Here is a 44,457-nt window from a genome sequence, read left to right on the forward strand (position 1 = left end):
CGGGCCGCCTTCAACCTGCGCTTCTCCAAACCGGCAAAGTTTCGTCGGCCGCCAATGTGCGCTTTCATGCCTACAGCATATCATAGCTGCACCAAGAAATCAAACCTATTACGCGAGATTCAATAATGACCGACCACTTCAAACAGGACGACGGAATCGAGCGGATACTCAGCGAACAGGAAGACCGCGACAGCACCCCGGTTACCTATGACATTGCAACCTACCCCGCCGACTACACCCTCCAGGGCATCGTCGACTTGTACCGAAATAACAGCATCTTGATCCCCCCCTACCAGCGCAAGTTCGTCTGGTCCATCAAACAGTCAAGTCGTCTAATCGAATCGTTCCTGCTAGGCTTACCGGTCCCAGCCATCTTCCTATACATGGAGCCCGAGAGCAACAACCGTCTTCTCGTTGTCGACGGCCAACAGAGGCTCCTCAGCATTGTCTACTTCTTCGAAGGCTACTTTGGCCCCCCAGTCGCGCGCAGGCGCAGCATCTTCAGACTCACCGGGTTGAACCCATCTAGCCCTTACTCCGAGAAGACATACTCCGACCTTAGCCAAACTGATGAAGCAACCTACAACAGGTTTAACGCGTCCGTGCTTAGAGCGTTCGTCATCCGCCAGTTGCGCCCGCGCGACAACACCAGCATGTTCCACCTCTTCGAAAGGCTCAACACCGGCGGAACGCAGCTCGTAGGCCAGGAAATCCGCAACTGCATCTATCACGGCCCATTTAACGACATGCTCGTTAAGCTCAACGAGCTGGCCGAATGGCGCCTGATATTCGGCAAAACCCTCCCCGACAAGAGACAGCGCGATATAGAGCTCATATTGCGCTTCCTCGCCCTCCACCATGACGCACACCGCTACGACAGACCAATGAAGGACTTCCTCTCCAATTACATGCGCACCCATCAGTCCGACCAAGACGCATCCCGTGCCTACACCAAACTCTTCGCTAACACAACCACAGCAGTACTGGACAGCCTGGGAGAACGTCCCTTCCACATACGGGCCGGCTTGAACGCGGCCGTCTTCGACTCTGTGTACGCTGCTTTCGCTCGCCATGCGACTGCCATTCCACCCGACATCAAGGGGAGGTACCACCGCCTCGTAAGCGATAAGGAATATCAGGCGGCTGTCAGCAGCGCCACTACCGACCGCGAGGTCGTCACCAAGCGCCTGGCACTCGCCGACAAGACTCTCTTCGGAAGGTAGCGTGTGATCTTCACGGCAATTCAGGATTCCCTCGAAACCTGCCGAGTCCACCTCGACACCGTCCCCATCTCTGACCTCACTAGACCAGAGCTCGAGAGCAGACTTGTAGCTAGTCTCGTTCTTCTCATTGTGTCCGAGTACGAGGTGCTGATCGAAAACCTATTCAACCAGCGCGTCGCCGCCTGTGGCGATGCTCACGTCTGCAATTACTTTCGGAAGTCAATCGGCCGCAAGTTCCGTAGTCCCGATCTCAGCAAGATCACCGAAGTCCTCAGAATGTTCGGCTCTGACTACGAGGGCTACTTCTCCTCGATTGTCTTCAACACCCCAGAGCAGGCAGCCTGGGACAACATCATCAAAGAGCGCCACGCCGTGGTCCACAAGAGTGGTAACCGTCAGCTGACCCTCCGTGAGCTCCTCGCTACCTATCCACAAACCTGCAGGGTCATCCACGCCCTCAAGCAGACTCTGCGCCTACCCTGAACACGGCAATTCCGGGGAATTCCGGGGAATTCCGGGGACAGTCGACTTAATTACCCCGGAATCGGCCCCCAATGGTAAGTCGCAGTAATTAAGTCGACTGTCCCGGAAATGGGGCCGCTTTGCCCGCCGTTCCCCCGTCTTTGGCCTTTCTGCTATAATACCCGCGTGCGCGGGGCTGTGAAGAGCCTGTCCCCAGCCGGTCGAGGGGGAAATAGGGACCGGCACCGATTTCCCTTCGACGGCGCTCAGGGCAGGCCGGAGAAATCTGGAGCCAGTCCCCATTTCCCGAGGTGATTCCGTGACTTCCGATGAGCTGAGAAAGAAGTTCCTCGACTTCTTCGCCGCGCGCGATCATCGCGTGATCGCGCCCGCGCCGCTGATCCCCGGCGACCGGACCACGCTTTTCACCATCGCCGGCATGCAGCAGTTCGTGCCCGCCTTCCGCGGCGAGGCGCGTATCCCCGCCCAGCGCGCCGTGACCTGCCAGCGCTGCCTGCGCATTGACGACCTGGAACAGGTCGGCCGCTCCTCTCGCCACGAGACTCTGTTCGAGATGCTGGGCAACTTCTCGTTCGGCGATTACTTCAAGCGCGAGGCGATCGTCTGGGCCTGGGAACTGATAACCAGGGACTTCGGCATCCCCGCTGACCGGCTGTGGATCACCGTCTATCCCACCGATGACGAGGCGCGCGGCCACTGGCGCAAAGACATCGGCCTCCCCGACGAGCGCATCGTTCCCGTGGAGGACAACTGGTGGCCGACCGGCGGCGGCCTGGGTCCCTGCGGGCCGGATTCGGAGATCATCTACGACATGGGCGAGCAGCATGGCTGCGGCCAGCCCGGCTGCGGCCCGGCGTGTGACTGCGACCGCTGGAACGAGTTCTGGAACCTGGTCTTCCAGCAGTACAACCGCGACGCCGACGGCAACCTCACGGACCTGCCGACGCAGAACATTGACACCGGCCTGGGCCTGGAGCGCCTGGCCCTGATCATGCAGGGCAAGAGGACCATCTTCGACACCGACTTGTTTGCTCCGATCATCGCCTACATCTTCGAGATGGCCAACAGTGGGGGCGATCTCTCGCGTGCGGGGACACCCACCGGAGAGGGTGTCCCCAGCAGCGCAGCCGAGGCCGCGCGCATCATCGCCGACCACGCGCGCGCGGTCACCTTCATGGTCGCCGACGGGGTGACGCCCAGCAATGAAGGGCGCGGATATGTCCTGCGGCGGCTGATCCGTCGGTCGGCGCGCCTGGGGCGGCGGTTGAGCCTGCCGATGCCGTTCTTGAGCCGCATCGTGCCGGTGGTGGCACGCCACATGGGCGCGGCCTATCCCGAGCTGGCGGATAAGCAGGATGTGATCGTCAAATTCGTTGACTCCGAGGAGCAGCGCTTCGACGAGACGCTGGAGCAAGGAAGCCAACTGCTGGAGCGCGCGATCGCACGCGTCAAGGCTGCCGGCGATAGGAGCATCCCGGGCGAGGCCGCGTTCGAGCTCTACGACACCTACGGCTTCCCCTACGAGCTGACCGAGGAGGTCGCCGCCGAGCAGGGGCTGACGGTGGATGATGAGGGGTTCCGCGCAGCGATGGAGCGCCAGCGCGAGCGCGCTCGCGCCGCCGCCGGCGGCGCCTTCGCCTACCGCGGCGCCGGGGGCTATGCCGAGCTCGCGGGCAAGACCACCTTCCGCGGCTACGAGGAGCTGGAGACGACGGCGCTGGTTCTGCATATCCTCAAGGAGGGCAAGGAGGCCGAGAACGCGCGCGCCGGGGAGCACCTCGAGGTCATTCTCGACCACAGCCCGTTCTACGCCGAGTCCGGCGGCCAGGTCGGCGATGCCGGCAGCCTGGGGGCCGAGGGCGTCCGCGCGCGGGTGGAGGATGCGCATCATCCCGCCGAGGGAGTGCTGGCCCTGCGGGTGGTGGTCGAGGAGGGCGAGCTGGTGCGCGGCGAGCAGGTGCATGCCGTGGTTGACGCGGCGCGCCGGCACGCCATCACCCGCGCTCACAGCGCCACCCACCTGCTGCATCACGCCCTGCGGACGGTGCTCGGGCCCCACGCGCTGCAATCCGGATCGCTGGTGGAGCCGGACCGGCTGCGCTTCGATCTCGCGCATTTCGGCCCCCTGACGCCGGAGGAAATGAGCGGCATCGAGGACCTGGTCAACCGCCAGGTGCTGGAGACGCATCCGGTGGCGGCCTGCGTGGTACCGATAGCCGAGGCGCGGGAGTCGGGGGCGATGGCGCTGTTCGGGGAGAAGTATGGCGACGAGGTGCGCGTGGTCAGCATCGGCGATTTCAGCCGCGAGCTGTGCGGGGGCACGCACGTCACCAACACCGGCGCCATCGGCCTGTTCAAGCTCACTGCCCAGTCCAGCATCGGCGCGGGACTGCGCCGGGTGGAGGCGGTGACCGGGCTGGCGGCGCTGGACTATTTGCGCGGTCAGGAGGCGCTGCTGGCGCGGGGAGCCGAGCTTCTGCGCTGCGCGCGCGAGGACCTGCCCGCCCGCATCGAGGGTTTGCAGCGCGACCTGCGCGAGGCGCAGCGGCGCCTGGAGTCCTTGCAGGCGCGCGGGGCCGCCGCCGTCGCCGAGGAGTTGGTGGGGCGGGCCGAAACCGTGGCGAATGCACAGGTGGTGGCGGAGCGGGTCGCCAACCTGTCGCCGGAGGCGCTGCGCAGCCTGGCCGACGCGGTGCTGGAGCGACTGGGGCGCGGGGTGGTGGTCCTCGGCGCCGAGGCGAACGGCAAGGTGCTGTTCGTGGGCGAGGTGTCCAAGGAGCTCACCCAGGCCGGGGTGCACGCCGGCAAGCTCGTGGGCGAGGTGGCGAAGACGGCGGGCGGCGGCGGCGGCGGGCGCCCCGACTTCGCCCAGGCCGGAGGTCGCGACCCGGGGAAGCTCGACGAGGCCCTGGGGAAGGTCCTAGCCCTGGTACGCCAACAGCTTGCAGGTGGGAAGTAGGGGTAAGGCATGTCTTGCCCCCATTTGACTTCAGCGGGGACTGCACCCTCCGTTAACGCGCGATTGGCCGCGTCCCTGCACAGCCGAGGGCGGCTGTGCCCCATTTCGCTTCGCACAGCTGGCGCACCCCGATCTGCCCGACTCGCTTTCGCCCTGCTTATCACCCTGGCCCTCATGGCTTGCCCCTCCGGGGCAATGCGGGGGCGTGGCAGGGCGGTGGTGGTCGTCCTGCACGGCGTGAGCTGGGAGGAGCTGGCCGCAGCCGACGTGGCACCCCTGCAGGTGCTGCTGCGCCGGGCCGCAGTCGGGGTCATGAACAGCCGCCCCCTGGAGGCGCCGGATTCCTTCGCCGCCTACGTCAGCATCGGCGCCGGACGCGCGGCGGTCGTGAGGGGACAGTTCCCCGTCGCCCACGGCACCGCCCACGCTCCGGGCGGGAAGGAACTGTCCCCTTCAGCCTTGCAGCGTGGGATGGCCGACCTGCATGAGGCGAACCGGCGCGCCCACAGCCAGGCCGAGCCCGGCCTGCTAGGCGGGGTGTTGCGCGACCACCGTCTGCGCACGGGACTGCTTCTGGTTTCCGATGGGCGATACTTCCCCGGGCCGGCGGCGGCCATTGCCGCTGATCGAGGCGGCGAGGTGGACTGGATCGGCAGCGCCTCGCCTGGCGGTGGTGACCGCGGCCTCCTAGCCCAAGCCTGGCACGACGCGGATTTGCTGGTCATTGACCTGGCCGCCCTGCACCCGGGCGCGCCCGACGAAGTCATCCGGGGGCGACAGCGCCACGCCTCGCCGGCCACCCCCGACCCCGAGGCGCTGCGGATTCTGTCTGACCTGGAGCCGACCTTCACAGGCATCGCCCACCTGGTGGACCCCGAGCGCGACCTGCTGATGATCGTCAGCCCGACGTGCCCACCCTACGGCTCCCCCAAGCAGATGTCCTTCGCCCCCGTCGCCATCATCGGTCCGGGCTTCGCGCCGGGCCTGCTGACCAGTCAAGGCACGCGCCGCCCCGGGATGGTGGCGAGCGTGGACCTGGCGCCGACGATGCTGCGGTTCTTCGGCATCAGCCCCGCCGCCGAGGCCGCGCGCCTGGGGGTCGCCCCCATGAGCGGCCATGCGATCAGCGTTCGTCCCGGCGGACGTGCCCTCGACCAAGTGCTTGGCATCAGTCGCCGCGGGGCGCGCCTGCTCGACCTGCGCTGGCGGTTCGGGGGGCTCTACGTGGTGGCCGAGTTCATCATCCTGGCGCTCGTCGGCGGGTGGTTGGTGCTGGCGCCGGAGGCGGCGCGGCGGGCGCGGTGGCGGCTGCGCCTGGTGCTGCTGCTGGGGATGAGCCTGCCGCTGGCCCTGCTGTTCTTACCGGCGCTGGAGGCGGGCGGGGTGGTGCAGCCGTACGTCATGGTCGCCGCGCTGGCGGCGGCGTTCACCTGGCTGGCATGGTATGGGAGTCCGCCCCTGGTGGGGCTCGGCGCCCTGCTGACGGCGACCGCAGCCGTGATCGCCCTCGACGCCATGACCGGCGCGCGGTTGGCGGGCAATTCGGTCATCAGCTACAACCCCATGTTCGGCGGGCGCTTCTACGGCGTCGGCAATGACCTGATGGGTGTCGCCACCGCCTGCGCCGCAGTTGGATCGGCGGCGCTGGTGCAGGCGGCGGGAGGACACCGCGGACGGTGGGCGCTCGGGCCGTGGCTGATGGTGGTGATGCTGGCGGTCGGCGCGCCTATGTGGGGCGCGAACTGGGGGGGCGGGATCACCGCCGCGTTCGCGTTCACCGCCGCCTATGCCGCCATCCGGGCGGGTCATCCCCGGCTCCGTCACTGGCTGGCGGGGGCGGTGGCGGCGGCGGCGATGGGGGCGCTGCTCGCGGGCCTCGACCTCGCGCGTGACGCGCGCACGTGGACCCACATCGGCGACTCCGCGCGGGTCGCGAGCAGCGGGGGAGTCGGGGCGGCGCTGGAGATGGCGGCGCGCACGATCGCGGCCAACCTCGGCATTATCGCCCAGGCGCCCTACAGCGCCGCCACGCTGCTGGCGATGGCGGGAACGCTGTGGCTGGTGATGAAACCACCCGCCGGGCTGCGTACCGCGCTCGAAGCGAACCGCGTCCTCTGGGGTGGCCTCGCCGGGGCGGCCGCCGGCGCCGTGGCCGCGGTGGCACTCAACGATTCGGGAATCGTCGCCGCCGCCACCGCCACCGGCATCACCGCCGCGGCCGTCGTCTATATCGCTTTGGAAGGGAATCGCGCACCGCAATGACCGGCCGCGTGCTGGCGCTGGATGTAGGCGACCGCCGCATCGGCGTCGCCGTCAGCGACCCTCTGGGCATCACCGCCCAGCCGCTGACCACCATCGAGCGCACGAGCAACCGGGCGGCAGTGGGGCGCATCCTCGAGCTCGCGCGGTCGTACGCGGCGAGCGAGGTGGTGGTCGGCATTCCCTATAACGCGCGCGGGGGGTTGACGGCGCAGGGGGAGAAGATCGCGCGCTTCGCCGACCTGTTGGCGCGAACGGCAGGAATGACGGTGGTGCGCTGGGACGAGCGGCACACGACGACGACGGCGGAACGGGTGCTGCTGGAGGCGGACGTGAGCCGGGTGCGGCGCAAAGGGGTACGCGACAAGCTGGCGGCGGCGGTGCTGCTGCAAGACTACCTGGAGGGGCGCAAGCGAGCCGATGACAAAGCGGACTAGGGGCGTCGTCATCGCCGTGCTTGCGATCATCGCCTCCCTTGGAGCCTGGCTGTACGCATGTCTATGGGTGCCGGTCGGTGCGCCGGCTGCGGTCGGTGCGCCGGCTGCAGTCGGTCGCGGGCGGACGGTCGTGCGCTTCACCGTTGGCAGCGGGGAGCCGGCGCGCGAGGCGGGACGGCGGCTGCGGGCGGCGGGGATGATCCGCAGCGCGTTTGCGTTTCGCGTGGCCGCAGCCTGGGGTGACGGCTGGCGGCAGGTGCGCGCCGGGGACTATGCGCTGCGGCGCAGCATGAGCGCGCTGGAGATCCTGCGCACGTTCGAGCGCGGGCGCGTGATCGAGGAGTGGATCACCGTGCCCGAGGGCTTTGCGCTGTGGCAGGTGGCGGGCCTGCTGGAGGCCAAAGGATTGGGGTGGGGGGAGGACTTCCTGGGCGCGGCGCGGTCGCCCGGCGAATTCGCCACCGACTCGCCGCTGCCGACCGACAGCCTGGAGGGCTACCTGTTTCCGGACACCTACAAAGTGGGGCGTGATGCGAAGGCGCCGCGCACACTGGTGCGGATGATGCTGGCGCGCTTCGACGAGGTAGTGTGGCGGGGGCTATTGGGCGGGCAGGCGCCGGGCTCGTCGCTGCACGACGTGATCACCCTCGCCTCGCTGGTCGAGGGCGAGGCCAGGCTCGACGCGGAACGCGCCCTCATCGCGGGCGTGCTCAGCAACCGCCTCAAGCGCGGGATGATGCTGCAATGCGACGCCACGGTGCAGTACGCTCTCGGCCCCGGCAACCACAAGGAGCGCTTGACCTACGCCGATCTGACGATCGCCTCCCCCTATAACACCTACCTCCACCCCGGCCTGCCGCCGGGGCCGATCAACAGCCCCGGTCGCACCAGCATCGAGGCGGTGCTGCACCCGGCCGACGTGCCTTATCTGTTCTACGTCGCGCGCCCGGACGGCTCCCATGTCTTCAGCCGCACGGCCGCCGAGCACGAGCGCGCGGTGGCGCGCGTGCGCGCCCAGCGGCGGGCGCAGGAGACGCCATGACCGCGTCGCGGCAGGGGCGTGAGGGGACAGTTCCCCGTCGCCCAGGGCAGCGCCCGGGCCCGGGGCGGGAAGGAACTGTCCCCCCCAGCCCGTGGTGGGGGCTGCTGGTGCTGGCGGCGCTGGCGGCGGGCCTGGCGGGGATAGTCGCGGGGGCGATCTACCTGTGGATCTCCAGCGCGCCGCCGGAGGTGCGCGTCCCCGACGTGACCGGTATCGAGGTTCGGGCGGCGGAGGAGATGCTGGCGCGGCGCGGGCTCATCGGCCAGATCACCGGGCACCGCTACCACGAGCAGGCACGCGAGGGCACGATCATCGCGGCCATGCCCCTTGCAGGACGGACGGTGCGCGAGGGTCGGGCCATCGAGCTGGTAGTGAGTGATGGCCCTCCGTGGACGCTCGTGCCCGACGTGCGGGAGATGGAGCTGACCCGCGCGCGCGAGACGTTGTCGGGGGCCGACCTGCGGCTGGCGCGCATAACGCGGCGCTATGACGACTCCGTGCCCGCGGGGTGGGTGCTGGGACAGGAGCCGGCGCCCGGCGGCCGCGTGGCGCGCCGCGAGCGGGTGCAGTTGATCGTGAGCGCCGGCCCCAAGCAGCCGGCGCAGAGCACCGAGCCGCTCGACCGCGTCAGGCAGGCGGTGGTGCAGGTCATCCTGCCCCCGGGGGAAAGCGAGTCGCTGGTGCGCATCGAGGTCCAGGACCGGCGAGGCACGCGGACGGCCTACAGCGCCCGCCACCAGCCGGGTTCGACCGTCGAACAGGTGGTGTCCGGATACGGCCAATCCATCGCGCGCGTCTATGTTGACGACAAACTCATCGAGGAGAAGAGATTCTGACCATTCGAAGGGCGCCCGCGGCGGCGCAGGCAATCCGGCTCTACCGTCCTCGGCGGCCTTTGCCGCGAGGTTGGGGTTTGGATGACCTCGCGGGTTTGGAGGCTTTCGCCGGCCGCTTGGCTGCCTTCGCGGATGCCGCGGGCTTGGAAGCCTTGGCAGGCTTGGCGGCAGGCTTGACGGCAGAGCGCTTTGAGGTTTCGGGCTTGACCGCCTTGTCTCCCGTGACCGGAGGCGCAGCGCCGGGGCCGCCGCGTGAAGGCACGGAATGCCGTGCCTTCACGTCCGCGGCCGGCTCCGCCTCGTCGCTGCCGTGGGTGGCGCCGTCGGTCTCCAGCTCCTCGCGCTTGACCACCCGCGTCATGCCGGCCACGCGGTCGCCGCTGTCGAGCCGGATCAGCCGCACCCCTTGCGCGGAGCGCCCGGTGCGACGAATCGTCGCCACCGGCTCGCGGATCATCTGCCCCTCGGAGGTGATGAGCAGCAGCTCGTCATCCGGCTCCACCACCTTCATGTCCAGCAGCGGGCCGTTCTTGGCGGTGACGTTGAGGGTCTTGACCCCCAGCCCGCCGCGCCCGATAGTGCGGTACTCCTCCAGAGCGGTGCGCTTGCCGTAGCCGAGCTCGGACGCCACCAGCAGGTCGAAACCGGGGCGACAGATTTCCATGCCCACCACTTCGTCCTTGGGCCGCAGGCGAACCCCCCGCACCCCCGCCGCGACGCGCCCCATCGGCCGCACCTGCTTCTCGCTGAAGCGGATGGACATGCCCTGCTTGGTGGCCATGATCATATCCCGCTGGCCGTCGGTGACCTTGACCCACTCCAGGGAGTCGCCGGCGCGCAGGTTGATGGCGATGATGCCGCCCTTGAGGCGGGTGTCGTATTCCTGGAGGCTGGTCTTCTTGACCACGCCCAGGCGGGTGCCCATGAAGAGGTAGCGGTCGGCGGCGAAGTCCTTGACCGCGCGGGTGGCGGTGATGCGGTCGCCGGGCTCGATCTGGATGAGGTTGATGATAGCGGTGCCGCGGGCCTGGCGGCTGGCGGCGGGGATGGCGTGGGCGCGCAGGCGGTAGACGCGGCCGCGGTCGCTGAAGAACAGCACGTAGTGATGGGTGGAGGCGATGAACACGTGCTCGACCGTGTCCTCCTCCTTGGCGGTAAGGCCGATGACGCCCTTGCCGCCGCGGCCTTGGGTGCGGTAGGTGTCCACCGGCAGGCGCTTGATGTAGCCGTCGCGGGTGACGGTGATGACGACGTCCTCGTCGGCGATGAGGTCCTCGATGGAGATGTCCTCGGCCTCGTCGGGATGGATGCGGGTGCGGCGCTCATCGCCGAGCTTGCGCTTGAGCTCGAGCAGCTCGTCCTTGACCACCTGCATGATCTTGCGCGGGCTCTCCAGCAGGTCGCGCAGGTAGTTGATGCGCTTGAGGAGGTCGCGGTACTCCTCCTGGATCTTGTCGCGCTCGAGGCCGGTCAGGCGCTGGAGGGTAAGCTGGAGGATGGCCTGCGCCTGGATCTCGGTGAGCTTGAAGCGCTCCATCAGCCGTTGGCGGGCGGTGGGCGGATCGGGCGATTGCTTGATCAGCGCGACCACCTCGTCAATGAACTTGAGGGCGATGAGGTAGCCCTCGAGGATATGCGCCCTTTCCTCGGCGCGCTCGAGCTGGTACTGCGAGCGGCGGATGACGACCTCGCGGCGGTGGCCGAGGAACTGCTTGAGCAGGTCCACCAGGCCCAGGGTGCGCGGCACCTGCCCCACCAGGGCGACGGTGTTGACGGCGAAGACGCTGCGCATGCGGGTGTGCTTGTAGAGGTGATTGAGCACGACGTTGGGGTTGGCATCCTGGCGCAGTTCGACCACCACCCGCATCCCCTTGCGATCGCTCTCGTCGCGCAGCGCCGCCACCCCCTCCAGGCGCTTGGCGCGCACCTGGTCCGCGATTTGCTCCACCAGCTGCGCCTTGTTGACGCCGTAGGGCAGCTCGGTGACGATGATGGCGTTGCGATTGCGCTCCATCGGCTCGATGGTGGCGCGCGCCTGCATGACGATGGAGCCGCGCCCGGTCTCGTAGGCGTCGCGGATGCCGCGCAGGCCGAAGATGAGCCCGGCGGTCGGAAAGTCCGGCCCGGGCAGGATGCGCATCACCTCGTCCAGAGTGGCCGCGTCGTTGTCAATGAGAACGACGCAGGCGTCCACCACCTCGCCCAGGTTGTGGGAGGGCATGTTGGTCGCCATGCCCACGGCGATGCCGGTGGTGCCGTTGCACAGCAGGTTGGGGAAGCGGCCGGGCAGGACCAGCGGCTCCTGGCGGGTCTGGTCGAAGTTGGGCATGAAGTCAACGGTGCGCTGGTCAATGTCCTCCAGCATCGCCGCGCCGTGGCGCGACAGGCGGCACTCGGTGTAGCGCATGGCCCCCGGCGGGTCGCCGTCGACCGAACCGAAGTTGCCGTGGCCCTCGACCAGGGGATAGCGCAGGTTCCAGTCCTGGGCCATGCGCGCGAGGGTCGGGTAGATGGCAAGGTCGCCATGGGGGTGGTAGTTCTTCATGGTGTCGCCGACGACGCCGGCGCACTTCATGAAGCGTCCCGCGGGGCCGAGGTTCATCTCGTGCATGTCGAAGAGGATGCGCCGCTGCGCGGGTTTGAGGCCGTCGCGCACGTCGGGCAGCGCGCGGGCGGTGATGACGCTCACCGCCCAGGTCATGAACGAGTCGCGCATCTCATCTTCGACGGGGATCAGTTCCGGCTTCAGCGCCGCGTCAGACATGATGGGTGCTCCGCATCACGGGCATGAATTGAACCGCCGACGGACGGCGACACTGTCATTCCGAGGGAGTGGAACGACCGAGGCTTGTCCGCCTGCGGAGGGCTTATCCGCCGAAGGCGGGAATCCCCTACCTCCCTGCCACCCCGATAGGGGATTCCTCACTTCGCTGCGCTTCGTTCGGAATGACAGGAAGGCCGCACAAACCCGCCGCAACCGGCGTTTTCTTCACCTGGCGTGCGCTCGGTGAAGAATGACAGCTCCCCTACACCAGGTCAATGTCCGTCACTTCCTTGGCGTGGGCGACGATGTACTCCTTGCGCGGCTCGACCTTGTCGCCCATGAGGATGGTGAAGAGCTCATCGGCGCGCTCGGCGTCCGCGATCGTGACCTGGCGCACGGTGCGCTTGCCGGGGTCCATGGCGGTCTCGGCGAGCTGGTCCGCCGACATCTCCGCCAGCCCCTTGTAGCGCTGCACCGCCGCTCCGTCCTGCTTGCCCAGGCGCTGGAGGATGGCCTGCAGTTGCCCCTCGCTATGCGCGTAGAGCATCTCCTTGCCGTTGGGCACTCCGTAGAGCGGCGGCAGCGCGATGTAGAGGTGGCCGCGCTCCACCAGCGGGCGCATGTAGCGGAAGAAGAAGGTCAGCAGCAGGGTGCGGATGTGGGCGCCGTCCACGTCGGCGTCGGCCATGATGATGATGTGGTGATAGCGCAGCCGGGAGATATCGAGCTTGCTGGTGACCTCGCCGTTGGCGTCGCCGTTCTCCTCGTTGCCATTGCCCTCGCGCGGGGCGATGCCGGTGCCGAGCGCGCTGATGAGGGTCGCGATCTCCTCGTTGCCCAGCATCTTGTCCAGGCGCGCGCGCTCGACGTTGAGCACCACCCCCCGCAGCGGCAGCACCGCCTGGTAGTGGCTGTCGCGCCCCTGCTTGGCGGCCCCGCCCGCCGACTTGCCCTCGACCAGGAACAGTTCGCACTTCGCCGGGTCCTTCTCCGAGCAGTCCCACAGCGTCCCTGGCAGGGCCGTCCCCTCGAGCGCACTCTTGCGCTTGATGAGTTCGCTCGCCTTGCGCGCCGCCTCCCGCGCGCGGCTGGCGGTGATCGCCTTGTCCACGATCCGCCGCGCGGCGGTCGGGGTCTCCTCCAGATAGGTGGTCAGCCCCTCATAGACGATGGAGCTGACCAGGCCCTCGACGTCGGTGTTGCCGAGCTTGGTCTTGGTCTGCCCCTCGAACTGCGGGTTGAGGAGCTTGACGCTGATGACCGCGGTCAGCCCCTCGCGCGCGTCATCACCGCTGAAGTTGGGGTCCTTGTCCTTGAGCAGGCCGGCCTTGCGCGCGTAGGTGTTGATGGCGCGGGTGAGGGCGGTCTTGAAGCCCGAGAGGTGGGTGCCGCCCTCCACGGTGTGGATGTTGTTGGCGTAGGAGTGGATGCTCTCCAGGAAGCCCTGGTTGTACTGGAGAGCGATCTCGGCCTCGACGTCCTCGCGCGCGCCGACGAAGCGAGCGACCTTGTGCAGCGGATCCTTGATGCGGTTGAGGTGCTCGACGTAGGCGGCGATGCCGCCCTTGTAGTGGAACTCCTGCTTGTCGCCGGTGGCGGCGACGGTGGAGGTGATCTTGGCGGCGGGGTTGAGATAGGCGAGCTCCCGCAGGCGGGCGGCGATGGTCTCGGGGTTGAATTCAAGCGTCTCGAACACCTGCGCGTCGGGCTTGAAGGTGACGATGGTGCCGGTGCGGGTGGCCTTGCCCACGGCCTTGAGCTCGCTGGCCCGCTTGCCGCGCTCGAAGCGCTGCCGCCACACCTTGCCGTCGCGGCGCACCTCGACCTCGAGCCACTCCGAGAGGGCATTGACGACCGAAACGCCGACGCCGTGCAAGCCGCCGGCCACGCGGTAACCGCCGCCCCCGAACTTGCTGCCCGCGTGCAGCATGGTCATGGCGACCTCGACGCCGGGCAGCTTGACCTCGGGGTGCCGGTCCACCGGGATGCCGCAGCCGTTGTCCTCGACGCTGAGCGATCCGTCCTCGCGCAGCACCACGTCAATCTTGGTGCAGCGGCCCGCGAGCACCTCGTCCACGGCGTTGTCCACCACCTCGACAAACAGGTGGTGCAGGCCGCGGACGCCGGTGTCGCCGACGTACATGGCGGGGCGCTTGCGCACCGCCTCCAGGCCCTTGAGGACCTGAATGCTACCCGCCGTATAGCTCTTGGCTTCGATACGGCCCTGCAGTTGAATGGGAACTCGGGTTCGCGCCAAGCAAGTCCCTCCCACGCTCGCCCCGATGCGTCGGGGTAAGATGCTGCGATTGCGGCTGCGATGACGTTCGCGGGAGTGCTGGGGTGTGAGGGGGGAGCCCTCCGAGGGCCCACAGCATTCCACCGAAACCGGGCAGGAAAAAGCACCTTCCGGCGACCTTCGACAGACGATTACATGGTATCACAGAGGGCCTTGCGAAGTCAAGGCCGGAGGCTCCCTGCCGGGGCGCGGGAGGGGCCCCCAGGAGGGGCGATTTCGTCACCGCGGTCGCGCGTTTTCCGCCACCACCGCGCTCCACCGCTGGTCGCGTTGGAGCAGGCGCTCGCCGTCGGAGAAGCCGTCGCCGCGCTCCGCCAGCAGGCGCACCAATCGCTGGCGCCACATCGCCACCTGCCGGCGGTGCGACGAAGCGCCCGCCAGGTTGCGCAGCTCGCGCCGGTCCGCGCGCAGATCGAAGAAGTGCTCCTCGCCGGTGGCGGGAAACCACACGTACTTCTCCTTGCCGTCGGTCAGGTAGTGCATGGCCTGCTCCAACGAGTAGCACGGCGAGTGCTCCCCGTGCAGGAACTCGCGCCACGACCCGCCGCGAATCGCGCGCAGGACGCTTTGCCCCGTGACCGAACCCGGTATCGGCACGCCGGCCGCCTCGAGGACGGTCGGCATCACGTCCTGCAGGCCCACCACCTGCTCGAAGACGCCGGTGGGCAGGTCCATCCCCGCCGGGTAGCGCAGGACGAAGGGGATGCGCGCCGACCCCTCGTAAGCGTAGGTCTTGCGGTGCAGGTGGTGATCGCCCAGCATGTCGCCGTGGTCGGAGGTGAAGATGATGAGGGTGCGGTCCACCACCGCCGATCCCAGCTCGCGCGCCATCTGCTCCAGCAGGCGCCCCAACTGGTAGTCAAGGTGCGTGCACAGGCCGGCGTACGCCGCGCGCATGCGCTGGTTCTGCTCGGGGGTCAGCTGGCCGCGCCAGGCGGCACGCTCGTGCGGCTTCGCGCCCGCGTGCTTTGCCGCCCAGTCGCCGACGGGGAGGGGCGGGAAGTCGCGGTCGGCGTACATATCCCAGAAGAACTGCGGCGGGTCGTAGGGCGAGTGCGGGCGCATTTGTGAGCACCACGCAAAGAACGGGCGCGTGGGGTCGCGCTTCTTGATCTGCTCCAGCGTGACCTCGGTCGTCCACACGATCGGGTGATAGCGTTCCTCCAGGTGCCACGGGCGCGCCAGCCAGCCGTTGGCGTCAACTCCATGAGCGCGCTCATCCGCTTGCGGCCCCAGCTCCTGCCGCAGCCAGTCGGCGTAATCGTCCACGCCGTCGCTGAGGTCGTGGGGGATGACGGTGTGGAAGCCGTAGAGCTTGCGCCGCGGATGCAGGTTGCGGAAGCCGACGTTGATGCAGTGGTAGCCCGCGTCAGCGAGCACCTGCGCCAGCGTGTTGGGTTCGTGCCACTCCTCGCCCGCATAGCCGATGAGACCGCAGGCGTAGCTGCCCTGGCCGCCGAGCAGGCAGCGGCGCGCGCCGGTGGTGGAGGGGATCTCGGTGTAGGCGTTGGGGAAGTACGCGCCGCGGTTGACGAAGGCGTCCAGGTTGGGGGTTTCGACCACGGGGTGGCCGGCGAGGCCGATGTGGTCGCCGCGCTGCTGGTCGGTGGTGAACAGAAGGATATTGGGGCGGGTGTCGGTCATGACGAACCTCCTCACAGTGGAGCGTAGTGGCGGCGGCGCGAAGCCGCGTCGTCTCGGCAGCACCAGCGCGCGGGGGCTCCCTGGCGACTCCGCTCGCTAACGGCGCTCATCGCAGCGGGACCAAGCTATCGGCCTTCGACATGGAAAACCCCGGTTTTCCTCTTCAGCACCGCCAGCACGACATAGGCCGCCAGGCCGAGACCCAGCACCAGCCTCGTACTCGTGTCAAGCGCCCACCGGTTATGCGCAAGGCCGTCGCCCAGCACCGTCACCAACTCGAACGACGCCACGAGCAGGAAGAAACCGCTGAACTCCCGGCGCAGCGCGGTCTCCCACGAGAACGGAAGTGACGGCCGTCGCCACTGCGACAGCCGCGGCAGCCAACACGGCGTCGCGCTTGCCCAGCGCTCGAATGCCTCCCCGAAGCGCTGAGCCAGGAATCGCTCTTCCGCGAGGACGATGCGTTCGTAGTAGAGACAGAACGCAAGGCAGCACACGACCACGAACCACCACACCTGGATTATCAGCGCGACGCCCAACGTGCAGAGGAAGTTGCCGAGATACAGCGGGTGCCGCACGAGCGAATACATGCCGGTGGTGTTCAAGCTCGCCGCCACCTGCTGTTCGGTATTCCGTCCGGAGGTATTGGCGGGAGCATGACCGCCAACCACGCACCGGATTGCCAGCCCAAGCAGCGCAACCGCCACGGACATCAGCCTCCAGTAGGGTACGATCCGGCCACCCACCACGTGCTCCAGCGCCCGCCCCTCCCGGAGCGCCGCCAGCGCCACGGGCACGATCAGCAGCGGCACATAGGTGCGCCAGCGGAAGAGGAAGTCGCCTTGTTTGACCAGCTCATCACGTAGTGCCATTGTCGTCTCGGGGGGCGGGACTACCAAGTACGCCGCAGCGCCACTTGCGGGCCATAATTTGTCTCTCCATTCGCCGCCGCTCCGGCGTACACCTCCGTGTCATGTGGTCGGCGTCCAGGTTTGGATCCGAACAGGTGACGGAGTGGGGCCAAGACTCAGCGCGACGCCGGGCGCGGGTGGGCGCTTCGTGTCTCAGGCCGGACCTCCTGGTACCCACGAGGCGGCAGAGCCAAGACGCCGGCAGCAACAAGCGGGTGGAGGGGCAGCGCTCGAGGGGCGGCGCTCTTGCGTGGGGGCGGCTTTTGTGATAGAATTCGCCGAGAATCACGCCTTGGCTGTGTAAGGCACGGGCCGGTCTGCGCGCCAGCGGCGCGCCGGCAGAGGTCTTACACGCTTTTTTCGGCGGATCACCCAAAGGAGACAGGCTCTTGGCGCTAGTTTCGATGAAAGAGCTCCTGGAGGCGGGAGTTCACTTCGGCCACCAGACCCGGCGCTGGAACCCGAAGATGAAGCGGTATATCTACGGGGGACGCAACGGCATCTATATCATAGATCTCCACCAGACGGTGCGGCTGCTGGAGGGCGCGTGCAACTTCGTGCGGGAGCAGACCGCCGCCGGCGGCAGCGTGCTGTTCGTGGGCACCAAGAAGCAGGCCCAGGAGTCGGTGAGCGAGGCGGCGACCCAAGCCGGGATGTTCAGCGTCAGCCAGCGCTGGCTGGGCGGCATGCTGACCAACTTCAGCACCATTCGCCGGCGGGTGGAGCGCATGAAGGAGCTGCGGCGAATGCGCGATGACGGCGAGCTGGAGTTGCGGCCCAAGGGCGAGCGCGCGCGCATGCTGGAGCAGCTCGCCAAGCTCGAGCGCATCCTCTCGGGGATCGAGGGCATGGAGCAACTGCCGGCAGTCGTTTGCATCGTGGACGTCAAGAAGGAACATATCGCCGTACTCGAGGCGCGGCGGTTGGAGATACCGATCGTCGCCCTGGTTGATACCAACTGCGATCCGGACGAAGTGGACTATCCGATCCCCGGCAATGACGACGCGATCCGGGCGATCCGCCTGGTATCATCGCGGATTGCGGAGGCGGCGCTGGAGGGAGCGCGCGAGCGCGAGGCGCTGGAGGCGAAGGCCGCCGCCGACGCGGAAGCCGCCGCCGCCGCCGAACCGGTCGAAGCGGTCGAGGAGACCGCCGCCGAGCCGGTTTCCACAGCCGATCTGCTGGCGGCGGAGACGGACTCCGCTCACCTCGCCCAGGAGACGGGGCAGCCGTTGGAGGCGTTCGGGTAGCACCCGCCGCCGCCCCGTTTTTCGCCCTGGTCCGCCCGCGGCGGACCCATCTCAGGAGGCACGCGTGGCGATCACACCCGAGCAGGTAAAGCATCTGCGCGAGCGCAGCGGCGCCGGGATCATGGACTGCAAGCGCGCGCTCGAGCAGTGTGACGGCGATGTGGCGCGCGCAGTCGAGCACCTGCGCGAGCAGGGCATCCTGCGCGCCGCGCATCGCGAATCGCGCCCCACGGCGGAGGGGGTGGTGGAATCCTACGTCCACGCCGGCGGCAAGATCGGGGTCCTGGTCGAGGTCAACTGCGAGACCGACTTCGTGGCGCGCACGCCCGAACTGCGGAGCCTCGCGCACGAGGTGGCGATGCAGATCGCGGCCCAGCATCCGCGCTACCTGAGCCGCGAGGAGGTGCCGCCAGCGGTGCGCGACAAGGAGCTGGAGATCTACCGCGCGCAGAGCGTGCGCGAGGGCAAGCCGGAGAAGATCCTGGACAAGATCGCGGCCGGCAAGCTCGAGAAGTACTTCCAGGAGTTCTGCCTGCTGGAGCAGCCCTTCATCCGCGATCCCGACCGCACGATCGAGGATCTGCGCAAGGAGGTCGCCGTCAAGACGGGCGAGAACGTCCGCATTCGACGTTTCGCCAGGTTTCAGCTCGGCGAGGCGGAGGAGTAGTGGGCGCACCCAAGTATAGGCGCATCCTGGTCAAGCTCAGCGGCGAGATCTTCGCCGGCGGAGATCGGTTCGGGATCGACGCCGCCAGCGTCCGTCGGCTGGCGCAGGAGCTCAAGGAGGTGCGCGAGATCGGGGTCGAGATCGCAATCGTGGTCGGCGGGGGCAATATCTTCCGCGGGCGCAGCCGCGCGCCCTTTGACATCGAGCGTACCACCGCCGACTACATGGGCATGCTCGCCAGCGTCCTCAACGCCCTGGCGCTGCAGGATGCGCTGGAGAAGCTGGGGGTCTATACCCGCGTGCAGAGCGCGATCCAGATGCAGGAGGTGGCCGAGCCCTACATCCGGCGGCGCGCGGTGCGCCACCTGGAGAAGGGACGCATCGTCATTTTCGCCGCCGGCACCGGCAATCCGTACTTCACCACCGATACCGCGGCGGCGCTGCGCGCGGCGGAGGTGGGCGCCGAGGCGCTGCTCAAGGGCTCGACCGTGGACGCGATCTACGACCGCGACCCCAAGCTCGATGCGGGCGCCCAGCGGCTGGCTCGTCTCGATTACATGGAGGCGCTGACGCGGCGCATCAAGGCGCTCGACGCCACCGCCGTCTCGCTGAGCCAGGACACGGGCCTGCCTATCATCCTCTTCGACATCCGGGAGCCGGGCAATCTCAAGCGCGTGGTGCTCGGCGAAGCCATCGGCAGCGTCATATCGGCACCCGGCGGTGGGTAGCGCCATGCCGCTCGCCCCAGGACGCGACCGGGAGCACCGAAGCGTCGCCATGATGTCGGATCGGGCCGCGAGCCGACGAGCCGGGGCAGGCGCGTCATCCCGGGCCGGGTGCGCCAGGGAGGCTAACCATGACGACAGATCCCGTGGCCGGGGTCTTGGACGAAACCGCGCACCACATGGATCAGGCGCTGGAAGCGACGCGGCGTGAGTTCGCTACCATTCGCAGCGGCCGCGCCAACCCCGCGTTGCTCGACCGCATCACGGTTGAGGCCTACGACACCCACATGCCCCTCAACCAGCTCGCTACCATTTCCGCGCCCGAGCCGCGGATGCTGATCATCGCGCCCTGGGACCAGACCCTGATCGGCGCCATCCGCAACGCGCTCACCCGGTCCGATCTCGGCCTCAACCCCTCGACCGACGGCCGCCTCCTGCGGGTGCCGGTGCCGGAACTGAGTGAGGAGCGCCGCCGGGATCTCGCCAAGCTGGTGGGCCGCAAGGCGGAGGAGAGCCGGGTCGCGATCCGCAATCTCCGCCGCGAAGCGGTCGAGAAGTTGCGCAAGCTGCAGAAGGCGGGCGACATCTCGGAGGACGACGCGCGGCGCGCCCAGGACCAGGTGCAGAAAGCCACCGACGCCCACACGCGGGAGGTGGACCGGCTCCAAGAAGCGAAGGCGGCGGAGATCATGGAGGTGTGAGCGTGACCGGCAGCGCACCGCCCCCGCTCATCGGTCTCGACCCGCAGCAGGCGCGACGGCGGGCGACGGAGGCGGGGTGGGAGGTCGCGGAGCTGGCCGTCACTACGCCGCCGTCAGCGGCCCCTAGCGGCCCCCAGCGGGTTGTCGGTCAGGCGGTGGTAGGGCCGCGCACCCTGTCCCTGGTGGTCGCGGCCTCGGTGGCCCCGGCGCGCCCGTGCCGGCGGGCGCGCGAGCAGACCCCGGCATGAAACGACATCCCTGCGAGCCCCCGCCCCCGCCCACGGCCGAGGAGCTGATGGCGACGCTCGACCGCGAACGGTTGCCGCGCCACGTGGCCATTATCATGGACGGCAACGGCCGCTGGGCGCAGGAGCGGTCGCTGCCGCGCGTCATGGGCCACCAGGCGGGAGCGGAGAGCGTGCGCGCGGCGGTGGAGCTGTGCGACGAGGTGGGCATCGGTGTGCTCACGCTGTACACGTTCTCGTCGGAAAACTGGGCGCGCCCGCGGGAAGAGGTCGCGGGCCTGATGCACCTGATCGCGGAGAAGATGCGCGTCGAGCTGCCGGAGATGCACGAGCGCAACGTGCGGGTGCGCGCCATCGGCCGGCTGCACGAGTTGCCGCCGCGGGTGCGGACGATCCTGGAGCAGGCGGAGGAGGTCACCGCGAAAAACTCCGGTCTGCGCTTCCATCTGGCGATCAATTACGGCGGTCGCGCCGAGATCGCGGATGCGGCGCGAGCGATGGCGGCGCAGGTCGCGTCCGGCGACCTGCGGCCGGAGGACGTATCGGAGGAGCGTCTCGCTCACCACCTTTATGCGCCGGAGGTGCCGGATCCGGACCTGCTGGTGCGCACCGGCGGGGAGATGCGCGTGAGCAACTACTTGCTGTGGGAGATCGCCTACGCCGAGATCGTGGTGGTGCCGACGCTGTGGCCTGATTTCCGGCGCCAGGACTTGCTCGCCGCGCTGGCGGAATACCAGCGGCGCCGACGCCGATTCGGCAGGGTCGGGGACGACCTCTGACTGCCAGCGGCGTCGCGGCGCTGGCGTCGTGCCGGCGGTCAGGGGGCGTCACCCCGAAGACAAGCGCCAGGGCCGGCGGGGGACGACTCGCTATGCGGGTGATCATGGAGTGCCCGCGGTGCGGGCGGCAGAACGCTCGCACCTTGCAGCACTGCCAGGCGTGCAACGAGTGGCTGCACGGAGCCAGCGCGGTCGTGGGCGTGTGCCCGCAGTGCCACCTGCCGGTGCGCGAGAGCGAATTGGCATGCTCCAACTGCGGCGCTTACCTGGATCCCCGGCTCGAGCAGGAAGGAGGGCCGCGCCTGCCGCAGGAGAAGCGCCTCGGCCTGCGCGCGCGCAAGGCGATGGCGGAGCCGGGGCGAGCCGCCGCCCGCCTCATCTCGGCCGCGTTCCTGTGCCGGGCGGTGGGAGCGGCGGTGGTGGTGGCCTCCCTGGCGCGGGGGATCGTGGCGGTGCAGGAACTGCGCGTCGCCGCCACTCCCGACGAGGCGATGTTCATAGCTTACGCGGCGGTGTTGTGGGCGCTGGCGGGCATCGTGGGGGTGGGCTTGCTGGTGGCCGGGTTCGTGATCCTGCGCCCGCCGCGCTGACGCGCCTGCGCCGCTGCGCGCAGGCACGGCCGATGGGCCGCCGGAGCAAGATGGAAGTCAACGACCGCACTAAGCCAGAGCCGACCGACGCCGCGCGCGGGGAAGTGCGCCGCTGGCGAATGCTGGCGCTGGCGGCGGCCGCCTACCTGGGGCTCGGGCTGCTGGCGGGGCCACGGGCGCTCGCCGCGCTCAAGCCGGGGCCGCTGCTGGTGGGCCTGGCGGTGGTGGCGGGGATCGCGTACATCCTGATCGCGCTGGCGATGGTGGTGCTGGCGTGCCGACTGCCCCTGTCATGGAAAGGGCAACTGGGAGCAGGGCTGGCCTTCGCCGCCGCTTTCGGCGCTGCGCGGGCGGCCCATGTTTCGTTGCTGGGCGATCTGTCGCTGGTGCTGGCGGCGTTGTTCGCGGGCGCGCTGGCCTCGCGCGTGATCCGGGAGCGCAACATGCTGGTGCCGGTGGTGGTGGCGGCGGCTGCGGTGGACACCTGGGGCGTCTATTGGGGATTTGTGGCGGAGATCGGCAGACGGGCGCCGGAGGTGGTCAAGCAGTTCAGCGCCGCCGTGCCCGGGGCGGCGGCTGCGGAACTGCCGGTGCCGCTGCTCAGCTCGGTGGGCGCCGGCGACTTCCTGTTCATGGCGCTGTTCGTGGCCGCGGTGTGGCGGCTGGGAATGAATCTGCGCGGCACGCTGTGGGCGCTGTTCGGGGTTTACCTGGTGGTGCCGGCGGCTTTCGCCGCCGTCTCGGCGGTGACCGCGTCAGAGGCGCCGGCGCTGCCGGGGCTGGTGTTCGTGGGATTCGCGACGGCGGCGGCCAACTGGCGGCATTTCCACTTCTCGCGCGCGGAGAGGTTCGCGCTGCTGTACGCGGCGATGGCGTTGACGGCGCTCATCCTGGCGGCGTGGGGGGTGAAGCGGGCGCTGGGAGGCTGAGGGCGGAACGTACGTCATTCTGGTGAACGAAGTGAAGGATCTTGCCCTCGATGTCTGCCCGGCCAAGATGCCTTCGGCTTCGCTCAGGGCAGGCCCTTCGCCTCCGGCGGCTAGGTCGCTGCGCGACCGCCGTGGCGGCCTTCGGCCTAGCCACTCAGGATGACATAAGCGCAGGAGGACATGGTGACCGATAGGTACGAGCCGCAGCCGCTCGAGGCGAAATGGCAGCAGCGATGGGCGCAAGCGCGTCTGTTCGAAGCGCCCGATCGCTCGCACCAGCCGAAGTTCTACTACCTCGACATGTTCGCCTATCCCTCGGGTGACCTGCACTGGGGGCATGTTCGCAACTACACTGTTGGCGACGTGATGGCGCGCTACCACGTCATGCGCGGCGAGCATGTGCTGCACTGCACGGGTTTCGATGCCTTCGGGCTGAATGCCGAGAACGCGGCGATCAAGCGCGGCGTTCATCCCGCCGCTTGGACCGAACACAACGTGGCGCAGATGGAGCAGCAGCTTCGGCGCATGGGCTACTCCTTCGACTGGAGCCGCGAGGTCAACACCTCCCGGCCCGAGTACTACAAGTGGACGCAGTGGCTGTTCCTCCAGCTCTACCGGGCTGGGCTGGCCTTCAAGCAGCGGGCTCCCGTCAACTGGTGCCCATCGTGCGCGACCGCGCTGGCCAACGAGCAGGTCATCGGCGGGCTCTGCGAGCGGTGCGACACCGCGGTCGCGCCGAAGGAGATGGAGCAGTGGTTCTACCGCACCACCCAGTACGCCGACCGTCTGCTCGCCGGCCACGACAAGATTGACTGGCCCGAAGACGTCAAGCTCATGCAGCGCAACTGGATCGGGCGCAGCGAGGGCGTCGAGTTCGACATGGCTATCGCCGATTCCCCGCACCGGGTCGCCGTTTATACGACCCGGCCGGACACCGTCTTCGGCGTTACCTACGTGGTGCTGGCGCCCGAGCACCCGCTGGTGAACGAGATCATCAGCGGCGAGCAGCGCACGGCGGTGACCGCCTATCGCGAGCAGGCGCGCAAGAAGGCCGAGCTCGAACGCATCGCCGACACCGCCAAGGACGGCGTCTTCACCGGTGCCTACGCGGTCAACCCGATGACCGACGAGCGGGCGCCGGTGTGGGTCGCCGACTACGTCCTCATGGGCTACGGCACCGGCGCCATCATGGCCGTGCCCGCGCACGACCAGCGCGACTTCGAGTTCGCCCGGCGCTACGGCCTGCCGATCCGCGTGGTCATCAACCCGCCGGGCGCGACGCTCGATCCGGCGACCATGCCCGAGGCTTACGTGGAGTCCGGGGTGCAGGTCAACTCCGGCCGCTTTGACGGTCTGCCCAGCGAGGAGGGGTGGCGGGCGATCGCCGACGGGATGGAGCACATGGGTATCGGCCGGCGCACGGTCAAATACCGTCTGCGTGACTGGCTCATCTCACGCCAGCGCTACTGGGGCGCGCCCATTCCCATCATCTACTGCGACCAGTGCGGGACGGTGCCGGTGCCGGAGCGAGATCTGCCCGTGCTGCTGCCGCCGCAGGCGCCCTTTACCGGCAAGGGCGGGTCACCGCTGGAGGCGGTGCCGCAGTTCGTTAACACCACGTGCCCGGAGTGCGGTGGCAAGGCACGGCGCGATGTGGACACCATGGACACCTTCGTCTGCTCGTCGTGGTATTTCCTCCGTTATACCAGCCCCCATGACGCCGAGCGCGCCTTCGACCCCGAAGCGGTGCGCTATTGGATGCCGGTGGACCTCTACATCGGCGGGCGCGAGCACGCGACTATGCATCTCATCTACGCGCGGTTCTTCTGCATGGCCCTGCACGATCTGGGCCTGATCGAGTTCGAGGAGCCGTTTCAGCGCCTATTCAACCACGGCGTGATCAGCCTCGGCGGCAAGAAGATGAGCAAATCGCGCGGCAACATCGCCTCTCCCGACGGCATGTGCGAGCGCTACGGCGCGGACACGGCGCGGCTCTTCATCCTCTTCATCGCCCCCCCGGGCGAGCCGGCCGAGTGGAGCGAGGCCGGCGCGGAGGGGCTCTATCGTTTCATCGGTCGCACCTGGCGCCTCATCAGCGGCGCGGAGCCCGTGTTCGATCGCGATTGGGCGGCGACGCTGGAGTCCAGTCAACCGTCGTCCGCGGGGAGCGCCCTGCGGCGCAAGACACACCAGACCATCGCCAAAGTCACCGCCGACATCGAGCGCCTCCACCACAACACCGCCATTAGCGCGCTCATGGAGCTGGTAACGCAGGTGAGCGACCTTGCGGGCGACGCTCCCGCCGCGCTCCCGCCCGCCGACCGGGCGGCGCTGAGCGAAGCGATGGCCACGCTGCCGGTGCTGCTGTCGCCGTTCGCCCCCCACCTGGCGGACGAACTCGCCGAGGAACTCGGTATCCTGGGCGACGCGACCTCGATGTTCCAGGCGGCGTGGCCCCAGGCCGACGCGCGGATCGCGAGAGAGGAAGAGGTAACGCTGGTGGTGCAGGTCAACGGCAAGGTGCGCGACCGGCTGATGGTGGCCGCGGGCGCCGATGAGGAGCGCCTCAAGCAACTCGCCCTGGAGAGCGAGAAAGCGCAGGCGTTCCTCGCGGGCAAGACGGTGCGCAACATCGTCGTGGTGCCCGACAAGCTGGTCAACATCGTCGCCGGGTGAGGCGACGGCCCCGGCCACAGATGCCGAGCCGCTACCGCGGTTCGGCTGTGCCCAGGGCAGGCTCCGGGCCGCACCTCACATTCTGGTGGCGATCGCCACGCTGAGCGGCCAGATCATGCCGCCTGCTCGCATCTGCGTGCACCGTTGACCTTTCTCCGGTCCTCCGGTAACATGCTCCATGCATTTGCGGTTAGATGTGGCACCGGCGCCCCGCCCGAGCTTTGCGCGCCACGGCCCGCAGGGCGACGGCGGGACGGACCTGCCACACAGGAGCCTTCCACCAGTGAGCGTTAGCCCTTCGCCGCAATCCGAGGGATTGGACCTCGGCGTTGATCTCGGCTCGGTGAGCGTCAAGGCAGCCCTGCTCGACGCCGCCGGCAACATCGTCGAACACCACTATCGCCGCCACCACGGGCAACCCCTGCGCGCCGCCCGCGACCTGCTGGCGGACCTGCTGGAGCGCACGCCCGCCGACCGCATCGGCGTGGTCGCGGTCACCGGCGCCGGCGGCAAGCTGCTGGCGGAGGTGCTGGAGGCCCATCTCGTCAACGAGGTCGTGGCCCAGGCGGCGGCCGCCGCCGCGCTGCACCCAGACGCCCGCACCATCATCGAGATCGGCGGCGAGGACTCGAAGCTGCTGTTCCTCAAGCCCGACGAGGGTGGGGCAGAGCCTGTCCTGAGCTTGTCGAAGGGCGTCCCGCCTGCCAATGACTTCGCAGCCGAGACGGCTGCGCCACCTATCGCCGTGGCCGATTTCGCCATGAACACCATCTGCGCCGCCGGCACGGGATCGTTCCTGGATCAGCAGGCCCACCGCCTGGGGCTGTCCATCGAGCAGTTCGGCGAGCTCGCCCTCAAGTCCGAGCATCCCCCGCGGCTGGCCGGCCGCTGCAGCGTCTTCGCCAAGTCCGACATGATCCACCTCCAGCAGAAGGCCACGCCGTCGCATGACATCGTCGCCGGGCTGTGCTTCGCCATGGCGCGCAACTTCAAGAGCACCGTCGGCTCCGCCCGCACCCTCGAACCGCCGGTCTATTTCCACGGGGGGGTGGCCGCCAACCCCGGCATCGTGCGCGCCTTCCACGAGGTGCTGGCGCTGGGGGCGGATGACCTGCGCGTGCCCGAGCGCTTCGCGGTCATGGGCGCCATCGGCGCGGTCTTCGCCGCGCGCCGGCAGGGGGTCGCCGCGGGTGGCTGGGCGGGGCTGGAGCGCCTCAACGCCTTCCTCGACACCCGCGGGGAGCGCCCGGCGGCGGCGACCATGGAGGCCCTGGGGCCGGCGCTGGGGATGGTCACCTATCATCAGGCGGAGATGGCTGCGCCGCCCGCCCCCGGCGCGCGCGCTTGCCCTGAGGGAAATCGAAGGGTCCCCGCCTACCTGGGGGTGGACGTCGGCTCCATCAGCACCAACCTGGTGGTGCTCGACGCACAGCGGCGTGTGCTCGCCAAACGCTACCTGATGACGGCGGGCGCGCCCATCGAGGCGGTGCGCCGCGGCCTGCGCGAGATCGGGGAGGAGGTGGGCGATTGCGTTGACATTCGCGGCGCGTCCACCACCGGCTCCGGGCGCTACCTGATCGGCGACTTCATCGGCGCCGATGTCGTCAAGAATGAGATCACCGCCCAGGCGCGCGGCGCGGTCGCGGCCGACCCGCGAGTGGATACCATCTTCGAGATCGGCGGCCAGGACTCGAAGTACATCTCCCTCGACGGCGGCGCGATCGTGGACTTCGAGATGAACAAGGTCTGCGCCGCCGGCACCGGCTCGTTTCTCGAGGAGCAAGCGGAGAAGCTGGGCATCAGCATCAAGCAGCAGTTCGAAGAGTTGGCGCTGGCCGCCGCCGCCCCCGCCAACCTGGGCGAGCGCTGCACGGTCTTCATGGAATCGGAGCTGGTGCGCCACCAGCAGGCGGGCATCCCCACCGACGACCTGGTGGCGGGGCTGAGCTACTCCATCGTCCATAACTACCTCAACCGCGTGGTGGCGGGCAAGCGCGTGGGCGATCACATCTTCTTCCAGGGCGGGGTCGCCTACAACCAGGGAGTGGCCGCCGCCTTCGCCCGCGTCACCGGCAAGCACATCACCGTCCCCGCCCACCACGAGGTCACCGGCGCCATCGGCTGCGCGCTGCTGGCGATGGAGGCCGATGCCGGCGTTGGCAGCAAGTTCAAGGGCTTCGACCTGTCCGAGCGCAGCTACGAGGTGCGTTCCTTCGAGTGCAAGGACTGCCCCAACCGCTGCGAGGTCAACGTGGTGACGGTCGCGGGCGAGCGCGCGCGCTTCTACGGCAGCCGCTGCGAGAAGTACGACGTCGAGCGCCGCTCGGGGCGCGGCGACGAGCTGCCCGACCTCTTCGCCGAGCGCACCGAGCTGCTGCTCAACGCCTACCAACCGAAGGCGGAGCTGCCGGCGAACGCCCCCCGCGTCGGCGTCCCCCGCAGCCTGCTCTTCCACGAGCTGTTCCCGCTGTGGCACGCGTTCTTCACCGAGCTCGGCTGCCGCGTCGTCACCTCCGAAGCGACCAACAAGCGCATCATCCACCGCGGCGCCGAGGGCTCGGTGGTCGAGACCTGTTTCCCCATGAAGGTCGCCCTCGGCCACGTCATGGACCTGCTCGACCAGGACCTGGACTACCTGTTCCTGCCCAGCGTCATCAACCTCCCGCGCCCCGAGGACGGCGTCACCGACAGCTTTGTCTGCCCCTACATCCAGAGCTTCCCCTACACCGTCAAGTCGGCGGTCAACCCCGAGGCCGCCGGGGTGAAGCTGCTGGCGCCGGTGCTCTACATGTACCTCGGCGCCGACCACCTGCTGCGCGTGCTGGGGGGCATGGCCGCGCGGTACCTGGGCAAGGGCCGCGAGGCGATCATGGGCGCGCTCAACGCCGGGCTGGTCGCGTGGGACAACTTCCAGGACGCCTGCCGCCGGCGCGGGGAGGAGATCCTCGCCGACCTTGCGCCCGACGACAAGGCAGTGGTCATCATCAGCCGCTCCTACAACGGCTGCGATCCCGGCGCCAACCTCGAGCTGCCGCGCAAGCTGCGCGACCTCGGCATCCTGCCCGTGCCCATGGACTTCCTGCCGCTGGAGACGGTGCAGCTCGCCGCGGAGTGGCCCAACATGTACTGGCGCTACGGGCAGAAGATCCTCGCCGCCGCCGAGCTCGTCGCCAACGACCCGCGCTTGACCTCGGTCTATCTCACCAACTTCGGCTGCGGGCCGGACTCGTTCATCACGCGGTTTTTCCGCCAGCGCATGGGCGACAAGCCCTACCTGCAGATCGAGGTGGACGAGCACAGCGCCGACGCCGGCATGATCACCCGCTGCGAGGCCTTCCTCGACAGCATCGCCGCCGCCGACGGCCGCGAGCTGGCTACCGGCGCGCGCCTGCGCACCCTCACCATCACCCCCGGCTCCAAGCGCACCCTGCTCGTGCCCTACATGTCGGACCACGCCTTCGGGTTGGCGGCGGCGATGGAGGCCAGCGGCATGTCCGCCCGGGTCATGGCGGAGAGCGACGCCGAGACCCTGTTCTGGGGGCGCCAGCACACCTCGGGCAAGGAATGCTACCCCTGCATCGTCACCACCGGCGACATGGTCAAGTACGCGATGCGTCCCGATTTCGACCGCGACCGGTACGCGTTCTTCATGGGCGGCTCGGGCGGGCCCTGCCGCTTCGGCCAGTACAGCGCCCTGCAGCGCATGGTGCTCGACGACATCGGCTACGCCGACGTTCCCATCTACGCCCCCAACCAGGCCGCCAGCTTCTACAACGACATGGGGATGCTGGGGCGCAAGTTCCTGCGCGCGGCGTGGCAGGCCATCGTCGCCGTGGACCTGCTGTCCAAGGCACTGCATGAAACCCGCCCCTACGAAGTCGAGCCCGGCGCCACCCGTTCGGCAAGCTCAGGGCAGGCCGAGCGCGTTTATCGGCATTACCTGGAATGCGTCTGCGAGGCGGTGCGCGGCGACCGGCCGCTGCCGCCGGTGCTGGCGCAGGCGCGGCGCGCGTTCGAGACGGTGGCGGTGGACCGCTCCCAGCCGCGGCCGGTGATCGGGGTGGTGGGCGAGATCTTCGTGCGCGCCAACCGCTTCAGCAACAACCACCTGGTGGAGCAGGTCGAGGCGCTGGGGGGCGAGGTGTGGATGGCGCCGGTCTATGAGTGGTTCCTCTACCGCAACTTCCGCCGCGCGATGCGCAGTTGGCTCGACAACGACCTCAAGCTGTGGACCACCAACCTGGTCAAGGACTGGGTGATGCGCCACGACGAGCACGCGCTGGTGCGCTCCTTCCACGGGTATCTGCGCAACGCGGACGAGCCGCCGACGCGCGACGTGCTGGGGCTGAGCGGCCCTTACCTCCACCGCAGCTTCGAGGGGGAAGCGGTGCTGACCGTGGGCAAGGCGCTGGATTTCGTCCGCAAGGGCGCGGCCGGCATCATCAGCACCATGCCCTTCACCTGCATGCCGGGCACCATCGCCCACGCCGTCATCAAGCGCGTCAAGGACGAGGAGGGCGGCTTCCCCTTCCTCAACCTGGTCTATGACGGCACCGAGCAGGCCAGCGAAGATACCCGCATCGAGGCCTTCATGTACCAGGCGCGGGAATACGCACGGCGCACCGGCGGGGTGAAGGCAGGGCGCTGAGGGGTTCACCGCGGAGCCTCCTTCGCGAAGGCTACGGAGTCCAAGGGACGCGGAGGCTTGCCCGCCTTCGGTGGGCCGCGAATGATCTCTTGGGCGCGACGTCTGTGACGTCGCGAATCCCGCGCTCGTCAGCTTCGTCGGCAGGAGAGGGTGAGCTTGAGAGTGGGGGCAATCTGACCAATGGCTAAGACGGTCTTCATTCTGGGCGCCGGGGCGTCCAAGCATGCCGGCGCCCCTTTGATAAACGAATTCCTGGAAAGGGCGTGGGGTCTGCTGGCGACCGGGGGTCTTGACGATGCGGCGAGGAGAGATTTCGAGTTGGTGCGAAAGGGCATCAACGAACTACAACTTGCCCACTCGAAGGGCGATCTCGACATCTGGAACCTCGAGGCGGTGTTTGACGCCTTCGAGATGGCCGCTCTCGTCAGGCGCCTCGGCGATCTTGGAGAAGAGGATGTCAAGCGCCTGCCTGAGGTGATGCGGACAGTGATCCTGGAGACGCTCCAGAGGGAGATAGCATTCCCGCTAACGCTCCCGACGAAGCCGCCGATAACGTTCCCAGGGGGAAGCGAAAAGGGCGATATCCTGCCCGGGCCCACTGAAGCGTACCGGCAATTCGTCGCCGAGATCGTGCGTCGCCACAAGGACACGGAACCATACCCGGCGGTCATCACGTTCAATTACGACCTCTGCCTTGAGTTGGCGCTGCATTTTGAGAGCTGCAAGTGGACGTACTGCCTGAGTGACAGCGAGTCGAACGAGCGGCTGAAGGTGCTCAAACTGCACGGCTCGCTTAACTGGGCCTTCTGCCCATCGTGCAACGCCGTGGGTGTATCGCGCGACATGCACGATATCTTGCGAACAGCCTCTGAAGACGCCACTCGCGCGAATAATGAGCACCAGCCGTATACCCGTATGATAGTCGCGACGGGGTCGCCGCGCGTGTCGGGGTGCAAGTGCGAGCAATCCAACCCGGAAGTAATGCTTGTGCCGCCGACTATAAACAAGGGGTCCTATCATGCGGTGTTGAGCGAGGTTTGGGCTGCGGCGGCGGCAGAACTGAGCTCGGCGGACGAGATCTTCGTCTGCGGTTACTCCCTGCCGGAGACCGATGCGTTCTTTCGATATCTGTATGCGGTCGGTACCATTGGAGAAGCGTCATTGCGCCGAGTTTGGGTGTTCAACCCGGACCCTGGTATCAAGCCGAGGTTCGAGAAGCTGCTGGGCAAGCAGGTGCTTGGCGCGCAGGACGGCTTCCTCTTGTTTCCGTTGACTTTCGAGGATGATAGGCGGCGAAAGCATAACATAAACTGGCCTGTCGTGCTTGACCACGACCTGAGCAATCTTCCCGAACCGCTCTGAGCAGCCCCCAGGCGGGGTGATTGCAGCCGCGTTCAGGCCTGGCCGAGATCGCTGTGTCGCCTCAGCGACGTGGCGAACGTGAAGCGAGGGCCAACGCACAGGGAGGAATCTGCTGTTCGGAGGCGGGATTCCTCACTCCGTTCGGAATGACAGCGCGGGGGCCGGGCCCTGTCATTCAGAGCGAGCGCAGGCGAGCGAAGAATCCCGCGTTGGTGAAGATTCCTCGCCTGCGGTTCGGAATGACATGAATAATGCGGGGACGGTGTTCCCGCTGGTGAGTTTCGTCTGCATCGGCACGGCGGCGGCGGTCCACGGCTGCGCGCGCGGTTGCGCCGCCGTTGCTCCAATCCCCGGCAGGTGAGCCTCGGCGATACCGCGAATCCGCCAAGCGAGACGATCACCATCCTCTTCGCCCCGCAGCGCTGACGGCGGCGTCGAGTTGCCCGGCAGGCAAGCCGGGCGGGAGAGCCAACTCCGATGACTGACCAGGCAATAGACGGCCCGCACCCCGCGGACCCGGGAGACTCGGAAACGAGCAACGGTGAGGGTGAGTTCCTGTTCGACCGGGCGGCGGTGGTCGGCGTGGGGCTCATAGGCGGGTCGGTGGGCATGGCCCTGCGCGCGCGCGAGCTGGCGGGTGAAGTGGTAGCTGTCGCTCGCAGTGACGAGACCCTCGAGCTGGCGCTGGCGCGAGGGGCCGCCGACCGCGCCACGCGCGATATCAGCGAGGCGGTGGCGGGCGCGGACCTGGTGGTGCTGGCGGCGCCGGTGTCCCTCATCGCCGAGCACCTGGGGCTGGTGGCGGGAGTAGTGGACGCCGAGTGCATCATCACCGATGTCGGCAGTGTCAAGCAGCCCATCGTCGCGGCGGCGGAGCGGGTGCTGCGTCGTCCCGGTCGCTTCATCGGCGGGCATCCTCTGGCCGGCTCCGAGCGTAAGGGCATCGCCGCCGCCCGCCCCGACCTGCTGGAGAGCGCCGCCTGGGCCTTGACCCCCACCGGCGTCACCGACGAGGAGACCCTCGACCGCGTCGAGGACCTGGTCGCGCGCCTGGGCGCGCGCTCGCTGCTGCTGTCGCCGCTGGAGCACGATCAGCTGGTGGCGCGCACCAGCCACCTGCCCCACGTCGTCGCCGCCGCCCTGGTCAACGTCGTCGCTCAGCGCACCCGCGAGCGCGCCGATACCCTCGACGTCATCGGCAAGGGCTTTCGCGACACCACCCGCGTCGCCGGCGGCGACGCCTCCCTGTGGGCCGACATCGCCCTCGCCAACGCCGACGCCCTGCTCGACGCCCTGGGCGAGATGGAGCAGTCCCTTGGGCGCTTCGCCGCCGCCCTGAGAAGCGGCAACCGCGAGGAGTTGGAGCGGTTGCTGGCCGACGCCCAGCGCACCAAGGAGAGCATCTGACGCCGTGACCTCTTCCACGCTCATCGTCCGCGGCGCGAGCGACGCGCTCCACGGAGCCGTTTCGGTTCCGGGGGACAAGTCCATCTCCCATCGCGCGCTGCTGCTGGGGGCGATCGCGCGCGGCGAGACCACCATCGCCGGCCTCTTAGCGGCGGAGGACATCGCCGCCACCGCCGGCTGCCTGCGCGCGATGGGGGTTGACATCGGGCCGCTCGACGCGCCCGTGGTCACCGTGCGCGGGGTCGGTCTGCGCGGGCTTGCCGCTCCCGCGGGGGAGCTTCACTGCGGCAACTCCGGCACCACCATGCGCCTGCTGCTGGGTGTGCTCGCGGGCCAGGGCTTCGCTGCGCGGCTGAGCGGCGACGAGTCGCTGTCGCGGAGGCCGATGGACCGCATCGCCGCGCCGCTGGGGCGGATGGGAGCGCAGGTGTCCGGGCGCACCGACCGCTGCCTGCCCCCGGTCGAGGTGCGCGGGGGAAGACTGCGCGCGATTCGCTACGACAGCCCGGTGGCCAGCGCCCAGGTCAAGTCGGCGGTGCTGCTGGCGGGGCTGTACGTGGAGGGCGAGACCGCGGTGAGCGAGCCCTTCCAGTCGCGCGATCACACCGAGCGCATGTTGGAGGCCTTCGGCGCCCGCGTGGCGCGCGCCGGCCTGACCGCGGCCGTGCGCGGCGGGGAGCTTGCGGGGTGCGCGATTGCGGTGCCGGGCGACATCTCGTCGGCAGCCTTTCCGCTGGCGGCGGGGCTGGCGAGGGCGGGCTCGCAGGTGACAATCGCCGGCGTGGGCGTCAACCCCACGCGCGCGGGCATGCTCGAAGCCCTGCAGGCGATGGGCGCCGACGTGGTGGTGAGCGCAGCGGAGACGCGCGGCGGGGAACCGATTGCCGCGCTGACGGCGCGGGGGTCACGGCTGCGGGGGGCCGACATCGAGGCGGAGCTGGTGCCGCGGCTGATAGACGAGCTGCCGGTGCTGTGCGCGCTGGCGGCGACGGCGCGGGGAACCACGCGCATCAGCGGCGCCCAGGAGCTGCGGGTCAAGGAGTCGGACCGCCTGGAGGCGATGGCGACCGAGCTGGGCAAGCTGGGCGCCGATATCGAGGAGCACGCCGACGGCCTGACCATTCGCGGCGTGGAATGCCTGCGCGCCGCCGAGGTCAACGGCCGCGGCGACCACCGGGTGGCGATGGCCTTGTGCGTGGCGGCGCTGGCGGCGCCGGGGGAGACCGTCATCAGTGGGGCCGCGGGCATCGCGACCTCCTTTCCCGGGTTCGTGACGGTGATGCGCGCGCTGGGCGCGGATGTGCGCGGGGGGTGACGGTCCCGCGGCGGCTCGGCAGGAGTGAGCCCGGGGCGAAGCGAAGGCAAGGTGCGGCGGCGGCGGCCAGGCCGCCCGGACGGGAGGCGGCGCGACCATGGATGCGGAGTTGTTGGAGATACTGGCTTGCCCCGAGTGCAAGGCCTCGGTGGAGCAGGAACCCGAGCGGCTGGTGTGCACGGCGTGCGGCCGGCGCTATCCCATCCGCGACGGCATACCGATCATGCTGGTGGAGGAGGCGGAGCCGCCGGCGTCGGGGTGGAAGCCGAAGCAGAAGTGACCCCCGCGGCTGCCCTCGATCTCACCGTCTGCATCGTCAACTGGAACACCCGCGCCGATCTGCGCCGCGCGCTGGAGTCGGTGTTCGCGCGCGCGGGCGAGGCCGCGTTCGAGGTCATCGTCGTGGACAACGCCTCCCGCGACGGCTCGCCGGCGATGGTGCGCCGCGAGTTCCCGCAGGTGCGCCTGATCACCAATCGCGTTAACCGCGGCTTCGCGGCGGGCAACAACGAAGCGCTGCGACGCGCGCGCGGGCGTCACCGGCTGCTGCTCAATTCCGACACGGTGGTGCACGGGGGCGCGTTTGCCGCGGTGGTGCGGTTCATGGACGCCCACCCCGAGGCGGGGGCGGTGGGGCTGCGAGTGCACAACCCGGATGGCACTCTGCAGTACTCGTGCCGCCGCTTTCCACGGCTGGCGACGGGGCTGTTTCGCAAGGTGCCGCTGGGGCGGCTGATCCCCGACAACCACTGGAACCGCGAGTACCTGATGTCGGATTGGGCGCACGACACGGTGCGGGAGGTGGACTGGGTATCGGGGGCGGCGATGTGCATGGGCGCGGGGGCGCTGGCGCAGGTGGGGAGGCTGGACGAACGATACTTCATGTACTGCGAGGACCTGGACTGGTGCTACCGGGCGCGGGGCGCGGGGTGGAAGATCTACTACCTGCCGCAGGCAGTGGTGACGCACGTTATCGGTCGCAGCACCGACCTGCGCCCGCTGCGCATGGTGCGGGAGTTCCATCGCAGCATGAGCCGCTTCTACTGGAAGCACTATGCCCGCGCCGTGCCGCTGCCGCTGCGGGCGCTGCCGCCGCTGGGCATCTGGCTGCGGGAAGCGGTGGTGCTGACCGAGAATCTATACAGCGCTTGGCGCAACCTTGGCTATCGCCTTAGCCGCGGCCGCGGCGGGCGCCGGCGATAGGCCGCGGGGGCGAGACCTGAGACTTGAGATCTGACATTCCAGGGGTCACCGGAACGGAACGCGCGTCTGTATGGCTGCGCGATGCCGTGATCGTGGTCGCGCTGCTGGCCGCGCCTCTGGTATGGGGTGGATTCCAGGCCTCCGGCCTCGCCCTCATGTTCTGCCTGATGGCGCTGGGGTGGATCGCCTACCTCGCCGCCGCGCTGCCGGCGCGGCGCGAGTTGGCGCTGGTGCGCACGCCCCTCGACCTGCCGCTGGCGCTGCTGCTGGTCACGGCGCTGGCCTCCGCGGCGTTCGTCTCCGTCAACCACTACCGCAGCACCCTCGAGTTCTATCGCCTGCTCACCGGCGCCATGCTGTTCTGGCTGATCGCCAACCAGCCGTCATCGGTCGGACGCCGCCGCCTGTACCTGGGGGCGCTCATCCTGGCCGCGGTTGCGGTCTCGTGGCTGGGGGCGCGGGAGTATGTCGTCCAGCGCGTGCTCGGCTCCAACCCGAGCTGGCGGGTATTCGCCACCTTCTTCAACCCCAATGAGCTGGCCGGCTTCGTCGGCCTCGTCGTCCCCCTGGGGGTGGCTGCTTTCCTGTGGTCGCGCTCGACGGCAATGCGCATTATCGCCGGCTTTGCGACGCTGCTCATCATCATGGGGCTGCTGCTCACCGGCTCGCGCGGCGGGTGGATCGCCTTCGCCGGCGGCATCTTCGTCTTCGGGCTGCTGGCGGGAGTGGCGTTTCGGCGCACCCGGTTGGCGCTCGCGGTCGCGGTGGTGACGCTGGTGCTGATGGCGCTGGTGGCGCTGGCGGTGACGCCCCTGCGGCTGCGGCTGCTGGGTTCGTTCTCGGGGCAGCAGCACTCCAACATGTTCCGCTACCTCACCTGGCGCGGCGCCGAGCTCATCGCCGCCGATCATCCCTGGCTGGGTATCGGCCCCGGCGCCTTCGAGTTCGCCTACCCGCGCTATGCCATCGGTGGCTTCACCCGCATGGCGCACCAGAACTACCTGCAGATCGCCGCCGAGATGGGCGCGCCCGGTGCCATCGCGTTCGGATGGATGCTGGGCGCTTTCTTCTGGCTCGCGGGCCGGGGCTTTCGGCGGCTGCGCGACCGCGAGAGCCGGCTGCTGTGCGCGGCCTGCATCGCCGGCGTGCTGGTGTTCTGTCTTCACAGCTTGCTCGACTACGGCTGGTACATCGGCGCCATCCAGTTCACGGTCTTCGCGCTCTTCGGCCTCGCGGCCAACGCCGCCGCCCCCGCGGCTGCGGACACCGCCGCGCGGCCGGACAACCAGCGCGAGCCCGGCGCACGCAAGCAACGCGGCGCCCCGGCCCCGGCGATGCCCGCGCCGCTGAGGGTGTGGCGCCGGTCACTCAGGCTCACCAGCGCCGCCGCCTGGATGACGGTGGCGGTCGCCGCCGGCGTCGCCGCCCTGGCGGCGGTAGGGCCGGTGCGCGCCTACCTCGCCAACGCCCAGCGCCAGCAGGGACGCGCGGCCGAAGGACGCGGCAACCTGCTGACGGCGGAAAGCTACTATCGCGCGGCGGTGCGCCTGGCCCCCGGGAGCGGCGAGTACCACCGCGATCTGGGGCGCGTGCTGGGCGCCCCGCGGGGCATCGCGGAGCTCGAGCGCGCGATCGCGCGCGAGCCCACCAATGCCCTCAACTACGTCGTCCTCGCCAAGCTCTACGATATGGTGGGGCCGTGGAACGAAGCCGCCGCGCACTACCAGCGTGCGATCGAGCTCTACCCCAACTACCTTATCGCCTACCGTGGTCTCGCCGAGCTCGAGGCCCGCCGCGGTCGCCCCGGGAACGCGCTCACCCTCTACCGGCGCATGATCGCCATCGAGCACAGCCCCTACGAGCGCTACCGGGCGCTCGAGCAGCGGGTGGAGGCGGAATACGCCTATGCCCACTACGCCCTGGGGCGGGAGGCGCTGGAGCGCGGCGATGCCCGGACCGCGCGCACCGAGCTCGAGCGCGCGCTGGAGATTCTGCGCCGGCGCAAGACGCAGGGGGCGCCGATGCTGAAGGTGCTGCAAGCGGCGGGGGAGTACACCCCGGCGATCGAGCGCGAGCTGGAGGCGCTGCGGGCGCGCATCTGGTGGCGCCTGGCGCAGTTGTGGGAGCGCGCGGGCGACCGGCAGAAAGCCGACTCGCTGCGCGTGCAAGCGCGGCAACTCGCGCCCGAGGTGGCACGCCTGGTGGAAGAGGAGCCACCTCTTTTCCTGAAGCCCACACCACAGACTTCGAACCATGGAGGTGCACCAACAGATGTTACGAGCAGGAGCAGCACAGGTTGAAATCACGCCCGAGCCGGGCGTGTGGCTGACGGGGTACGCCAACCGGGTGCGGCCGGCGACGGGAACCCACGATCCGCTGTGGGCGCGCGCGCTGTTCCTCGAGAGCGAGGGCAAACGCGCGGTGCTCGCGGCGGCCGACATCATCGGCTTCGATGACGAGTTGGTGACGAACGTCCGCCAACGCGTTGCGCGCATGGCGGGTATTCCCCCCTCTCACGTCATGCTGGCGGCGACGCATACGCACTCGGCGCCCAACGTCAGGTGTCTGGAGCGCATGGCGCCGGTGGACCCGGCGGCGGTCGAGCGCCTGGCCGAGGGGCTGACGGGGGCCATCGTCGGCGCCGCCCGCAGCGCCGAAGACGCCGCCATCGGCGCCGGCTTCGCCACCGGCACCATCGGCGCCAACCGTCGCCGGCGCACGCCGCAGGGAGCGATCGTAATGGAGCCCAACCCCGAGGGCCCGGTGGACCGCCGGGTAGGGGTGCTGCGGGTCGAGGGCAAGCGGGGGACGATATGCGTGATGCTCAACCACGCTTGCCACGGGGTGGTGCTGGGGCCGGATAACTTGCTGTACTCGGCTGACTGGCCGGGCGCGGCCGCGCGCGCGGCGCAGGCGGCAACCGGCGGCGCCGTCGCGATTATGACCAACGGCGCCTGCGGCGACATCAACCCCGCGGAGCGCGGCGACTTCGACGCCGTGGAACGCCAGGGCGCGACCGTCGCCCGCATCGGCCTGGGCATCCTCGACCAGCTCCAGCTTTCCTCGCAGGTGGAGATCGAGGCGGCTAGCCGGCGAGTCAGCCTGCCTACCCGCGCCCTCAGCCTGGAGGAGGCGACGCAGATCCTCGAGGGTTCCCGCGCCGACCTCGCAACCGCCCGCGAGTCCGGCGAGCCGGCGGCGATTCGCGTCTGTGAGATCATGCATCCCTGGGTGCAGGAGATGGCTGATCTTGCGGTCGCCGGCGCGCCGCCCGAGCCGGTTATCGCCGAGGTCCAGGCCATCACCGTGGACGACATCGCCCTGCTCGGCCTGCCGGGCGAGGCCTTCGTCGAGATCGGCACGAATATCACCTCCGCCTCCCCCTTCCGCCACACCTTCATCATCGGCTATGCCAATCGCCTGGCGGGGTATCTACCGACGCGGCGGGCCTTCGAGGAAGGCGGCTACGAGGTCGAGGTCGCGCCCCGTCTCTACGGCCTCGCGCCCTTCACCCCGGAGGTGCAGGAGCTCATTGAGGGCGCGTCGCTGGCGCTGCTCAAGTCGCTGAGGTAACGAACATCGGGGGCGCGCGGTATCGCCCCCGCGGCTGGTCTCGCGCATGACGACCACGGAGACATCTGATAGCGCGGCAGTGCCGCAGACCCACGTCGTGCGCCGCCTGCTCGCCACCTGCGCCGTGCTGGGCGTGATCTTGGTGGGGGCGGCGGCGACGGCGGCGAGCCTGGGGCAGTATCCAGTTCCCCTCGCCGACCTGTGGGCGGCGGCGCAGGGGCGCGCGCCGGAGAACATCCGCCACCTGCTGGTGACCGTGCGCCTGCCGCGCATCGCCCTGGGCGCGCTGGTGGGACTGGGGCTGTCGGTGGCGGGCGGCGCCTTCCAGGGCATGCTCATGAACCCCCTGGCCGACCCCTATCTCATCGGCGTCTCATCGGGGGCGGCGCTGGGGGCGAGCGTGGCCATCGTCCTGCGGCTGTCGGGGGCGGCGGGGGAATTCGGGGTGCCGGCGGCGGCTTTCCTGGCGGCGCTGGCGACGATGGTGCTGGTTTATCGGTTGGCGCAGGTGCGCGGCAAGATCCGGGTGGAGAGCTTCATCCTGGCAGGGGTGGTGGTGGGCAGCTTCATGTGGGCGCTGGTGACGGTGATCATGGCGAGCGCGGGCCAGGAACTGTCGGAGGTCGTGTTCTGGCTCATGGGAAACCTCTTCGTCGAGGGCTGGCGACCGGTGCTGGTGGTGCTGGGGGCGACGACGGTGGGGGCGCTGGGGGTGTGCGCGTTTGCGCGCGACCTCAACCTGCTGACGCTGGGGGAGGAATCGGCCCAGCAGCTCGGGGTGGACGTCGAGCGCCTCAAGCGGCTGGTGATCGTGTTCGGGTCGCTGCTGACGGCGGCGGCGGTGTCGTTCAGCGGCATCATCGGCTTCGTGGGGCTGGTGGTGCCGCACATCGCGCGCAAGCTGGTGGGGCCGGATCACCGGGTGCTGCTGCCGGCCGCGGGGCTGATCGGCGCCGCCTTCCTCGTTCTCGCCGACACCGTCGCGCGCGTGGTCGGGCCGTGGGAGCTGCCGGTGGGGGTCATCACCTCCCTGCTCGGCGCCCCGTTCTTCCTCTACCTGCTCAGCACCCGCACGCGGGGGTGAGGCGTAACGATGCTTCGCTTCTGGCGGTGCCCCGTTGTACGGTCCTTGTGGAGCCGTGTGCTGGCTGTGCGGCTACGGTTGCCCTCCTCACGGCCCGCTACCGCTACCCGACACCTCGAGCTGCGGCTTGGGTACGATGTAGATTTCGGGGCGCCGCTTTCCCTCTTCGTCCTTCGTTTGGGTGATCACCTCGTGCAAGTTGGCCTGCTGAACGATGAGCGTCAGCACTTGGCCCAGCGGCGCGCGGTAGATGCGAGCCGTGATCCTTAGCTCGCGCGGCACCGCCGCGACGGTACGGATAGCTATCCCCGACGCCTGAGAGAGCCGATCCATGGCTTCGCCAATCGTCGCATCCTTGATGTCCAGGTCCACCAGCCTGTCATCTCCTTCGAACGGCGAAGATGATGCCATGCGCACGGTCCCCAGTGTGGAACCACCCGTGAACATCGTGCCCCCTGCGAATTGCTCTGCGCTTACCGCCGTCGCGACAACGCCAGGTCCAGTCACCTCCAATTGCGGCTTCGGCGTTACGTAGATCTCCGGCACGTTCCCTTCGCCTCCAGCACGAGAAACGCTGTAGGTGAGGTTGGCTTTGCCGACGATCTTCGAAAGCAGATCGCGCAGCGCCAGTCGGTAGATTCTGGCGGTGATCCTCAGGTCGCCAGGCACCCCTTCCACGACCTTGATTGGCACCCCCGAGGCCCGGGAAATCTTCTCCATCGTCTCGCGGATTGAGGCGTCCTTGACCTCCAGGTCCACCAGCGCTTCGTCGCCCTTGAAGGACGCCGGCATCGCCACGCCTGGGTAAGGTGACGGCGCAGCAGCTACCGCGAGCCGGCGCACCACGTCGCGGAGGGCGGCCTCGCCACTCGGGACCGTCACCGCCCCCACGATCGGGACCTGCGAGCCGCCGACGGTGGCGGTGGGCGCAGGGCCCATGATATAAGCATTCAGCGGCCCAAACCGCTGGTACACCAGACCGGCGGCCTTGCAGACCATATCGAAGGCGGCCTCGGGGTCGGCAGCGGAGATATCCATCGTGACGTGCAAGTCCTTGGGGATCTTGTCGCCCAGAATTACCTCGCGGTCCATCGCCTTGGCGATTGACCTGAGCGCGTCCCCAATGGGTGCGTCCGTCAGCTTCAGCTTGAATGGCTTGCCCTGCTGGCCCTGCTCGGCTGCACACAGGGTGCACAGCAGCGTCGCGAGCGCGGCGATCGTCCAGGCGAGCTGCAATCGTCTTTTCACGTCAACCTCCTTGACTGCGCGACTGCGGTTCGGGTCCGGCATTATCGCATGCGATGCGGATGGCGCGCGGGGAGCCGTCGGGGTTGCGTTCCACGACCTGTTCGACAACCGACTTCGCGCGGTCCGGGAACGACACCTCAACCTGGCAGCTGGACAGGGGCGCCCACTCTGGCGGCGGGCCGAGGAGCAGGATCAGGCCAATTGCGGGCGACGGCGCAGCGGCGACAAGCGACTCGGGTTCCGCTGCGTCGGCTGGCGGCGCGGGGGCGGGCGGTTCGACCACCTCGGGCAGCGCCGGCGGCACCTCTTGCGCGCCCAGCGCGGGCGGCGCGGACGGCGTCATCCGTGCTGAGGGCCGCGGGGCGTACGGGCGGTGGGCGACGCGGCGTGCCGGGCTGGGGCCCGGGGCGCGCTGCGGAGCGGCCTCGCGGATGACTCCGGTCGGCGACGGCTTGAGCGGGGCCGGGTGTGCTCGCGCCGCGATCCGCTGTGGAGACGGTCCGGACCGCGGTGGGCCGGCATCAGTACGTGTCCACAGCCACACCGCCAAGACGACGGCGGCCACCGCCAGGCCCGCGCCCACCCATGTCCGCCGGAAGCCCCAGCCGGCGCGGGTTGGCGCACCTGCGGGCATCAACACCGCGCGCTCCGGCGCCGCCTCGATGGCGGAGAGCGCGCACAGCGCCGCCTGCGCCTGCTCCCACGCCGCGGCCTCAGCCCGACAGCGGCCGCAGGTGTGGAGGTGCGCGGCCACCTCGGCGCGCCGGTGCGCCGGCAGGTCGCCCTCCACGTACTCGCCCAACATCCGCGTGATCTTGCGGCACTTCACGGCTGGGTCCTATCCTCCTGGGCCGCCCGCACGTACTCGTCCTTGAAGGCGCGCTTGGCGCGGTGGACGGTGACCTTGGCACGGCTGAGCGACCAGCGCAGGCAGTCGGCGATTTCCTGGTGCGACAGGCACATGGAGTAGCGCAGAACTAGCACCAGCCGGTGGGCCGGCTTCAAGCGCGCGAGCACGGCGCGCACCTGCTCGACTTCACCCGGCTCGGGCGCGGTTATCGGCTCGACTGCCGCCGCCACGGGCTCGGGGCGGCGGCGGCGCCGGGCCTCGCGGGTGACGTTGACGGTGATGCGGTATAGCCAGGTGCTGAAGCTCGACCGCCCGACGAACTTCGGCAAACCCCGCCAGGCGCGCACGAACGTCTCTTGGAGCAGGTCCTGAGCGTCGTCCGGATTGCCGCACAGATTCAGGCACAGTGTGTACACGTAGTCCCCGTGCCGCCGATAGAGCTCGTCCAGGGCGGCCGTATCGCCCTGCTGGACGCGTGCGATGAGGGCGGCCTCGTCTGCGGGTGCGCGAGTCGCCCGCTTCCCGTCGCTCAACCAGAGCTCTCCGCGGTTGCCATATCGGCTCGGGATCATCTTCTACTACCTTTGACGCACCCTCGACCATGAAAGGTTACAGGCTCGCGGCTACGGCTTCATTTCGGCGGGAGTGCGGCCTCCCCTGGCCTCTCGGAAAACCTCGGGTCAAGGCGCATGTTCATTCTTGACCCTGGCGAACGCATCAAGTAGAATACAGCGAGTCCGCTTGGTCGTCGCTCGGCGGGGCACAAGCACGTTCACGGGGGCATGAATGCCAAAGACGGTTTATTTCGCCAACAGGCGCGCGGCGGGTCGCACTCCGGGGCTGCTGCGCAAGACGGCGCAGTTGTTCGACCGGGCCAGGTTCGCGCGCGCCATCAACCGCGGCGACCTGGTGGCGATCAAGACTCATTTTGGCGAGTCTGGCAACACCGCGTTCCTGCCGCCGATATATGTGCGCGTGATCGTGGACAAGGTGCGAGCGGCGGGGGGCAAGCCGTTTCTCACCGACACCAATACCCTCTATCGCGGCGAACGCTCCAACGCGGTGGATCACCTCGCGCTCTGCTGCGAGCACGGCTTTTCCTATGCGGCGATGGGGTGCCCGGTGATCATCGCGGACGGACTGCGGGGAGGTCATTTCGTCGAGGTGCCGGTCAACGGCAAGCACTTCCAGCAGGTGCGGATGGCGGGCGACATCTTCCACGCCGACGCCTGCATCGTGCTGTCGCATTTCAAGGGGCACTGCCAGATGGGATTCGGCGGCGCGCTCAAGAACGTGGCCATGGGCATGGCGAATCGCGGCGGCAAGCAGGCGCTGCACTCGCAGGTTTACCCCGAAGTTGACGCCGACCTGTGCACCGCGTGCGGGCTGTGCGCCAAGTGGTGCCCGGCGGACTGCATCACCATCGTCCGCCAGCAGCGGGCGCGGATCGGCAAGCGCCAGTGCATGGGCTGCGGGGAATGCTCGGCGGTGTGCCCGACCGGGGCGATCGCCGTGCGCTGGGGCGATTCGCAGCGCAAGGAGCAGGAGCGCATCGCCGAGTTCTGCCTGGCGGTGACGCAGCAGAAGCAGGACCGCATCGGGTTCATGAACTTCCTGCTCAACATCACGCCCGACTGCGACTGCTTGACGAAGAGCGACGCCCCGATCGTGCCCGATATCGGCGTCATGTCATCGTGGGACCCGGTGGCGATTGACCAGGCCTCGCTCGACCTGGTGAACGCGCAGCAAGGCTTTGCGGATTCCGAGTTGAAGAGCGGCCACGAGCCGGGCGGGGACAAGTTCCGCGGCGTCAACCCCCATATTGACCATACGATGCAGTTGGCCTACGCGGAGGAGATCGGCGTCGGCGAGCGCAAGTACAGCCTGGTGCGGCTCGACAAGGAGTGAGGGGTCGGGAGGCAGAGATGGCCGGCGGCGAGGATTTCGCTGAGGAGGTAGTGCGTCAGGTGCGCGAGGCGGGCGAGCGGCGCGAGCAGGACGACAGTGATCTGAAGCCCTCGGAGGAGCTGATCGCCGACGCGGACATGCGGCGGCGCGAGTTGGAATTGCTGGCCGAGCTGGAGCAGGCGCGGGCGGAGGACGCGCAATTCGAGGCTCGCTACGGCGTGACCTTTGGCGAATTCCAGGCTGCGTTCGACCCGCAGGCCGACGAGCAGACTGGGGAGGACTACCTGGCGTGGTCGCGCGCCGCGGAGCAGGTGCGCATGCTGCGCCACGAGCTGGCGCGGCTGCAGAAGCAGCGTCCCCGGCGCGGCGGCCGCCCGCCGGCGCCCGCGGACGAATCCGAAGATGACCCCGGCGCCAGGCCGCGGGGTCGAGTTTCGTAGCCC

34 protein-coding genes are annotated in these 44,457 nt (G+C 68.9%); 27 read left to right on the forward strand and 7 right to left on the reverse strand.

Going from position 1 to position 44,457, the window contains the following annotated elements; genetic code table 11:
- Positions 1-125: 125 nt before the first annotated feature.
- The 7 genes from VM221_06345 to VM221_06375 all read left to right on the forward strand — a co-directional run bounded on the left by VM221_06345 (position 126) and on the right by VM221_06375 (position 9,239).
- Positions 126-1,223 (forward strand): DUF262 domain-containing protein, encoded by a 1,098-nt coding sequence (locus VM221_06345; protein HUT74437.1) that lies wholly within the window; start codon positions 126-128, stop codon positions 1,221-1,223.
- A 3-nt stretch (positions 1,224-1,226) separates the two neighbouring features.
- The gene (locus VM221_06350; GenBank protein HUT74438.1) at positions 1,227-1,706 is read left to right on the forward strand and encodes a HEPN domain-containing protein; all 480 of its coding nucleotides are present in this window, start codon (positions 1,227-1,229) and stop codon (positions 1,704-1,706) included.
- Positions 1,707-2,004: 298 nt separating this feature from the next.
- Positions 2,005-4,665 carry an alanine--tRNA ligase gene (alaS, locus tag VM221_06355; GenBank protein ID HUT74439.1) on the forward strand — a complete coding sequence of 887 codons (2,661 nt, stop codon included), beginning with the start codon at positions 2,005-2,007 and terminating at the stop codon, positions 4,663-4,665.
- Positions 4,666-4,881: 216 nt separating this feature from the next.
- Complete coding sequence (locus tag VM221_06360) at positions 4,882-6,927, forward strand: hypothetical protein (protein HUT74440.1); 2,046 nt, start codon at positions 4,882-4,884, stop codon at positions 6,925-6,927.
- Positions 6,924-7,361 (forward strand): Holliday junction resolvase RuvX, encoded by a 438-nt coding sequence (gene ruvX / locus VM221_06365; protein ID HUT74441.1) that lies wholly within the window; start codon positions 6,924-6,926, stop codon positions 7,359-7,361. Before VM221_06360 ends, ruvX begins: the two co-directional genes overlap by 4 nt.
- Positions 7,345-8,403, forward strand: coding sequence for an endolytic transglycosylase MltG (gene mltG, locus VM221_06370; GenBank protein HUT74442.1), 1,059 nt, complete (start codon positions 7,345-7,347; stop codon positions 8,401-8,403). The genes ruvX and mltG overlap by 17 nt, the downstream gene beginning before the upstream one ends.
- Positions 8,400-9,239, forward strand: coding sequence for a PASTA domain-containing protein (locus VM221_06375; GenBank protein HUT74443.1), 840 nt, complete (start codon positions 8,400-8,402; stop codon positions 9,237-9,239). Before mltG ends, VM221_06375 begins: the two co-directional genes overlap by 4 nt.
- A 40-nt stretch (positions 9,240-9,279) precedes the next feature.
- Here VM221_06375 and gyrA read toward each other — a convergent pair whose 3' ends face one another.
- The 4 genes from gyrA to VM221_06395 all read right to left on the reverse strand — a co-directional run bounded on the left by gyrA (position 9,280) and on the right by VM221_06395 (position 16,815).
- Positions 9,280-12,003 carry a DNA gyrase subunit A gene (gene gyrA / locus VM221_06380; protein HUT74444.1) on the reverse strand — a complete coding sequence of 908 codons (2,724 nt, stop codon included), beginning with the start codon at positions 12,001-12,003 and terminating at the stop codon, positions 9,280-9,282.
- 262 nt (positions 12,004-12,265) lie between these two features.
- The gene (gene gyrB / locus VM221_06385; GenBank protein HUT74445.1) at positions 12,266-14,260 is read right to left on the reverse strand and encodes a DNA topoisomerase (ATP-hydrolyzing) subunit B; all 1,995 of its coding nucleotides are present in this window, start codon (positions 14,258-14,260) and stop codon (positions 12,266-12,268) included.
- Positions 14,261-14,518: 258 nt separating this feature from the next.
- Positions 14,519-15,943: an arylsulfatase gene (locus tag VM221_06390; GenBank protein ID HUT74446.1), complete on the reverse strand. Its 1,425-nt coding sequence runs from the start codon at positions 15,941-15,943 to the stop codon at positions 14,519-14,521.
- 125 nt (positions 15,944-16,068) lie between these two features.
- Positions 16,069-16,815: an isoprenylcysteine carboxylmethyltransferase family protein gene (locus VM221_06395; GenBank protein HUT74447.1), complete on the reverse strand. Its 747-nt coding sequence runs from the start codon at positions 16,813-16,815 to the stop codon at positions 16,069-16,071.
- 428 nt (positions 16,816-17,243) lie between these two features.
- Here VM221_06395 and rpsB point away from each other — a divergent pair, with 428 nt between their 5' ends.
- The 18 genes from rpsB (at position 17,244) to VM221_06485 (ending at position 40,008) form a co-directional block, all read left to right on the forward strand.
- On the forward strand, positions 17,244-18,104 hold the full coding sequence (gene rpsB, locus VM221_06400) for a 30S ribosomal protein S2 (GenBank protein ID HUT74448.1): 861 nt from the start codon (positions 17,244-17,246) through the stop codon (positions 18,102-18,104).
- Between the two features lie 121 nt (positions 18,105-18,225).
- Positions 18,226-18,771 (forward strand): translation elongation factor Ts, encoded by a 546-nt coding sequence (locus tag VM221_06405; GenBank protein HUT74449.1) that lies wholly within the window; start codon positions 18,226-18,228, stop codon positions 18,769-18,771.
- A complete protein-coding gene (gene pyrH / locus VM221_06410; GenBank protein HUT74450.1) occupies positions 18,771-19,499 on the forward strand; it encodes a UMP kinase in 729 nt (242 codons plus the stop codon). The genes VM221_06405 and pyrH overlap by 1 nt, the downstream gene beginning before the upstream one ends.
- A gap of 176 nt (positions 19,500-19,675) precedes the next feature.
- Positions 19,676-20,197, forward strand: a complete 522-nt coding sequence (frr, locus tag VM221_06415; GenBank protein HUT74451.1) for a ribosome recycling factor — start codon at positions 19,676-19,678, stop codon at positions 20,195-20,197.
- Between the two features lie 2 nt (positions 20,198-20,199).
- Positions 20,200-20,445 (forward strand): hypothetical protein, encoded by a 246-nt coding sequence (locus tag VM221_06420; GenBank protein ID HUT74452.1) that lies wholly within the window; start codon positions 20,200-20,202, stop codon positions 20,443-20,445.
- Positions 20,442-21,221: an isoprenyl transferase gene (locus VM221_06425; protein HUT74453.1), complete on the forward strand. Its 780-nt coding sequence runs from the start codon at positions 20,442-20,444 to the stop codon at positions 21,219-21,221. The genes VM221_06420 and VM221_06425 overlap by 4 nt, the downstream gene beginning before the upstream one ends.
- A gap of 92 nt (positions 21,222-21,313) precedes the next feature.
- Positions 21,314-21,811, forward strand: coding sequence for a zinc ribbon domain-containing protein (locus tag VM221_06430; protein HUT74454.1), 498 nt, complete (start codon positions 21,314-21,316; stop codon positions 21,809-21,811).
- Between the two features lie 50 nt (positions 21,812-21,861).
- The gene (locus VM221_06435; GenBank protein HUT74455.1) at positions 21,862-22,740 is read left to right on the forward strand and encodes a hypothetical protein; all 879 of its coding nucleotides are present in this window, start codon (positions 21,862-21,864) and stop codon (positions 22,738-22,740) included.
- A 180-nt stretch (positions 22,741-22,920) separates the two neighbouring features.
- Positions 22,921-25,416: a leucine--tRNA ligase gene (gene leuS, locus VM221_06440; GenBank protein HUT74456.1), complete on the forward strand. Its 2,496-nt coding sequence runs from the start codon at positions 22,921-22,923 to the stop codon at positions 25,414-25,416.
- A gap of 283 nt (positions 25,417-25,699) precedes the next feature.
- Positions 25,700-30,064 carry an acyl-CoA dehydratase activase gene (locus tag VM221_06445; GenBank protein ID HUT74457.1) on the forward strand — a complete coding sequence of 1,455 codons (4,365 nt, stop codon included), beginning with the start codon at positions 25,700-25,702 and terminating at the stop codon, positions 30,062-30,064.
- A 180-nt stretch (positions 30,065-30,244) separates the two neighbouring features.
- Positions 30,245-31,426 (forward strand): hypothetical protein, encoded by a 1,182-nt coding sequence (locus tag VM221_06450; GenBank protein ID HUT74458.1) that lies wholly within the window; start codon positions 30,245-30,247, stop codon positions 31,424-31,426.
- A gap of 477 nt (positions 31,427-31,903) precedes the next feature.
- The gene (locus VM221_06455; protein ID HUT74459.1) at positions 31,904-32,833 is read left to right on the forward strand and encodes a prephenate dehydrogenase/arogenate dehydrogenase family protein; all 930 of its coding nucleotides are present in this window, start codon (positions 31,904-31,906) and stop codon (positions 32,831-32,833) included.
- Positions 32,834-32,837: 4 nt separating this feature from the next.
- On the forward strand, positions 32,838-34,148 hold the full coding sequence (gene aroA / locus VM221_06460; GenBank protein HUT74460.1) for a 3-phosphoshikimate 1-carboxyvinyltransferase: 1,311 nt from the start codon (positions 32,838-32,840) through the stop codon (positions 34,146-34,148).
- A gap of 97 nt (positions 34,149-34,245) precedes the next feature.
- Positions 34,246-34,428 (forward strand): Trm112 family protein, encoded by a 183-nt coding sequence (locus VM221_06465; protein ID HUT74461.1) that lies wholly within the window; start codon positions 34,246-34,248, stop codon positions 34,426-34,428.
- On the forward strand, positions 34,407-35,351 hold the full coding sequence (locus VM221_06470) for a glycosyltransferase family 2 protein (protein HUT74462.1): 945 nt from the start codon (positions 34,407-34,409) through the stop codon (positions 35,349-35,351). Before VM221_06465 ends, VM221_06470 begins: the two co-directional genes overlap by 22 nt.
- Positions 35,352-35,374: 23 nt before the next feature.
- A complete protein-coding gene (locus VM221_06475) occupies positions 35,375-37,651 on the forward strand; it encodes an O-antigen ligase family protein (GenBank protein ID HUT74463.1) in 2,277 nt (758 codons plus the stop codon).
- Positions 37,623-38,924 carry a neutral/alkaline non-lysosomal ceramidase N-terminal domain-containing protein gene (locus VM221_06480; GenBank protein ID HUT74464.1) on the forward strand — a complete coding sequence of 434 codons (1,302 nt, stop codon included), beginning with the start codon at positions 37,623-37,625 and terminating at the stop codon, positions 38,922-38,924. Before VM221_06475 ends, VM221_06480 begins: the two co-directional genes overlap by 29 nt.
- A gap of 46 nt (positions 38,925-38,970) precedes the next feature.
- Positions 38,971-40,008, forward strand: a complete 1,038-nt coding sequence (locus VM221_06485) for an iron chelate uptake ABC transporter family permease subunit (protein HUT74465.1) — start codon at positions 38,971-38,973, stop codon at positions 40,006-40,008.
- A gap of 87 nt (positions 40,009-40,095) precedes the next feature.
- Here VM221_06485 and VM221_06490 read toward each other — a convergent pair whose 3' ends face one another.
- Genes VM221_06490 through VM221_06500 form a run of 3 tightly spaced genes read right to left on the reverse strand, consistent with a single transcriptional unit; the run spans position 40,096 to position 42,639 of the window.
- Entirely contained in the window at positions 40,096-41,256 is a 1,161-nt protein-coding gene (locus VM221_06490) for a hypothetical protein (GenBank protein HUT74466.1), read from the reverse strand.
- Position 41,257: 1 nt separating this feature from the next.
- A complete protein-coding gene (locus VM221_06495) occupies positions 41,258-42,085 on the reverse strand; it encodes a zf-HC2 domain-containing protein (GenBank protein HUT74467.1) in 828 nt (275 codons plus the stop codon).
- A complete protein-coding gene (locus VM221_06500; GenBank protein ID HUT74468.1) occupies positions 42,082-42,639 on the reverse strand; it encodes an RNA polymerase sigma factor in 558 nt (185 codons plus the stop codon). Before VM221_06500 ends, VM221_06495 begins: the two co-directional genes overlap by 4 nt.
- 253 nt (positions 42,640-42,892) lie before the next feature.
- Between VM221_06500 and VM221_06505 the strand changes: the two genes are divergently transcribed.
- Together VM221_06505 and VM221_06510 are read left to right on the forward strand one after the other, a co-directional pair.
- Complete coding sequence (locus tag VM221_06505; protein HUT74469.1) at positions 42,893-44,014, forward strand: DUF362 domain-containing protein; 1,122 nt, start codon at positions 42,893-42,895, stop codon at positions 44,012-44,014.
- 17 nt (positions 44,015-44,031) lie between these two features.
- Positions 44,032-44,454 (forward strand): hypothetical protein, encoded by a 423-nt coding sequence (locus tag VM221_06510; GenBank protein HUT74470.1) that lies wholly within the window; start codon positions 44,032-44,034, stop codon positions 44,452-44,454.
- The last annotated feature ends 3 nt before the right edge of the window (positions 44,455-44,457 follow it).

This window comes from Armatimonadota bacterium (assembly GCA_035527535.1).
GTDB lineage: Bacteria > Armatimonadota > Hebobacteria.

Coding starts and splice junctions, on each gene's coding strand:
- VM221_06345 (HUT74437.1), top strand. CDS start 126: ATGACCGACCACTTCAAACAGGACGACGGAATCGAGCGGATACTCAGC.
- ruvX (HUT74441.1), top strand. CDS start 6,924: ATGACCGGCCGCGTGCTGGCGCTGGATGTAGGCGACCGCCGCATCGGC.
- mltG (HUT74442.1), top strand. CDS start 7,345: ATGACAAAGCGGACTAGGGGCGTCGTCATCGCCGTGCTTGCGATCATC.
- VM221_06375 (HUT74443.1), top strand. CDS start 8,400: ATGACCGCGTCGCGGCAGGGGCGTGAGGGGACAGTTCCCCGTCGCCCA.
- gyrA (HUT74444.1), bottom strand. CDS start 12,003: ATGTCTGACGCGGCGCTGAAGCCGGAACTGATCCCCGTCGAAGATGAG.
- VM221_06390 (HUT74446.1), bottom strand. CDS start 15,943: ATGACCGACACCCGCCCCAATATCCTTCTGTTCACCACCGACCAGCAG.
- VM221_06395 (HUT74447.1), bottom strand. CDS start 16,815: ATGGCACTACGTGATGAGCTGGTCAAACAAGGCGACTTCCTCTTCCGC.
- VM221_06405 (HUT74449.1), top strand. CDS start 18,226: ATGGACTGCAAGCGCGCGCTCGAGCAGTGTGACGGCGATGTGGCGCGC.
- frr (HUT74451.1), top strand. CDS start 19,676: ATGGATCAGGCGCTGGAAGCGACGCGGCGTGAGTTCGCTACCATTCGC.
- VM221_06425 (HUT74453.1), top strand. CDS start 20,442: ATGAAACGACATCCCTGCGAGCCCCCGCCCCCGCCCACGGCCGAGGAG.
- VM221_06430 (HUT74454.1), top strand. CDS start 21,314: ATGCGGGTGATCATGGAGTGCCCGCGGTGCGGGCGGCAGAACGCTCGC.
- VM221_06435 (HUT74455.1), top strand. CDS start 21,862: ATGGAAGTCAACGACCGCACTAAGCCAGAGCCGACCGACGCCGCGCGC.
- leuS (HUT74456.1), top strand. CDS start 22,921: ATGGTGACCGATAGGTACGAGCCGCAGCCGCTCGAGGCGAAATGGCAG.
- VM221_06450 (HUT74458.1), top strand. CDS start 30,245: ATGGCTAAGACGGTCTTCATTCTGGGCGCCGGGGCGTCCAAGCATGCC.
- VM221_06455 (HUT74459.1), top strand. CDS start 31,904: ATGACTGACCAGGCAATAGACGGCCCGCACCCCGCGGACCCGGGAGAC.
- VM221_06465 (HUT74461.1), top strand. CDS start 34,246: ATGGATGCGGAGTTGTTGGAGATACTGGCTTGCCCCGAGTGCAAGGCC.
- VM221_06480 (HUT74464.1), top strand. CDS start 37,623: ATGTTACGAGCAGGAGCAGCACAGGTTGAAATCACGCCCGAGCCGGGC.
- VM221_06485 (HUT74465.1), top strand. CDS start 38,971: ATGACGACCACGGAGACATCTGATAGCGCGGCAGTGCCGCAGACCCAC.
- VM221_06505 (HUT74469.1), top strand. CDS start 42,893: ATGCCAAAGACGGTTTATTTCGCCAACAGGCGCGCGGCGGGTCGCACT.
- VM221_06510 (HUT74470.1), top strand. CDS start 44,032: ATGGCCGGCGGCGAGGATTTCGCTGAGGAGGTAGTGCGTCAGGTGCGC.